The organism is Micromonospora sp. NPDC004551 (genome assembly GCF_040609975.1).
Classification (GTDB): Bacteria; Actinomycetota; Actinomycetes; order Mycobacteriales; family Micromonosporaceae; genus Micromonospora.
Window position 1 is genome coordinate 57,672 of record NZ_JBEXLM010000016.1, and the last position, 56,130, is coordinate 113,801.

The following is a 56,130-nucleotide window of genomic DNA, read 5'->3' on the forward strand; positions in this document are numbered from 1 at the left end:
CGGCAACCACGTGGTGCTCGGCGCCGGGCCCGGGCCGGACCGGGACCTGGTGCTCGCCCACGAACTGGCCCACGTCCGCCAGCAGGCCCGCCCGGCGCCCGCCCCGGCCACCGAGCACTCCGGTCGCGGCCCACCGGCCGCCCCGGTCCGGTCCGCGCCGCTCGGCGTGCAGTGCTTCGCGCTCGCCGACACCGCCGTGGGCCGGTTCGTCTCCGACACCGCGACCGACGCCGCCGCCCTGGGCCGTGGCGCGCTCGACACCGCCCTCGACGTGGGCGGACAGATCGCCGGGACCGCCCTGGAGGCGGCCTCCGCGGTCGTTGACCGGCTCGCGCCCGGCCTGCTGGAGTTCCTCCGCGGCGGCGCGCTGGTCCGGCTGCGCGAGCTGCTCTGCACCGGCGTCAACACACTGCTCGGCCGGCTGCTGGCCGGCCTCGCCGACGTCGACCCGATGTCCGCGATCGAGTCCACCTTCGCCGGGCTCGCCCAGGGCGTCCGGGACGTCCAGGCCCGCCTCGGCGGCGCCGCCCGGTCGACCGTCGGCGCACTACTGCGCCCGGTCGTGGCCGCCCTCCAGGAATGGGACGGCCCGATCATCCGGAACCTGCGGACCGCCGCGGACACCGTCAACGCACTCTTCACCGGACTCTGGGACCACCTCGCGGTCCCCGCGCTGGACCTGCTCGGCGCGGCGGGCGGCGCGGTCTGGGAGTCGTTCACCCGGCTGGGCGGCTGGCTCTGGGACCTCACCGCGCCCATCCGCGCCGGCGCGTCGTACGCCTGGGACTGGCTCAGCACCCAGTTCGGTCTGGCCTGGGACAGCACCGAGGGCGCCCGCAGCTGGCTCGGCAACCTCGCGAACTCGGCCTGGGAGACCCTGCGGGCCACCATCGAACCGATCCGTACCCCGCTCATGGTGGTCGGCGGCATCCTGGTCATGCTCTCCCCGCTCGGCCCCGTGGTGGTGCTGACGCAGGTGCTCCCGCCGCTATGGGACGGCCTGACCTGGCTCTGGGAGAACTGGAACACCCAGGAGATCCTGGTCGCCGCCCGGCAGGTGCTTCAGCACCGCATCCTGCCCACCGTCATCGACGCGGTCGCCGGCGCAGCGGACTCGCTGGCCGCCGCGGCGACCTGGCTCGCCGACGTGGCCGGCCAGGTCGGCACCGCGATGGGCGGCGTGCTCGGGGCATTCGGCGCCAGCACCTGCCTCACGGCGGTGTCCGCCCTGCTCACCGGGGTCGCCAACCAGTTCACCCGGATGGCGGCCTGGGCGCGCGACGGGTTCGGCCGGCTCACCGAAGCCCTGCACGGAGTCTTCGACGCGCTGATCGCCATCTTCCAGCCCATCCTGGACTTCCTGGTCCGGCTGGCCGTGGTGGTGGCCAACCCGCTCATGCTGCCGGTCGTCATCGGCGCGGTGATCTGGCTGCTCTGCCCGGACGACCTCAAGCCGCCGGTCATCAACTTCGTGCTCGACCTGCTCATCGTGACGATCGGCGCACTGCCCACCCTGCTCACCGGCCTCGGCCCGCTCGGTGCGCTGCTACGCGAGGGCGTGGTCGGCTTCCTCACCCAGCTCCGCTACGGCGAGCGGATCGGCGACCAGCAGCGCATCGACGCCAGCAACAAGATCGCCAACCTGGCCGCAGGCGGGGGCGTGTCCTTCGTGGCCGGCATGGCGTGGGGCATCGTGCAGGGCGTCGTCGACGGCATCATCGACCCGTTCCGGCTGCTGTTCATGCTGGCCCAGCTCCTGGTGGCCGCCGCACGCGCGGTGGCCCGGGTCGTCCAGGCGTACGCCCCCGGCATGGCCCTGGTCCGGGGCCCGCCGGCGGTGAGCCCGGCCGGCGGTGCCGCGCCGACGATCACCGCGGCCCCGCCGACCCCGACCACCGCTCCCGGCGCCGGCTCCGGACCGTTGGCGTCCAGTGTGGCCGTCGCGGCGCCCGCCGGGGGATCGGTGCCGGCCTCGGGGGTCACCGCGCCGACCGGTACCGGCCCCACCGCAACGGCCACCGCCGCCGGCTCGGCCGTGATCGCCGGTCCGACGGCAACCGTCGCTCCGACCGCCGTGGCCGCCGCTCCGACGGCCGACGGCGGCGGGGCGGGCGGCGGCGCCGTCGAGCTCGCGACAGTGCCCGGCGAACCGACCGACGCGCAGATCGTCGCGGCGCTGCCGGCCGGCGCCCTCGCGCAGGCGACGGCCGGTGGGGCGGAGGCCGACCTCGACCCCGCCACCCTCGAAACCGGCATGCGCGCCGAGGTGCAGAGCGAGGGCGCCACCGTGGGCGGGCTCGCGCAGCTCCTCGGCGACGCCTGGGCGGCCATGGTGGCCGGCGCCCAGTCGCTCGGCGCGCGCGCCGCCGACGCGCTGCTCGAATTCATCATGCTGCCCGACTTCGAGCTGGGCCGGAAGATCGGCTTCGTGGCCGGGTTCCTGCTGCTCCAGGCCGCCATCATCTATTTCAGTGCCGGCGGCTACGCCGCCCTCGAGGCAGCCGGGCCGATAATGCGCCCCCTGCTGATCTACCTGCTGCGCTTCCTCGACCTCGGCGGCGAGCTGCTGGGCGTCCTCGGCCGGGCGCTGCGCCCGCTGCGCGGACCGCTCCTGCGCGGCATCGGCGCGGCGCGCGGCTTCCTCAGCCGGTTCCGCTTCGCCGCCGGCCTCCTCGAACGGGTCGAGGGGCTGGCCGGGCGGATGCTCGGCCTGGGCGACGAGGCGGCCCTCGCCGCGAGCCGGGCCGCCCAGGGCGCCGAGGCCGGCGCGTCCCGCACCGCCCGGGAGGCGGTCGAGGCCGGCGTGGCCCGGGAGGGCGCGACGACCGGCGCGTCCCGCACCGGCCGGGAGGCGGTCGAGGCCGGGGCCGCCCGCGAGGCCACCGAGGCCGGCACGGCCCGGGCCGGCCGGGAAGGCGCCGAGGGCGCGGCCACCCGGGAGGCCGACGAGCTGGGCGAGGGAGCGGTCCGCGCCACCGACGAACCGGGCACCCCGACACTGGCCGACGACGCCGCCAAGGCGGCCCAGTACCCGGAGGCGGTGGCCGAGGCCCGGGCCATCGAGGCCACCAACGACGCGCTCGACAGCCCCGTTCCGGTGCTGCTCGCGTCGTTGATGGTGCTCAAGCGCCGGTACCGCTGGATCGAGACGTTCAGCGCCACCCCGGTCGGTCCCGGGGTGTACGAGGTCGAGATGATCGCCAGCCGTACCTCATTGGGCCGCTACACCACCGGCGGCCCGTCGCTGCCCGGGCCGCGCAGCCCGCACGCGGCGGAGATCGACCGGCTGATGGCCGAGGCCGAGGGGCTCGGGCAGCGGCTCAGCCGGGAGGAACTGGAACGCGCGGCGGCGGCCGACCCGGAGGGCTTCGCGCAACTGGCGGATCGGGTGCGGCAGGAGATGGCTGAGCGGGCCGGCGGGCGCACCGGCCTGGCCGCCCAGGCCGAGGCCGACCTCGCCGGGGCGGGCGAGCACTTCGGCCCCGGCCACCAGGGTCCCGGCCGGCCGCGCGCGGACGTCGCCATGGCGGAGAGCCACGCCGTCGCCCGGGAGGCGGGGGTGCCGGAGACGATCCTCGGCGACGCCACCCCGATGACCCGGGCCGACTTCGAGGCCGCGCTGCCCACCAGCGGTCCGGGCCTGACCCGGCCCGCACCCCCGGCGATCCCGATCCGCAACGCGTCCGGGCAGTTCACCAATCGCGGGGTCGGGCGCAGCAGCGTGCAGAACATCGACGTACGGCACGACATCGAGCTGCTGGAGGCGGCCGGCGCCAACAACTTCCGGATCAACCAGACCCAGGTCGACGTCACCGACACCCTCCGCCTCGGCACCAACCGCCCCGACGTGCAGGCGACGCTGAACGGCCGGCGGATCCACATCGAGTACGACCGGGCGCCCGGCGACCGGGCCCTGGAGCACGCACGGCGGATCCTCAGCAACGACCCGAACGCGATCGTCCTGCTGAAGATCGTCGACTTCTGACCCCGGGTAGCCTCCTGTCATGATCGAAAGTGCGAAGGTCGCGGTCGTCGGCGTGGGCAACAACACCTCGGCGCTGGTGCAGGGGCTGAACTTCTACCGCCGTACCGGCAGCCTGGTGGGCATCCACCGCCCGGAGGTGGCAGGGCTGGGCGTCGGGGACGTCGATGTGGTCGCGGCATTCGCCATCTCCGACGCCAAGGTGGGCCGGGACCTGCACGAGGCGATCTTCCTGCCGCCCAACAACTTCCCGCGCCTGGACGCGGAACTGCCACCGTCCGGTGTGACGGTGCAGCGGGGTCTGGTGGACGCGACGGAGATCGAGCGTTTGGCGCAGTCGCTGGAGGGCGCCGAGGTGCTGCTCTACTCCGCGCCGAGCGGCCGGCCGGAGACTGCTCGCGCCTACGCCGAGGCGGCGCTGGCGGCGGGGGTGGCGTTCGTGAACACCACGTCGGACGCGGTGGCCCGGGAGGCGTCCCGGCTTGAGCGGTTCACCACCGCCGGCGTGCCACTGATCGGCGACGACCTGGCCAGCCAGTTCGGCTCCTCGGTGGTGCACCGGGCGCTGCTGCGGCTGCTGGAGGAGCGCGGCCTCACCCTCGTCAGCTCCTACCAGGTCAATCTCGGCGGTACCGAAGATTTCCGTAACCTGGTCGAGAACCCCAACACCAAGCAGCAGTCCAAGGCCAACGCGGTGGGATCGGACAAGGTCCAGATGGCGCCGCTCGGATACCTCTCGCACCTGGGGTCCCAGAAGATCGCCCACCTCAACGTCGAGGCGCAGGGCTGGGGTGGCACCGAGGTGAGCCTCGACGTGCGGCTGAAGGTGCACGACCCGAGCGGCGCGGCGGGCGTCAACATCGACCTGGTCCGCATGGCCGCGGGCGCTCTGCGCGCGGGGCGCGGCGGATACCTGCCCGAGGCGGCGGCGCTCCTGAAGTCCCCGCCGGGAACGGCGATCTGAACCCGGAGGAGAGATGGAGGGCGAGGCGAGCGCCGAGGTACGGGAGCGCATCACGGCGAGCTTCGAACGTCAGGGGCTCATGCGTCACCTCGGCGCCCGCCTGGCGCACATCGCGCCGGGGCGGGTGCACATCGTGCTCGCCAGCCGGCCGGAGGTGACCCAGCAGCACGGTTACGTCCATGCGGGCGCCACGAGCGCCATCGCGGACAGCGCGGGCGGCTACGCGGCCCTCACGCTGTTCCCCGCGGACGCCGACGTCCCCATGGTCGAATACAAGATCAATCTCCTGGCGCCCGCCGTCGGCGACCACATCGAGGCGATCGGCACCGTCCTGCGATCCGGCCGGACGCTGACCGTGTGCCGGCTGGAGGTGTTCGGCGTCCACGACGGACAGCGGTCGCTGGTCGCGACCGGGCAGCAGACACTGTTCTGCCTGCGCTGACCTACGCCGGGCCGCGGGCGCCGACGGCCAGCGCCGGACCCGGGATCACGGGCTACGGACGAAGTCGATCCCGACCGACGCCATGAACGGCTCGACGCTGACACACTGCCAGCCGATCGGCTCCACGGCGTTGATGATCAAGTCGATCTCCTTGCGGATCTGCTTCATCGACACCCGCCGGCGGGTGTCGATGTCGAACCCGGCGCTGAACGTGATGTCGCCCTGGTGGTAGGCGGTTCTGGCGTCCGAGACGAGCTTCTGCATCCGCCATGCATGAATCAGCCCCATGCCGGCTCCTTCCCGAGCTGGATCGGTCCCGGAATCCTATGGCCGCCCCTCGATGCCTGTGAAGCCCAAAATAGAAACCTGTTCTAGAAACTCCCTCCAGTCCTCGTCTAGGCTGGCGGCCATGGCGGAGACGGTGACGGCGGTGGTGACCGGAGCCAATCGCGGCATCGGGTTCGCGGTGGCCACCGAACTGGTGCGGCGGGGCTGCCGGACGGTGCTGGTCGCCCGGGACCGGGCGCGGGGCGAGCAGGCGGTGGCGGCGCTGCGGGCGAACCCGGGCGGCGCGGCCGGCTCGGCGGAGCTGGTGGTGGGCGATCTGTCGGTGCTGTCGTCCGTGCGGGCGGTCGCGGCTGAGCTCGGCGGCCGCTGCGGGCGGTTGGACCTGCTGGTGCACAACGCAGGTGTCTGGCCGACCCGGCTGGTGCGCACCGATGACGGCTACGAGCAGTCGTTCGCGGTGAACCACCTGGCGCCGTTCCTGCTCAACCACCTGTTGGAGCAGCGGCTGGGGAGGGTGGTCCAGGTCAGCGCCGGCCTCTACGTCAAGGGCAGGGTGGATCCGGACCGGACGCCCTGGGGTGAGGACTTCCACCGGATGCGTACCTACTGCGACACCAAGCTCGCGAACCTGCTCACCGTGCCGCTGTTCGCCGCGCACTGGGCGACCCGCGGGGTGGCCATCGACGCGGTGCATCCCGGCGTCATCAGGACGGGGCTGGGGGATCCCGGTGGCGTGCTGGGCCTCCTGCTCAAGGTGGTCAAGCGCCGGTGGGATACTCCGGAGGCCGGCGCGGCGCCGGTGGTGCGGCTGGCGTTCGCGCCCGGTGAGGAATCCGGGCGCTACTTCGACGGCGACCGTCCGGTACCGCTCGCGCCCGTGGCGGAAGATCCCGCCCTGGCCCGACGGCTGTGGGAGCAGGGGATGGCTCATGTCGCCTAAGCAACAGCGGGGCGAGGCGACCGCCGAGCGGCTGCTGGCCGCCGCGCTGGACGTGTTCGCCACGGCCGGCCAGTCCGGCTTCACGGTCAACGCGGTGACGTCCGCCAGCGGGGTCAGCCTCGGCAGTCTCTACCACCACTTCGGCAGCTTCGACGGGCTGGCCGCGGCGCTGTACAGCAGGTGCATGGCGGCGCTGTTCGATGAGCTGATCGCGGCGCTGGGCCGGGCCCGGACCGCCCGCACCGGCGTCCGCGCCATCGTGGTGGCCTACCTGCGCTTCACCGAGAACAACCCGGCCGCCGCGCGCTTCATCCACGACTCGGCCTACACCGGCTACCTGGCCGCGCACGCCGAACAGGTCGCGGCGGCCAAGGCGCCGCGCATGGCGGCCGTCGCCGGCTGGTTGCGGCCGCGGATGGCGGCCGGCGAGCTGGCCACCCTGCCGGAGCCGCTGGTCGAGATGCTGCTGATCGGGCCGGTGGCGGAGACCGCGCGCCGGTGGCTCGCCGGCGTGCCGGGCATCGATCTCGGGCAGGCCACGCGCGTCCTGCCCGAGCGGATCTGGCGCTCCCTCGCCCCGGACTGAGCCCGGGGCGAGGGCGGGGACGGCGTGCCGGTCAAGCGCCGCCCGGCACGCCGCACATGATCATCCGGCCGAATGTTGCCGCGCCCGCTCTCGCAACGGGGCCAGGGCCGCGGTCCAGTGCACCAGTTCCTCGAGCATCGCCTCGGCGCTGGCGTCCATGGTCTCGTTGGGTCGCAGCGCGCCGTCGTCGCCGATGAACTGGGCGACGAACGGGATGTGGACGGCCTCGGGGATCGGCGTCATCTTCAGTGTGGTCAGCACCTGCTTGATCATCTGCGCGGCGCGGGTGCCGGCGCTGACCCCGCCGTAGCTGACCAGGCCGACCGGCTTGTAGGCCCACTCGTGCGCGAGGTAGTCGATGGCGTTCTTGAGCGGGGCGGTGTAGCCGAAGTTGTACTCGGGCATCACGATCAGGAACGCGTCGGCCCGGTCGATCGTGGCGCTCCAGTCGCGGGTGTGCTGGTGCTCGTAGCGGCGCAGGCGCGGGTGGTTCGGCTCGTCCATGAACGGCAGGTTCCACTCGGCGAGGTCGACAAGCTCGACCTGATCGAAGCCGCCGTGCTTGACCGCCGCGGTGTGGATCCACTCGGCGACCGGCAGGCCGAGCCGGCCCGGCCGGGTGCTGGCAATGATGATCTGCAAGGTAGGCATGCGTCGTTTCCTCGGGGAAGTAGCTGACGTATCAGCAAACCTAGCGACACGATGCTGACGTGTCATCAATTCGCCGTAGACTGTGACGCGTGACCCAACCGCGGTGGCTGAACCCCGAGGAAGAGCGCCTGTGGCTCGCGTTCCTGCGCATGCGGCGCGCGCTCGACGTGGCGATCGACGGTCAGCTCGCCGAGGCCGGCCTGTCGCCCGCCGACTACGACGTCCTGGTCCCGCTCTCCCAGAGCGCCGAAGCACTGCGCGTGCGGGATCTGGCCGCGCTCATCGGCTGGGATCGCAGCCGCATCGCCCACCAGCTCCGGCGCATGGAACAGCGCGGGCTCGTCGTGCGGTCCGAAAGCTCGACCGACCGGCGCGGGACCCTGGTCCAGCTCACCGACCTCGGCCGCACGGCCATCACCGCCGCCGCGCCAGGGCACGTCGAGACGGTCCGCCGGGTGCTGTTCGATCAGCTCGAACATGACGACCTGACCCGTCTCACGGCCATCGCCGAGCGGGTGGCCGACGCCGCCGGACTCACCGGCATCTCCCGCACCGGCGGCCCGGCTCCGCGCGGCACGGCGCAGGTGGGCCGGCCGGGACGAGAACCCTGAACCTATGAGTGCCGGCATGCCGGCTCCAGGTTCGGTGCTGTCAGCGTTGCTGTCGGCCGCCACGGCGGCGACTGGCTCCCGACAGCTCACTGTCCTGCCCGCTCGCAGTGTCCTCGAAGTCCAACGCCTCGGCTGCCGCTGTTTGAAATGCTTCACGTTCATCGCGCTCGTCCGCGAATGGCAGGCTGAAGCCGGACACTTGGCGTCGATGTTCTCCGTTGGTCGCCGCGGGTCTGCCTTTGACGGTTTGGTGACGGTTTAGATCTGGCCGTCGTCGACTGGCATGTCGGGCTCTACGCCCGCCCCGCCCCGACCCCTCGCTTGTAAGGCGCTTCCGGCAAGAGTCGCCTCCGCTCGACTCCACGGGGTTCGGGCCGAAGGCGACACCCGTCCGGGCTCGTCGGGCTTCGGCCGCCACCGTTGATGTCAATGACTGACGTTAGGTCTAAGTCTCCTTCCCGATGGAAGGGTTGCCACGGGCCGTGGTCCTCGGCTAGCTAATTAGCATGGATCAGCCGACCGCTACATTCATTGCAGGGATTGTTTCTGCGGTTGGGTCGACAACGGTCGGCCTTGGTGGCCTCGTCTTTGCTATCCGCAACACGAGCAAGACGTTGGCATATCAGCGGAAAGAGGCTACAGCGAATCGCGAACACGAAGCTCGCCTCCGCAGGGATGCGGAGCGTCGCGAGGATCGCCTTCGCTGGCACCGTGAGCGACGGGAATCGTATGGGGACTTCGCTGTCGCCGCAGGCAACGCTAGGAGAGGAATGCAAGTAAAGGCGCGGGACGCGGACGCTGCTGGTATCGATTTGCTGCGCCTAAGATCCGAAGCATTCAATGCATTCTCAATGATTCAGCTAATCGGGGCCAGAGTGGTTCAAGGAGAAGCCGCAACGGTCTTGGACTTTATCGATAGCGTGATAGACGGCAAGCCTTATGACGACAAACAGTGGAGAAAGGTAGTCTGGGGCTTCAGGGCCGCAGCAAGGGAAGACCTGCTATCGAACCTCGTGGAAGATCCATCAGGCGGAGATGAGCGTCCGTGATGGATGGAGCAATCAGCTTGGGCGGTGTACATTCACCCTCCGTGCGGCGCTGCTACCTAATGTGACGGGCGCCTGGGGAGAGGACTCGTGGAGGACGGACACAGCGAGCGGGCTGAGGCAACAGGTGATCCGGCACCTGAACCTGTGCTGCGCTCGCCCGGCGGCTCATGGCCAACGCCAGTCGGGCTTGCTCCTACCAGCATCAGCCCCGCCCCGGGTTGAACCGGCGGCAAGCAAGGTGGGATCGGATGATGCCCATATGCCTGCGTCGGAGTCGTGGTTTCTAGGCGGACCGCTCGACGGGAGACTGATGCCGGTCGAGGTCACGGCCGATGGCAAGCCGCCCAGCAGTGGTCACGCTCGCTGTCGTTTGGTCCTACCACTCCTTGCTGCCTCAGTCCGCGATCGTCCGCGGCTGCTCGGCGAGACCCGGGGCCGCGGCATGCCCTAGATCAGACGATATCCGGCTGTCGTAGTAGATCACCTGCTCGTCTCAGCTTGCAGCTTTCTGTTGGTTGGGAAACGGGAAGACTCTCCGGCTTTTAGGGATCACGCTCACAGCAGAGCCGCGATAGGGTCGCCTATGGCTTCGGGTTTTCCCCCCATCCGAATCTGCTGGTGTGGTCTGATCTCAGTCATCGTGATGGCTGGATGCGACTCCACACCCGAAACCCCATCCGAGCCCTCACCCGGGGCATCCGTTTCTGGACAACGGCAGGTAGCTGAGCCTGCGCCGCCTACATCCTCGGGTTGTCCGCCGACCGCCCAGTTGGCCGGGCCCGGTGTGCCGCAGGATCGGCAGGGCACTGGTGAGGGCGCAACGCTGTGGGCGTTGCCGTTTCCAACGGAGCCTGTGCTGGCGGTTGGCAAGGAGCTCAAGGTGGTCTGGCGCATGACCGGCAGTGGTGACTTCGCGATCAGCGCCACAGGTCCCGACGGGAAAGTGGTCAAGCCGGTCTGGGGTCCCGAGCCGCATGGCGGCAGCAACTGGGAACGGCCGGGCGACGAGTGGGGCACCGGCTGGGTCTTCCCCACTGCCGGTTGCTGGACGATCAATGCGACGCGAACCAGCGGGAGGGGATCCCTGATACTGCGCGTCGCCGAATAGCTGCGATGGTTCTCGGACATCCCCACCGGGCACCCGTCTCCTGCACAGCCCGCGGGCGCTGATGCTGTACTTCGCTGCTGTGCCCGCAACGGCGGCAACAGCGCCCCGGACGGGTCGCTGACCTACGGAGGAGTGAGCGGACTCGAACCCTGAATCTGCGGACCGACGGTCAGCGGCCGCCCAGGGAACGCCCGTTCTTGGCCAGCTCCCACCGGGTGGCCGTAGCCACCTGCTCCCCGGTGATCCGTTCCCCGTCCGCACCCAGGTACGCGGCCGTCAGCGCCGCCGCGGCGATCCCGCCCCCGGGCAGGTCCACGGCGGCCAGCCGCTCCGGGTCGACGTCGGCCGGCACACCGGCCGGGAACGCCCGCCGCCACATGGTCTCCCGAGCGGCCCGGTCCGGGTACGGGAAGGTCACCACGATCCGCAGCCGGCGCAGGAACGCCTGGTCCAGCACGGACCGGGCGTTGGTGGTGAGGATCGCCAGCCCGGTGAACGACTCCATCCGCTGGAGCATGTAGCCGACCTCGAGGTTGGCGTACCGGTCGTGGCTGTCGCGCACCTCGGTGCGCTTGCCGAACAGGGTGTCCGCCTCGTCGAAGAGCAGCACGGCGGCGCCGTCCTCGGCGGCGTCGAAGACCCGGCTGAGGTTTTTCTCGGTCTCGCCGATGAACTTGCTGACCACCTGGCTGAGGTCGACCACCACGAGGTCCAGGCCCAGCTCGTGGGCGATCACCTCGGCGGCCAGGGTCTTGCCGGTGCCGCTGGGCCCGGCGAAGAGGGCGGCCGTGCCCAGGCCGCGGCTGCTGCGGTCGGCGAACCCCCAGTCGTGCAGCACCCGGGTGCGGTGGTGCACGGCGGCGACCAGCGACCGCAGTTGCGCCACGTGGGTGTCCGGCAGCACCAGGTCGGCCCACCCGGCGCGCGGCCGGACCACTCGGGCCTGCCCGCCGTAGCGGCTGCGGGAGCGGGCCCGGCACGCCTGCCACAGCGGCGTGCCGGCGGCGGCGTCGCCGGCGGCCAGGTCCAGGTCGGGCAGGGCCAGGTCGAACACCCCGGCCACCGCGGCCGCGTCGGCCGGCGCCCGCTCGGCCAGGTGCCGGTCGAGGGCGGCGTCCAGGGCCGCCGCGCGTTCCGCGATGGGCAACCGGGGTACGCCGACCAGCACGCCGTCGGCCAGCACGGTGTCCACGGCGCCGAGCACGGCGACCGGGGCGGGCAGCGTGCCGAGGGCGCGGATCAGCGCGCGGGTGTCCTCGGGGCGGGCCCCGTCGGCGTCGAACGCCCACGCGGCCGGGGCGAGCAGGCTCTCCCGCCCGATCAGGCGCAGCAGCCGGTCCCGGTCGCGTACCGCGGAGGGGAGGTCGGCCACGGCGACCTGCCGCAGCTCGCGGCCGGCGGCGTCGGCCGCGGCGGCGGCGACCACCGGCAGGTTGGCCGGCTGCGGTCCCTGGAGCACGGCGGGTCGGCCGTGTTCCCAGACGCCGCGGATGGTCGCGGCGACGGCGGCGAACGCGGGCGGCAGCGGGGCGGGCGGCGGGACGGGCCGGGCCACGGCGGCGAGGTCGGGTTCGAGGTAGCGGACGCCCATGAGGTGGTGCAGCACCCGTTCCGCGGCGACCAGCGGGCTGCCGGTGGGGGTGTCCGGGTCGAGAAGGCGCACCAGGTCCCAGCGGCGCAGCGGCCCGTCCGGGGTGAGCGCGCTCCAGTGCGGGCCGGGCAGCACGGCCAGGGCGAGGCCGAAGGTGGGCCGGGGCTGCCCGTGCGCGGCGGTCAGTTCGTCGGCCACCTCGCCGGCCAGCTCCGGACCGGTGGCCAGCAGCAGCACCGCCCGCTCGAAGCCGGTGAGCCGCAGCGCGGCGGCGAGCGCGTCGAGCGCCGTGGGCCGGTCGAGCAGCGCGCGGGCCGCCGCCAGCCGCCCCTCGGCCGCGGCGAGTTCCGCCCGGTCGGCCTCGCCGGGGTACGCGACGAGCCGCACCCGCAGCACGTCCAGTTCGGCCACCAGCGCCAGCCGGTTTGCCTCGTCCCAGGACGGGACGGCCGGGCGGGCCCGCCGGTCGGCGGTGGTCACGGCACGGTCAGGGCGGGCGCGCCGTAAACCTCTCCGACCAGGTCGGGCAGGCTCTCCACGCCGTCCACCTGCACCCGGACCAGCCAGTCGCCGGTGGGCACGTCGGCGGCGGCGAGGGCGATCCGGTCCTGCGGGGCGGCGTCCGGGGCGAGCGGGGCGAGCCGGACGGCCAGCGCGTCCGGTTCCCCGGCCGGGCCGGGGGTGAGCCGGGTGAGCAGGACGGTGGCGCGCTGCCGGGCCACCAGCGGCGGGTCGACGCCGAGGACGATGTCGGGCGGGCCGTCCACCACCGACGCGGTGGGGCGCACCAGCAGCGGCAGCGTGTTGGAGCCGGCGGTGACCCGGGCGGGCGCGCCGCCGGCGGCGGGCGTGACGTGCGCGACCCGTACGCCGTGCAGCCCGGCCGGGACGGTGCCGTCGAGGGTGACGGCCAGGGTGGTGTCGGTGCCGCCCGGCTCGGGGGTGAGGGTGGCGGGTCCGACGTGGATCCGGGTGGCCTGCCCGGGCCGGCCGCGCAGCCCGGCGCCGCGCAGCTCGACGCGGTCGCCGGTGGCGGCGGTCTCGCCGGGCGGGTCGGTGATGAGGGCGGTCAGGACGGCGGGGCCGCCGGCCAGCACCGTGACGGTGCGCTGCCGCACCGGCAGGGCCCGGCGCGGGGTGACGTCGGCCTCGACCAGCGCGGCGGTCGCCACGTACGTCTGGGAGAGCTGGTGCGGGGTGGCGAAGGTGGCCCACAGCTTGGACATCTCCTCCACCGACAGCGTGTACGGGGCGACTTTGACCCGCTCCACCTGGTCGGCCAGGTCGGACTCGGCGAGGAATGCCGTGGGCACGTCGTCGGAGTACAGGTCGATGGCGGCGGTGACCAGGTCCCGGGTCAGCGTCGGGGTGACCGCGAGGGCGAGCACGGCCCGGCCGAGCAGCCGCTGCGCGTCGAGGGATTCGGCCTCGCCGTAGCAGGTGAGCAGGTAGTACAGGTCGAGCGCGGCGACCGGCCGGCGGGTGAAGCCGCCGTCGCGGCTGCGGGTGGGCAGGTCGGTGAGGTTCCAGGCGTGGTTGGGGCGCACGTCGTACAGGTAGATGTTGATGCCGGGCGCGGAGACCAGCGTGGTGTCGGAGAGCTGGTTGGGGCGCAGGGTGGTGACGGTGGCGCCGCCGACCGGCCCGGGGTGGGTGGCGTCGAGGGCCCGTTCGAGCACGTACCGCAGGGTCGAGGTGACCGCGGCGATGGCCAGGCCGTTGCTCATCGGCCCTCCCGGCGACGGGCGAGGTACGCGGTGTGGTCCACGGTGGATGGCGCCGGGGGTGGCGGCGCGGGCGGCGGCGGTGCGGGCGCGCGGGTGACCACGACCCGGTCGATGTGCAGGTGCACGTCGCCGGACGGCGGGGCGTCCGCGGCCGTCCCGGGCGGCGGGGTGTGCGCGGGACGGATCGGGCCGGTGCGCACCTCGGCGGTGCCGGGCCGGGGCGGCGGGCTGGCCGGAGCCGGCCGGTCGACGAAGACGAGGCGTTCCCCGGGTGCCACGGCGCGGCGGGCGATCAGCGCCGGGCCGAGGCGTTCCCGCAGCAGCCGGGCCAGGTCGGGTGCGGCGGCGCGTACCGGGGCGGGGGCGGGCCGCCGGGCGGCGGGCGCCGGGGCCGGCGGCGCGGGCGGCACCGTGGCGGCCGGCCGGGTGGGGTCAGGGGACGGGCCGGCGTCAGGTGGCGGGGCGGGTGGCGGGGGAGCGGCGGTGCGCGGGACGGCCGTGTCCGGCTCGTGACCCGCCGGGCCGACCGGCTCCGCCCGCGCGGCGGCCCGGTCCTCAACGGCTGGGGCGGCCTCGGGGAGCGTGGCCGGCGGCGTCCGGTCCGCCCCCGGCTGGTCCGCGACCCGTGGCGCCGCCCGCACCGGTGCCCGGTGGCTGGTAGCCGCGAGGGGCAACGCGGCCGGCCGGTCGGGGATGCCCCGGGACGGCGTCGGCGTCGGCGCGGGCGACCGCGGCCACGACGGAGCCTCGTGGGCCGGCACGTCGGCGGGCGGATCCGGGAAGGTGGCCTCGAACGGCTGCGGGGTGCGGAGCCGGATGAGGGGTTCCCGGCCGGTGGCCCGCTGCGCCATCCGGGCGAAGAAGCCCTCGCCGCCGCTCACGCCGCCCGCCCCGAGGCCAGGGCCAGGTACGCGCGCCGCCGCCCGGCCGGCAGGGCGAGGATGTCGGCCTCGGCCCACCCGTACGCCGCGGCGAGGGTGGCCACCTCGGCCAGCACCGCCGGGGCGCGGCCGGCGATCCGCTCCCAGAGCAGCTCGGCCACGTCGAGCGCGGCGACCACGGTCTCCCCGCAGCCGGGGCAGCGGGTCCGGAGCACCACGGCCGCCGCGCCGGCCAGTTCCTCGGCGGCGGCGTCGACGGCCCGCCGCTGGTCGGCGGTCAGCTCGCCCGCGGCGACGGGCCGCCCGTCGGCGTCGCGGACGCACCGGGCGAGCAGCGTGCCGAGCGGGTCGTCGGACCGCCCGGCGGCCAGCAGGTCCCGGGTCGTGGGGGCGCGGACCCGCAGCGTGCCGCCGGCGACCGCGCCCTCGTCCCCGGCCGGCAGCCCGGCCACCCGGTCCAGGGGCAGCGCCACGTCGAGGACCTCGCCGCAGCCGCAGGTGAGCACGGCGTCCACCGGGTCGCCGAAGCTGTCGACGCTCAGGCGGGCGGCGAGCGCGGCCACCGTCCCGACCGGCAGGTCCAGGGCGGCGTCGAGGTCGGGCAGGAGCCCGGCGGTGTGCAGCAGCACCGGGCCGCGGGCGGCCGGCGGGGCGGTCGCGGCGGCCTCCCAGACCGCGAGGAGCCGGCCGGGGTCGTCCAGCGTGGTCATGACGGTCAGGGTTCGACGAAGGACGGCTCGGCGGGCTCGGCCACCGTGTAGTCGCGTTCCCAGCCCTCGTTCTCCAGCTTGATGCTCTGGATGGCCACCGCGTTGGCGTTGGCGTCCAGTTCGGGCAGCGCCACCCACTCGGACACCCAGCACCGGTAGACCTTGTACGCGATGACCAGTTGCCCGGCCTCGTTGTACATCTCGATGATGATGTCCTTGCGGAAGTCCGCCAGGGACGTCTCGGCGCCCAGCCCGGAGCCGTAGTTCCACACCTTGTTGGCCCACTGCTCGAAGTCCGGGTCGTGGGTGACGCCGCGCTCCAGCACGATGGCGTCGTACTCGGTGCGCCCCGGCGACTTTCGGCTGCTGCTCGGGTCGCCGCCGTGGCGGTGGGTGACCACCTCGGTGCTCCGCTTCAACGTGCCGATCTTGCTGATCCCGGCGACGTATCGCCCGTCCCACTTCGCCCGGAACTTGAAGTTCTTGTACGGGTCGAAGCGCTGCGCGTTGACCGTGAACTCGGCCATGCCCGCCCCTCCTAGGTCGCCGCGGCCGCGGTCCGCTGCTGGATGCCGATCACCACGAACTCGGCCGGCTTCACGGCCGCGAAGCCGACCAGGATGTTCAGCACCCCCCGGTCGATGTCGTACTGCGTCGTGGTCTCGCTGTCGCACTTGACGAAGTACGCCTCCCGCGGGGTGCGGCCCTGGAAGGCGCCCTGCCGGAACAGGTCCTGGAGGAATCCGCCGATCGACGCGCGGACCTGCGCCCACAGCGGCTCGTCGTTGGGCTCGAACACCACCCACTGGGTGGCCCGGACCAGCGTCTCCTCCAGGAAGAGCGCCAGCCGCCGCACCGGCACGTACCGGTACTCGTCGGCGAGCACGTCCGCGCCGCGCAGCGTCCGCGCGCCCCACACCAGGGTCCCGGTGGCCCGGAAGGTGCGCAGGCAGTTCACCGCGTACGGGTTGAGGTTGCCGTTCTCGCCGTCGGTCAGCGCCAGCGCCGGCCCGGTCACCCCGGCCAGGGCCGCCTCCACCCCGGCGGGCGCCTTCCACACCCCGCGCGCCGCGTCCGTGCGGGCCATCACCCCGGCGACCGCGCCGCAGGGCGCGAACTCGCGGACCGCGCCGTCGCGCAGCGGGTCGGGCCGGCGCACCCGGGGGAAGTAGAGGGCGCCGTTGCGGCCGTTGGCGGTCAGCCCGCGCGCCCCGAGCCAGGTCCGCACCGTGTCGGCGGTCTCGGTGGGCGGCGGGTCGACCAGCAGGAAGGCCCGCTGGCGTACGCAGAAGTCCAGCGCGTCGGCCCACACGGTGTCGTCGAGCGCCTGATCGGGCACCGAGGGCGGCAGGCAGAGCAGGGTGAACAGGTCGGCGTCGCGCAGCGCGTAGATGCCCTGCTTGGTGGCCTCCAGCGCGCCGCCGTCGGTGTACTCGGCGGCGGTCAGGTGGGCGCCGTCGGTGCCGGTGACCGCCGCGTCGGCAGTGTCCACGTCGTAGGTACCCGCGTCGGGACGGCCGGTGCCGGGCAGCGCCGGCGACGTGCCGACCCGCACCAGCCGGGAGGCGGCCAGGACGGTGTCCACCCGCCGCGGCCCGTCCACCAGGGTCACATTCGGGTACGTCTCGACCAGCACCGGGTTCTCCGCCGGGCCCTCCCGCACGGTCAGGTGGAACAGCTCGTCGGCGTCCACCCCCTGCTGGTCGGCGACCGTGGCGGCCTCCTCGCCGGCCGCGTGCGCCACCTCGGCGTGCAGCCCGTTGCCCCAGCCGCCCGGCCCCACCGCGTCGAGGGTCAGCGCACCGTTCAGGTCGAGCTGCGCGGTGATGGCGTCGCGGGCCAGCCGGACGATCACCGCCTGGTTGCCGCCGTTGAGGTAGAAGTCGCGCACCGCGTAGCCGAGGCCGCTGTCCCGCCACAGGCCGCCGAAGGTGCGCTCGAACTCCGCGTACGAGGAGATGGCCACCGGCACGTCGACCGGCCCGCGCAGCGCCCGCCCGACGAACGCGGCCACGGCCGTGGCGACGCCGGTGATGGTGCGACTGCCGCCGGGTATCTCCTGGATGTAGACCCCGGGATGGCTGAGCGTTGCCGCCATGACGACTCCTCGACTCTCCACGGGCGCGCCGTACGCCGCTGGCGCGACTGTGCCGCCCGCCCGTCACCGCGCCGTCACCCGGCCGTGTCGGTCCGACAGGATGCGCGAGATGGTCACCGACGGCATGTCCTTCCTGGTGGACTCGGTGACTGCACGCAGCGGTCACGGACGGGTACGGGTCTGCCCGACGCCATCCTCCGTGCCGGCATGGCCTTCGCCGGCGCGCTCGGGCTCAGCCTCGTGGTCTGGACGGCGTACCGGCAGAAGTGACGCTCGCAGGCCCGCGTCTCTGCCTCGGGGCCTTGCGGCCGCTGTCCCCGGTGACGCATCGGGCGACGCGCCGGTGACGAACGGGCGGCACGCTGGGCCGGCCCGCGCACCTGACTCCCGTTCCGGAGGCGCTCCCGTGACAGTCCCTGACCCCGACCGCGGTGGGGTGCTGGTCGTCCGGGTGTGGTTCGAGGACCGGCCGGACGAACTGGGTTTCCGTGCTCTGGTGACGAGCTGCGTCGACCTGGCCGGCGGCCGGCCGGAGAGCCGCGCGGTGACCTCGCCGGACGCGGTCGTCGAGGTGGTGCGTAGCCGACTGGTGGAGATCCTCGCCGGTCACCGAAAGCGGTGACGCCACCGCCGAACCGAGGGAAGGACCATGACCGAGAAGATCAACTGGAGCCTCCAGGTGCGCGTGGCGCACGGGCCGCAGATCGCGGCCACCGGCGTCGTCGACGTCGAGGCGTACGACAAGGTCTCGGTCGAGATCGCGGCCGGGGAGAGCCAGCAGGTGGACCTGGTGCCCGCCGGCACGGAGCGGGTGGGAATGGTGCTGATCGTGCCGGCCACGCCCAGCGCGGACCTGTCGTACGAGATCGACGGCACGGCGATCGCCCTCGACGGCGCGCACGCCTTCCTCGGTGCCGGGGCGGCACGGTTGCTCGGCGCGGACCCCGCGAGCCTGACCTTCACCAACGACACCGCCGAACCGGCCCGGCTGGACATCCTGGTCGGCCGGGACGTCACCCCGTGAGGACCGCCGCGGTGTGACGCCGGGGTGACGCAGCGCGTTCTACCCTGCCGGGGCCAGGCCCGCGCCGCAGGGGAGGTCCCGGATGACCGCCGACTTCGTCGACGCCCTCGTGGCCGACCAGCCGGCCGCGTCCGGTCCGGTGCTGCGGCTGCTCGGTGACGTCCGGGTCAGCCACGGCTCCCGCTGGTACGACGTGCCGGAGGGCAGCAAGCGCCTGCTCGTCTACGTCGCCCTGCACCGCCGCCGCCTCGACCGGGGCCACGCCGCCGCCACCCTGTGGCCGGACGCCCCGGACTCCCGGGCGGCCGGCAACCTGCGCTCGGCGCTGTGGCGGCTCAACCAGGCGCACGTCGAGCTGATCGGGGTGGATCGGCACCACCTGGCGTTCCGCCCCGGCGTGCTGGTCGACATCGACCTCGTCACCGCCTGGGCCGGTCGCCTGATCGCCGGCCGCCCGGCGGGGGCCGACCTGTCCGCCCTGCCCACCGGCGGGGTCCTGTTCGACCTGCTCCCCGGCTGGTACGACGACTGGGTGCTCACCGAACGGGAGCGGGTCCGCCAGCGGGTGCTGCACGGCATGGAGGCGATGAGCCGGCACCTGCTCACCACCGGCCGCTGCGCCGAGGCCGTCGAGGTGGCGCTCACCGCCGCCGGGGCCGAGCCGCTGCGGGAAAGCGCCCAGCGGGTGCTGCTGGAGGCGCACCTGGCCGAGGGCAACTGGGTGGAGGGCCGCCGCGGCCTGGACACCTACCGCCGGCTGCTGGCCCGGGAACTGGACATGGAACCCGACCCGCGGCTGGCCGCGCTGCTCGACGCCTACCCCCGCGCCCGCCCGGTGGCGACCGCCGACCGGGAGCGCGCCTCCTCGATCAACGCCATGAGCTGAGGCGACGGCCGCACGCCCAGCTGCTCGGCGAGCAGCCGGACCACCAGGTCGGCGTGGCGCAGCGCGTCGCTGACGTTCCCGTCGGCCAGCATCGCGGTGAGCACGAGCCGGTGGCCGCTCTCCCGCAACGCGTCCGCGGCGACCGCCTCCAGCGCCCAGCCCAGCCCGGCGGCGGGCTCACCGGCCCGGATCGCCGCCCCGGCGGCGTCCTCCAGGGCCCGCAGGGCCCGGTGCCGCAGCAGCTCCCGGTGCATGAGCACCCAGTCGTCGTACCAGCCGGGGAGCAGGTCGGGGCAGCCCTCGGCGGCGTGCCGGCGCAGGAACGCCGGGTCGACCGAGCCGGTGAGGGAGCGGGTGTCCACCGTCACCCCGGCGGCCAGCGCGAGCGCGCCGGTGGAGTCGGCGAGCAAACCCGGCGCGGCCTTGCGCAGCCGCCACAGCGCCGTCCGCAGGTCCGCCGAGGCCCTTTCCTCGGGCTTGCTCGCCCACATCGACCACGCGGTGCGGGCCCGGTCCGACGCGCCGCGCACGGCCAGGAAGGCGACCAGCCGCTGCGCGGTGGCCGGCAGGGCGACCGGCTCGCCGTCGCGGTCGAGCGCGAAGCCGCCGAGCAGCCGCAGCCGCCAGCCGGCCCGGTGCGGGGGTACGGTCTCCGGCGCTGTTCCCGTGGTGATCCACACGTCGGCGCTCCGCTTCGTCCGGGGTGTGGTGCGGAGGGTCACCTCTCGAATACCGCAGCTCACGGGGCCGGGGGAACGGGCCTGTCGGTGGCCGGACATCCGGTTCGTCCGGGTGGCCCGGCGACCGGCCCGATCGGCGGCGGTGGACCGGCCGAACGGCCGCCTCCGGGGGTCGCGCGGGACCGGACGGAAACGGGCCAAAGTCGTTGGCGAACCGCGAGGCCTGGCCTATGGTGGGCGGATGTATCCGGCCGGGCTGCTGTCCGCGACCGCCGTCACCACGGCGGCGCCCGCTGCTGCCCACCGCCGGCGTCCCGAGACGGTGCCCGCCCGACCGGCGGGCGTGCGCTCCGTCGCGCCCATCCACGGCCTGCCGAGCCCGATCCCCACCGACCGTGGCCCACCCGGATCCCCGTTCATCCGCGTACGGCCACCCAGGGCGAAGCCATTACGGCTTCGGCCTTTTTCTTTTCCTGGAAGGGGATCCAGATGGGCACCGACCTGCACGACGACCGCCTCACCCGGTTGCGGGCCACGCTGACCGACGACTTCGCGGCGCAGACGGCCCGGTTGACCGAACTCACCGCGGACACCGGCGACCCCGGCGAGGCGCACACCCGGGCCGCGCTGATCGCGGCCACCCGGCAGAGCCTGGGGCAGATCGGCGACGCGCTGCGCCGTATGGCCGACGGCGGCTACGGCCGCTGCGACCGGTGCGCCGCGCCGATTCCGGTGGAGCGGCTGGAGGCGGTGCCGCACGCCCGCTTCTGCGTGCCCTGCCAGCAGAAGAGCCGCTGACCCGGCGGGCGCCGGGCCGTCACCGCACGGCCCGGCGCCCGAGCCAGTCCAGCAGGATCCGTTCGTAGTCCGGGCTGACGCCGGTCAGGTCGTCGCGTCCGCCGAGGGTGGGCGCGTGGTCGCAGCCGGCCAGCCGGGCCACGGTCAGCTCCGCGTCGTGTGCGGCGCGCCGCCACACGACCAGGCTCTGCTCGATCGGCGTCCAACCGTCGGTCTCGCCGTAGCAAAGGAGCACCGGGCAGGACACCTTCGCGATGACCGGTTCCGGGTCGAAGTCCATGTCGACCCAGCCGCCTGGGGCGTCGGGCAGTTCGCGGGGCAGGTGCACCAGAGGGAACCAGGGCTGCCGCACGGCGACGTCCAGCTCCGCCTGGGCGGCGGCCCGGGGCACCTCGCCACGCAGGAACCCCTCCGCGACACCCCGCAGCCGGTCCAACTCGGCGAGGTCGGCCTCGCCGTACCCGTGCCGGCGCAACTGCTCGGCGGTGCCGTACCGCATCTGGGCCGCAGGGCTGACCCCGCTGCACCCGACCAGCACGAGGAAGTCGACCGGGTGCCTGGTGGCGGTCAGCGTCGCCGCCCAGGCGCCCTGGCTGAACCCCCACAACCCGACCGGAACGTCGATGACGTGCGCGCGCAGCACGTCCAGGGCTGCCGCCGCGTCGTCGGCCTGCGCGGTCAGCGGCACGTCGTTCCCGTTCAGCCGGGGGCGTCGGTCGTAGCGCAGCACCGCGATCCCGGCCGGCGGCAGGAGCCTGGCCAGGTGCTCGTACAGGAAGTACGACCGTCGGTCGGCGTGCGAGCCGTGCAGCACCACCAGGCCGCCGCGGGGCGGCCCGGCCGGCAGGTCCAGGGTGGCGGGCAGGTCGAGCTCACCGAGGCGCAACTCCATGCCGCAGTCAAGCACGTCGGGGCCGTCCCGGATGCCCCGCCGATCGTCCCTCGTCAGGCGGGCTGCGTAGGCTGGCCCGGTGAGCCGCCGTGACCATGGAGACCGCCGATGACCAGCCCGCGCACCGTCCGCACCGCCCGCCCCGCCGACGTGGCGGCCCTCGTCGACCTGGTCGAGTCGGCATACCGCGGGGAGCGCAGCCGGGCCGGCTGGACCACCGAGGCCGACCTGCTCGCCGGGCAGCGCACCGACGCGGACATGGTGGCCGAGGCGGTGTCGGGCCCGGATGGCACGGTCCTGGTGGTCGAGGAGGGCCCGGAGATCGTCGCCTGCTGCCACCTGGAGCGCCGCGACGACCACGTCTACTTCGGGATGTTCGCGGTCGCGCCGGGATCGCAGGGCGGCGGTCTGGGCCGGGATCTGCTGGCCGAGGCCGAGCGGTACGCGCGGGAGCAGTGGCACGGCGGCGAGATGCGGATGACCGTGATCACGCAGCGGGCCGACCTGATCGCCTGGTACGAGCGACGCGGCTACGTCCGCACCGGCGAGCTGAGCCCGTTCCCGTACGGCGACGAGCGGTTCGGCGTGCCGCTGCGGCCGGACCTGGCGTTCGAGACCCTGCGCAAGAAGCTCGGCTGACCGACCGGCACTCGTTCACCGCCGCGCCCGTTCACCGCCGGCGGCCGTTCACCGGCCGCGGGCAGAGCGGTCGATCGGCGGGCGTAGTCGCCGGAGGGACCGGAGAATGCCCTGGTGGACCGCGACACCGACGCTGGCGTTCACCACCGCCAGCCCGGCCGCGGCGACCAGGTCCGGTGTGATGTCCATCGTCCCGATGGCGACCAGCAGGACGGGCCAACCGACGGCGGCGAGCGGCAGCGGCAACCACCACCAGCGGCCGAGCAGGAGGCCGAGGAGGATCAGGCTCGGGATCATGTCCCGGCCTTCGACTCCGGCGGCGCGTCGGCGAGTTCGGCGATCACCTCGGCGTGGCAGCGCTCGGGCACGCACCAGCAGCCCAGCCGGCGCCCGCGCAGATCGGGCAGCAGCGCGAGCAGGTCCGGCCGGCCGAGCATGTACGCGCGGTACTTCTCGATCACCTCGTCGCGGGTGCCGTCCGGGCCCGGGCGGTACGGGCTGGACAGCGGGGACCGCGGCAGCCGCCAGCCGCCGCGGGACATGGCCCGTTCCACGTAGACCACGTCGGCGTACGTCGGGTCGTCGCGGTGGCTCTTGAGGGTCAGCTTCTCGGCCCTATAGGACCGAGCTTGCGGATCGTGATGGCTCGTGGTGATGAGCACGAGATCACGCCGCGTTCGGCAGGCTGACTGCTGCCCAGCTGGCAACGCCGCGCTTGGCGATGTTGCGGGCTGCGTTCACGTCGGCGTGCTCAGCGAAGCCGCACGACGTGCACCGAAACGTGGATTGGTTGGGCCGGTTGGCTTTGGCGATGTAGTCGCAGTGCGAGCAGCCCTGCGAGGTGTATGCCGGGTCGACGTAGACGGTGGCCACGCCGGCGCGGTCCGCCTTGTAGGCGACGAACGTGCCGAGCTGGTGGAACGTCCACGAGTGCAGCGCGACCCGCTGGGGCCGTCGTAGCCGTACCCGGTCGCGGATGCCGCCCAGGTCTTCCAGGGCGATGCCGCGGCCGGTGCGTTCGGCGTCGGTCACGATGCGTTTCGCGATGATGTGGTTGGTGTTGGCGGCGAACCGGGCTTCCTTGCGGGACCGCTTCTTCAGCAGCCGTTTGGCGGACTTGGTGCCGATCTTCTGGAGCTTGGCGCGCAGGCGCTGGTTGCGGTGCCGGACCCGGTTCAGCCCTTTGCCGCAGAACCGGGTGCCGTCGTCGGTGGTGGCAATGTTGGCGATGCCCAGGTCGACGCCGAGAAACCCGTCCGGTTCCTTGGTCTCAACCTCGGGGATGTCGCAGGTGGCGTACAGGTACCACTTGCCGTCCCGGTACACCAGGTCGGACTCGCCCTTGCGGTGCACAGTCAGGTTGGCGAGCTGGGCGTCGGAGCACGCGAACGGGACCGTTTTCAGCCGGCCGCCGACGGCCCAGATCGACACGGTGTGGTCGGTGAGCTGCCAGGACAGGCAGCGGTCGTCGAACGGCTGCGCCGCGTCCCGGCGGAATGTGATCGGTTTGCTCTCGGCCTTCACTCGCCGTTTCGAGCCGGGCCTGCCGAGGTTCCCGGCCCGGATGTTCGCCTTCAGGGTGGCGTACGCCCCGGCGACCTTGCGGGCCACGTGGATCGCCGGCTGCGCCGACAACCCCATGTCCTTCAACCGGCCGTAGGTCAGCCGCTGCAACGAATGCTTGGCGAACACCCGCCGTTGGAACGCCTCGGCCGAGGCCAGGTCGGCGGCGGCGTTGCACAGGTTCAACGTGGCCCGCAACGCCGCCTGTTGGGCGGCGTCGGGGAACAACCTGACCTGCACGACGATCTTCACCCGGCGTGGCCGTCCTTGTATGCCCACAGCATCCGCTGGGCGCGGTCCGACTCCTGGTGGTGGTGGCTCTCGCGCAGGGCGGCGGCGTTACGCTGCTGCTGCTTCCTGGCGGCGGTTGCTGCTTGCCCGTCGATCAGCCACTGCGGCTTCTCGCTGAGTAGATCGGCGATCTGCTCGACGGTCCGACTGAAGTCCTGTCCGCATCGTCGCAGCATTCCCCGGCTTACTCCCAGCCGTTTCGCCACCTCGCGGGGGTGGACATCGGCGGGCTTGGTCGCCTTGGTGGTCATGTGGTCCACAGTACACGATGCTACCGTCTTGTCTGTGTCACCTAGATGGGTCCCTGATCCGGACGTTCGTAGAGGTCGCAGCGTTGTATACAACCTGCACGTACATCTTGTCTTTGTCACCAGATATCGACAGAACGTGCTCAACGACGCCATGCTCACCTACTGTGAGCAGGTTATGCGGGACGTGTGCGAAGGGCTTGGCGCCGAGCTACGCGAGTTCAACGGGGAAGAGGACTATGTCCACCTGCTCGTACACTATCCGCCCAAACTGCCCATCTCCACCCTGGTCAACCGACTGAAGGGCGTCTCGACGCACTACCTGCGCAAGGAGTTCACCGGCCCTGTCAACCAGGCCATCATGCACGGGCACCTGTGGTCCCCGTCGTACTTCGCCGGCTCGTGCGGCGGAGCACCCCTCGCGGTGATCTCGCAATACATCGCCGACCAGAAACGTCTTGGTTCGTGACGGCCAGAGGTGACCATGGGAATGCCCCGGGAGTGTTCCGGGCCTTCCCGGTCAGCGGCCGGGCGCGGGCGCCGGGCCGGTGGAGTCGCGGACGATCAGCGTGTGACCGGTGGAGCGCCGTCGCGGCCGGGTCGCCTTTGGCTTCAGCGCGAGGGTCAGCGCCATGCGCCCCATCTCGGTCATCGGCAGCCGGACGGTGGTGAGGCTGGGCGCCAGGTCGGCGGCGACCGACACGTCGTCGAAGCCGACCACCGACACGCGCTCGGGCACCGGGATGCGGCGGGACCGCAGCACGGAGAGCACGCCGATCGCCATGGCGTCGTTGAGCGCGATGATCGCCGTGCGGTCGGGGTGGTAGTGCAGGATCCGCTCGGTGGCCACCCGGCCGCCGTCGCGGGTGAAGTCGGAGTGGACGACGGCGAGGTCGTCGGGGGAGTGCCCGTGCGCGGCGAGCGCGGCGGTCACCCCGGCGAGCCGGTCGGCCACGGTGGTCAGGCCCGGGGTGCCGGCGGCGACGGCGATCCGCCGGTGGCCGAGGGACAGCAGGTGGGCGCCGATGTCGCGGCCACCGGCCTCGTTGTCCGGCACCACGGCGTCGACGCCCAGGGCGTGCCGTCCGATGACGGCGACCCGTCCACCGGCACGCTGGAAGCCGGCGAGTTCGGCGCGCGCCTCGGCCTCCACGCGCGGGTCGTCGTAGCCCGAGCCGGCGATGAGGATGATCCCGACCTGCTGGGCGATGAGGTGCCGTAGCTGGCGCAGCTCGTTCTCCGGGTCGCGTCCGGAGTGGGCGATCTGGACGAGCAGCCCCTCTTCGGCGGCGACCTGGAGGACGCCGCTCGCGATCTCGGAGAAGTACGGGTCGTCGATCTGGTGGACGATCAGGCCGACGGTGGTGCTGGCCCCGCCGGCGAGGGTGCGGGCGTACGGGTTGGCGACGTAGCCGAGTTCCCGGGAGACCTGCCGGACGTGCCGGGCCACCTCCTCGCTGACGCCCTCGCGGCCCGCGAGGGCGCGGGAGGCGGTCGCCAGCGAGACGCCGGCGCGTTCCGCGACGTCGACGAGACGCAACCGTGGTCCGGGTCGGGGCATGCGTAACTCCTGGCAGGCATTGATCCGCGCCGCGCTCTTGCGTGTGGCGTAGGGCACAGCTTAGGGTACGAAAGCGCTTACGTAAGCGCTTTCGTAAGCGTGACACCGCCTCGGTGGTCCGGCCGGCCCCACGGCGGACCGTCCTGTCCCGACCCACCCCGACTCCAATCCGGGCACCCGATCCCCGCCCGGTACGTAAGCGCTTTCGTCACCGCCATCACCGCACCGACGAAGGGAGCACCTCCCCATGAGAAAGTCCCGACGCGCCGCCCTCGCCGCCACCGCCGCCCTGGCGCTGGCGCTGACCGCGGCCGCGAGCCCCGCCCGCGCCGACCGGCCCGGACCGCACGACGTCCACCCCGCCCTCTGGCCGCACCTGGTGGCCTTCTACGACTTCGACCACCCGGTCGACGGCGACCCCGCGCTCGAGCGGGACCTGGGCCGGTCCGGCACCGAGATCGAGCTGGTCAACGGCGGCACCGCCATGCGGGTGCCCGACACGGCGTACAAGGGCAGCGGTGACGCGCTGCAGACCCGCCAGGTCAACCCGGAGGTCGCCGGCAACGACGACTGGAAGGCCGGCATCTGGTCCTCCAGCGGCGTCCGGACGCTGCGCGCGTTCAGCGGCGCCGAGGGCACCACGGTGATGGGCTGGTTCAAGCGGGACATGGACGGCCCCGCGTTGAACTCCGTCACCGCCAACCCGACCGACCGGTACAACGCCATCGGCCTGGCCGGCGTGCTGACCGGCGACTCCGACGGGCACGGCGTGCGGGCCCTGCTGGAGCTCATCGACGTCAGCGGCCAGCTGCGCCTGGTCGCCCTCGGCCGCCGCGTCGACGGCGGCGCCTCGCAGACCTTCGCGGCCAACGAGGACTGGCGGACCCTGCTGCCCAAGGGGGAGTGGGTGCACCTGGCCGCCACCTACGACTTCACCAGCGGCACCATGGCGCTCTACCGCAACGGCGAGCCGGTCGACGGCTTCTACACCACCGCCGGCGACCCGTGGCAGCTCAACGGGCCCGGCCCGCACGTCACCAGCAACACCGACTCCCGCGGCATCAAGATCGGCGGGAGCTTCCCGCAGAACAACCTGGAACGCAACCCGTGCGACTGCCGCATGGACGGCCTCATGTTCCTCGACAGCGTGATCCCGGCGGGCGACATCGCCAAGCAGTACCGCTACATGGCCCGCTGACCGTTCCTCGGACCGTCCCACCGAGAAGGAGAACCCGCGTGTTCATTCGCGCTGGCAGCACCGGCAGGCTCCGCAGAGCCGCAGTCACCGCCGGGGTCACTGCCGCCACCCTCGTCCTGTCCACCCTGGTCGCCGCGCCCGCCCGGGCCGACGGCGCGGTCTACGACCCGATCCCCGAGTCGCAGATCCAGTCGCAGCTGGGGCTGGTGCTCCAGGAGTACGCCAGCTTCCCGCAGTCCACGCCGAACCCCACGCCGGTCGACGCGCGGCTCGTGCGCAAGGCCCGGATCAACACGATCAGCGAGCTGCCCGACGGCTCCGGCCGCCGGGCCGTGCCGGACCTGAACGGCAACCTCTACCTCGTGGAGAACGGCACCCCGCACGTCTACCTCGACGTGGCGGCCACCTTCGCGCCGCAGTTCTTCTCCGGCCGCGGCCTCGGCCAGGGCTTCGGGTACGTCGCCTTCCACCCGGAGTTCGGGAGCAACGGCCGCTTCTACACCATCCACACCGAGCAGGCCTCGCTGGCGACCCGGACGCCGGACTACGCCCAGCCGAACACGATCTACCAGGCCGTGATCACCGAGTGGACGGCCACCGACCCGGCCGCGGACACCTTCTCCGGCACCCACCGCGAGGTGCTGCGGATCGGCTTCGGCGGCCAGATCCACGGCGTCCAGGAGATCAACTTCAACCCGACGGCGAAGCCGGGCGACCCCGACTACGGCATGCTCTACCTCGCCGTCGGCGACGGCGGGCAGGGCTACCGCAACGGCGACCCGCAGAACATGGGCATGCCGCACGGCAAGCTGCTGCGCATCGACCCGCGCGGCACCAACGCCCCCAACGGCCGGTACGGGATCCCGGCCGACAACCCGTTCGTCGGGCGGGACGGCGCGCTCGGTGAGATCTACGCGGTCGGCTTCCGCGACCCGCACCGGTTCAGCTGGGACCGCGCCACCGGCCGGATGTACCTGGGCCACATCGGCGAGCACGCTGTCGAGTCCATCTACGAGGTCCAGGCCGGGGACAACTTCGGCTGGAGCGAGCGCGAGGGCAACTGGGTCTTCGACAAGACCGCGACCAAGCCGTGCGACAAGCTCTACCCGCTGCCGGCCGACGACGCGAAGTACGGCTACACCTACCCGGTCGCCGCGTACGACCACGACCCGGCCCCGGGCTGGAACTGCACCTCGGATGTCGGCGTCGCGGTGGCCGGCGGGTTCGTCTACCGCGGACACACGGTGCCGGCCCTGATCGGCAAGTACGTCTTCGGTGACCTGGTCGACGGCCGGGTGCTCTACACCGAGGCGAACGAGATGCGCCGCGGCACGGGGCTCGCCCCGATCCACCGGTTCGCCCTGTACACCACCGCCGGCGACCTGGTACGCATGCAGGACCTGTCCAGCCCGGGCGCGCCCGGTGACCCGAACCGGGTCGACCTGCGCTTCGGCACCGACGCCGAGGGTGAGCTCTACATCCTGGCCAAGGCCAACGGGAAGATCTGGAAGGTGGTCGGCACGAAGAAGGTGGCGGAGGGCGACGTGGGCCACACCAAGGTCGTCCACACCGGCGGCGCGCAGAACTGGACGCCGGTGACCCCGTCGAAGTGGCAGTTCGACGGCGACGAGGTCATCCTCGCCGAGGCGGGCGTGAGCCGCCCCGGCCCGCGCCGGCCGTTCGAGTACGCCATCCTCAACAAGGGTCCGGCCTTCTCGTCGGTCCAGATCGACGCCCGGGTGCGCCTCGACACTCCGGTGGAGGTCACCAACCGGGACGTGATCATCGTCTTCGGCTGGCAGTCGGACACGCAGTACTACTACGCGCACCTGTCCACCGACAACACGATCTACCCGCACAACGGCATCTTCAAGGTCAACAACGCCGACCGGGAACGGATCGACCACCAGTGGAACGGGCGGTCCCGCGGCGCCAACCCGGCGATCACCGACGCCGACTGGCACAAGGTGCGCGTCGTGCACCTGCCCGCCACCGGTGAGATCGCCGTCTACGTCGACGGGCACAAGGATCCGCTGCTGACCGCGAAGGACACCACCTTCGGCTCCGGCCGGGTCGGCTTCGGCTCGTTCGACAACATCGGCCGTACCCGTCTCTTCACCGTGACGGGCTCCCCGGCCTGACGGACGGAGGGACAGGGCGGGGCGGCGGCGACATGCCGCCGCCCCGCCTCGTTGCATGCGAAGGCGCGACGTCGGCTTCGTGCGGGCCATCCACGCTGGCCGTACGTCCCGAGGCTGCGACACCTGAAGCAGCCGTCGAATCCAGGTCAGCCGCCCGCCGGAGGCAGGCGAGGATGTGAGCATGGAGTTCTTCTGTTACCACCGCGACCGGCCCGGCTCCTCGCCGCTGCGCAAGGAGTTGCTGGAAGCACACTGGTCCTACATGGACCGGTACGCGGCGGAGATGATCGCTCGCGGCCCGACCCTCACCGCCGACGGCGCCAGCCCCACGGGCAGCGTGCACATCCTCGACCTGCCCGATCCCGCCGCCGCCCGGGCATTCGCGTTCGACGAGCCCAACTACCAGGCCGGCGCCTACCGGGACGTGCTCCTGCGTCGGTGGCGCAACACGCTGGGCCGCACCATGTGGGACTTCCCCGGGGGCCGGACCGGTGGCAGCCGCTACCTGGTGCTCGGCCTCGGCGCGGGGCAGGCCGCCGACCTCGACGCGCCGCACGACCGGACCGACCTGATCGCGTACGGGCCGCTGCTCTCCGACGACGGCGTCACGTGGCTGGGTACGGCGGCGCTGGTCCGGGCTTCGGACCCGGACGAGGCGCGCGCCGTCCTGACCCCGGACCGGTACGCCGAGATCGAGGTGCACGACTGGGCGTTCGGCGGCCGGCCGTCCTGAGCCGAGGACGTGGGGCGGCGGCACGCGTGCCGCCGCCCCTTTCCGCGCCGGCTACCGGCCGAGCTGCTGGTAGCGCTCCTCGGTGCGCTCCTTGTCCGGCTTCCACCACCACTCGTTGTCCCGGTACCACTCGATCGTGTCGGTCAGCCCGCTGCGCAGGTCGGGGTAGCGGGGCTGCCAGCCCAGCTCGCGGCGCAGCTTCCCGCTGTCGATGGAGTAGCGCAGGTCGTGGCCCGGGCGGTCCGGCACGTGGTCGTACCCGCCGGCGGCCTCGCCCATCAGGTCGAGGATGAGTTCCAGCACGGCCTTGTTGCTGTGCACGTCCCCGGAGCCGATCAGGTACGTCTCACCGAGCCGGCCCCGGTCCAGGATCAGGTGCACCGCCGCGTTGTGGTCGTCCACGTGGGTCCACTCCCGCACGTGCGCGCCCGTGCCGAACAGCTTGGGCCGGTGGCCGCTGAGCAGGTTCGTCACCTGCCGGGGGATGAACTTCTCCACGTGCTGGTACGCGCCGTAGTTGTTGGCGCAGTTCGACAGCGTGGCCCGGACCCCGTAGGACCGCACCCACGCCCGGACCAGCATGTCCGACCCGGCCTTGGTGGCCGAGTACGGGCTGGACGGGTCGTAGGGGCTCTCCTCGGTGAACTTCCCGTCGCCGTCCAGGCCGAGATCGCCGAAGACCTCGTCGGTGGAGATGTGGTGCAGCCGCCGGTCGTGGCGCCGGACCGCCTCCAGCACGGTGTAGGTGCCCAGCACGTTGGTGCGGACGAACGGCGACGGGTCGTGCAGGGAGTTGTCGACGTGCGACTCCGCGGCGAAGTGCACCACGAGATCACTGTCGGCCACGAGCCCGTCGACCAGGGCGGCGTCGCAGACGTCACCGTGCACGAACTCGATCCGGTCGTCGACGGCCGCCAGGGTCCGCCGGCCACCGGCGTAGGTGAGGGCGTCGAGGACCCGGACGGTGTACTCGGGCCGGCGGGACAGGGTCCAGTGCACGAAGTTCGCGCCGATGAAGCCGGCTCCGCCGGTGACCAGCATCCGTGTCACGACGCACATCCCGGTTCGGTCGGGCGGCGGCCGGGTCGTTCCAGGGGACCCGTGAGTCGTCCGGTACGGCGCGTACGGTCGTCAGGCATGGGTGGGACACCTCCTGTCGGCGTGCCCGGGCGGCGGCCGGGCGGTCAGTTGTAGGGCATGCTGGGGAACCAGCCGACGCCGAAGTGCGCGGGAACCCGCAGGTCCCAGTACACGACGGTGAAGACGCCCAGGGCGACGAGCAGCGACCCGGTCACGACGACGCTGCGGCGCGGGTCGGCCATCCAGTGCAGGAAGCGGCCCCGGCTGAGCAGGACGACGCCCGCGAACAGCACCGTCACCACGAGGATGTTGCCCATGGACTGCAGGGCGAACGCCAGGGCGCCGTAGAGCGGGTTGCCGGTGTCCACCGCCCAGTGGAACAGCTTGTTGAACAGCGGGTAGGGGCGGCCGATGAGGAATCCGCCGATGAGCGCCCCGAGCACCACGACGCGCCCCGCCGGCCGGCCCGCGAACAGGTCCGGCACGACACCGAGCGCGGCGAGGCCGAGGTAGAGCAGCGCCAGGCCGATCAGGCCGAACACCACCGAGGACTGGATGAGCCGCACCGGCATGTCCCCGACGGACGCGGTGGACAGCTGGGGCAGCCGGTCGCCGAGCAGCACACCGGCGGCGCCGTAGACCGCCGCCACGGGCAGCATGCCGGCCGCGAGCAGGCCGATGGTCCGCAGCAGCGGGCGCAGGGTCCCGGCGGTCGTACGGGGCGTCCGGCCGGCCTGGCTCATCGGCCCGATCGAGGCGACCATGGCGATGTTGCAGGCGGTGAAGGTGCCGGCGAAGCCGGAGACGAGGGCGAAGAGCAGGCCGGCGCCGGTGCCGGTGAGGGCGGTGGCCTTGGCGTCGTGACCGAGCACCCCGTTCGCGACGGAGTCGCCGATCACCGAGTCGACCAGTTCGAACGACCAGACGACCGCGAGCAGCAGGCCGGCGGCGATGCTGACCAGCACGGCCCGCCGGTGGGTGGCGGGCGCGGCGGGGACGGCCGCCGGCACGGTCCCGCGGCGATCCTCGTGGTGCCTCTGCAACGTCATCGTCGCCTCACCTCCGGGGTGGGAGTCGGGGGCGGTCGCGTGCGGCGCTGCGTCGCGGCCGATGATCCGAGCATGCCGAGCCGGCGGCGGCGGCACGTCTTCGCGAGTGCCGAACTTCGTGGTGGAGGTCAGTACACGGCCGCGGCGACCGACCGGGCCGACGCGGGCAGCCGGTGCGGCAGGGGGATCCGTTCCGTCTCCCCGGTGAGCAGGTGCCGGGCGACGTCGGACCCCATCTTCATGGCGTGGTCCATGTTCCCGTACTCGTAGAGCCAGACGCCGAAACGGCCGCGGGAGTAGATGCCCCGCGTCTCCAGGTGGTCGAGGATCAGCGCCACGGCGTCCGTGCGGTCCAGCGTCGGGATCGGGTACGCCATCGGGATCCGCCGCACGTAGCGGGAGACGACCGCGCCGGGGTCGGGCAGCAGCCCGGCCCGCTCCAGGCCGGCCACGGTCCGGCGCACCGCCGCGTCGTCGTCGGGCCAACCGCCGTCGGCAGGCAGGGCGATCTCCGCCAGGTACGACACGTGGCTCTCGCGCGGCTCCGGCATGTTCGCGCCGGCGAACAGGCCCATGTTGGTGATCCGGTAGAACGGGTAGCCGGATTCGGGGAAGTACAGCCAGTGCCACGCCGGGTCCACCTGGCCCCGGGCGCCCACGCCCACCACCAGCACCCGGTTGTGCCGCAGCGCCTCGGCGGCGGCGCGCACCTCCGCCGGGCACCGGGTGAGCGCCGACACCAGCGCGGTCAGCGGCATGGTGGAGACCAGCCGCTCGTACGACAGGTGCTCGCCGGAGCCGTACGTGACGGTGCGGGCGTCCGGGTCGATCCGCCGCACCGGCGCCTCGTACCGCACATCGGGCAGCCGGGCCGCCAGGCGCCGGAACGGCTCGCCGATACCGCCGCTGCCCGGATAGCTGAAGGTGCTGTTGGGTCCCCAGCCCGGCGCGGTCCGCCGCTCGACCAGGTTGCGCAGCGCGCCCCGCCAGTCGACCGTGGCCACCCGATGGGTCACCCAGTCGGTCGACATCTCGTCGGTGGGCACCGTCCACAACTTCTCGTGGTACGGGCGCATGAACCGCTCGACGATGCCGGTGCCGAAGTTCGCCAGCAGCCAGTCCTCGTAGTTGCGTACCGTGCCGTCCGGCCGGTCGATCATCTTGACCAGGCAGTCGACGGCGTCGTCGGTGGGCAGGGCGCTGAGGTTGTGCTGGAACGGGTACGGCACCCAGCTGTCGCCGTAGCGGATGTAGGAGGAGCGCTGGTGGCGCAGCACGTCCCCGGCCATGACGTCGTCGAGCAGGGTGTCGAAGTCGCCGAAGTAGCTGAAGGCGACGTGCGCGCCCTGGTCCCACACGAAGCCGGCCCGGTCCGTGAACGACGAGGCGAGCCCGCCGGCGACCGCGCCGCGTTCCAGGACCACCGGCCGCGCGCCGGCGCGGTGCAGTTCGTGGGCGGCGGCGAGCCCGCACGGGCCGGCGCCGATGATGAGATGGTCGTGTCGCATCCGTGCGTTACCTCCGCGAGCGGGACGGGACGGTCCGGCGGTCCGGGCGGTGGCCCGGCCGGACCGGGGGGCTCAGTCGGCGGGCATCGGCCGGATGACGAGGCTCGCGAGGTCGACCCCTTCGGGCTGGCCCAGCACCCAGAGGATGCTGTCGGCGATCTGGCCAGCGGTGAGGCTTCCGCCGGAGGGGGTGCCGCCCGCGGGCGCCCAGAAGGTGGTGTCGACCCGGCCGGGGGCGATCAACGTGACCCGGATCCCGTCGCCGGCGACCATCAGCCGGACGTTCTCCGCGAGCCCGGTGACCGCCCACTTCGTGGCCCCGTACAGGTTGCCGCGGGTGGCGACGAGGCCGGCCAGGCTGCCGACCAGGATGATCCGGCCGCGGGTGCGGCGCAGGCTCGGCAGCGCCGCGCGGACCAGCAGCGCCGGTCCCAGCACGTTGAGGAGGACCATCTCCCGCCAGCCCTGCGGGTCCCCGTCGTCCACGGCGTCGAAGGTTGCCGTCCCGGCGTTCGCGACGACCGTGTCCAGCCGCCCGAAACGCTCGACCGTGGTGCGCACGGCCCGTTCCACCGCGGCGGGTTCGGCCGCGTCGCCGGGGATCACCGCCAACCGCTGCCCGGCGTCGGCCGCGGCGGCGAAGCGGGCGAGCCGCTCCGGATCCCGGCCGGTCACCGCGACCCGGTCGCCGCGGCGCAGCAGACGCTCGGCGGTTGCCGCACCGATGCCGGCCGCGCCACCGGTGATCAGGGTGACCGGGGCGTCCGCCATGGCAGTCTCCTCCTCCGCGCCGGTGAGCCTCGGGCCGGCGGCCGGGTTCGGCCGTGCGCGGCCGGCGACATCCGGGCCCCGCCGCAACCATTCTCGGCCGCCGCCACCGGGCGGGGCTTCTCCGAGATTGCCGGGTCCGGACACGCGTGCGGGGCAGGGCCCGGGCCGGCCCTGCCCCGCACGCGGGTTCACTCAACCGGCCTGCGCGGGCGCCTCCGCGGCTGTGCCGGCGGCCGGCTTCGTCGGCTTCGCCGGCTTGGGGGGCGGGGGAACCGGGTCGACCTTGCGCAGCGCGACGACGGACAGGACGGCCAGGCCGAGCACGACGATCGCCCCGACGAGGGCGACGGTGTTCAGACCGGCGGTGAAGGCGTCGTGCGCGGCGTCGACCAGGCCGGTGCCCAGCGAGCCGGGCAGCGCGCGGGCGGTGGCCTCCGCGGCTTCGACGCTGCCCCGGGCGGCCTGCGCCGCCTCGGCGGTGACGCCCGAGGGCAGCGCGTCGGTCAGCTCGGTGCGGTAGACGGCGGTGGCGACGCTGCCCAGGGCCGCGATGCCGAAGGCCACCCCGAACTCGCTGCCGGTCTGCATCACGGCCGAGGCGGAACCGGTCTTCTCCGTGGAGACCGCGCCGATGGCCAGGCCGGTCACCAGGCCGAGCGGGATGCCCACGCCGAACAGCACGATGCCGAAGCCGATCAGGACGGGTGCCAGGCCGCCGCTGCGGGTGACCTGGGTGAGCACCACGTACCCGGCAGCCGCGATCACCATCCCGGCAGCGAGCACGTAGGCCGGGCGGATCCGTTGCGCCAGGCCCGGGCCGAGCATGAGCCCGACGATGAGTCCCAGGGTCGGCGGCAGCATCCACAGGCCGGTGCCCAGGGTGGACAGGCCCTCCACGGTCTGCAGGTGCAGGGTGACCAGCAACGAGCTACCACCCTGCACCGCGCCGCCGAGCAGGCCGAAGATCACCGCGGCGGCGAAGATCTGGTTGGCGAACAGTCCGGTGTCGAGCATCGGGTCGCGGAGCGTCCGCTGGCGCAGGACGAAGACCGCGGCCGCCACCAGGCCGAGGACCACGGCGGCGATGGGCACGGCGGCCCAACCACTCCTGGCCAGCTCCTTCAGGCCGAAGATGACGAGCAGCACGCCGGCCAGGGAGAGCACGACGCTGACCACATCCAGCGGCCCCCGATGCGGGTTGCGGTATTCCGGCAGCAGCCGGGGACCGGTCAGCAGCAGCAGGAGCATCACCGGTACGGCGATCAGGAACACCGAGCCCCACCAGAAGAAGCGCAGCAGGACGCCACCGACGACCGGGCCGATCAGCAGGCCGCCCATGAAGCAGCTCATCCAGGAGGCGATGGCCATGCCGCGCTGGGCGGGATGGGCGAACATGTGGCTGATCAGGCCCAGCCCGCAGGGCATGACGGTGGCTGCCGCCACGCCCATGAGCGCCCGGGCGCCGAACAGCATCCAGAACGAGGTGGAGAAGGCGGCGACCACCGAGGTGAGCCCGAACAGCGCCGCACCGAGGAGCAGCAGTCTCCGCCGGCCGATCCGGTCACCGAGGCTTCCCATGGTGATGAGGAAGCCGGCGGTCATGAAGCCGTAGATGTCGACGACCCAGAGCTGTTCGGTGCTGTTGGCGGAGAGCGCCGTGCTCAGGTGCGGCAGGGCGAGGTAGAGCACGCTGAGGTCGAGCGACATCAGCAGCGCGGCGAGGGCCAGCACGGCCAGCCCGGCGAACTCGCGGCGGCCCGCCAGCGCGCCCGGGGCGGCGGAGGTGTCCGACGGCATGTCGGCGTGGGACGACATGGTGATCCTTCCTTCACTCGTGTCGGCCGTCCGGGGACGGCGGGACGGGGTCAGCGGACGTACGGACGGATCTGCCGGTGGTTGCGCAGCGCCTCGGCCCACCAGACCAGCTCGTCGAACATGCGCCGGGTGTCCAGCGACACGGACTCGGCGTCGACCGGCTGGCCGTGGGCGTCGAAGAGCGCCCGGTGGTGCGACAGGCTGACGGTCTCCCGGATGGTCGCCGAACCGAGCGCGGCGAACACCTGCCGCAGCTGCTCGGCGGCGCGGAGGCCGCCCGCCGGGCCGCCGTAGCAGAGGAAGCCGACCGGCTTCGCCTGCCACTCCTCCCGGTACCAGTCGACGGCGTTCTTCAGCGACGCCGGGAAGCTGCGGTTGTGCTCGGGCACCACCACCACGAAGGCGTCCGCGCCGGCCAGCCAGGGGCTCAGGTCGCGGACGGCCTGCGGTATCACGTCACCGTCGGCGAGGCGCACCTCCGGCAGGCGCGCCTCGGCCAGCTCGATCAGATCCACCTGGAGGTCGTCGCGCAGCTCGGCCTGGCCGGCGAGCCAGCGGGCCGCGACCGAGCCGAAACGACCGGCCCGGATGCTGCCGACGACAATTGCCAATCGTAATCGCGATGACGACATTCCACGAACTCCTCGTATTTCCGTTGACCGGCGTCCGTCGAAGTGGCAATAGCTCGTCGCCATTGTCGTCGCGCCGGGTTCCGGATTCGTTCCGGCGCTGTTCCGGCACGTCGGAGCAGGGTCGGAACGCCTCGTCACGCCCTTCTGTACGGGTCTCGGTTAGAGTGCCAACATGCGCTTTGGTGTGCTCGGCCCACTGGAGGTGTGGACCACCAATGGGCGGCACGTCAAGATTCCCGAGTGGAAAGTGCGGGCGCTGTTGGCGGACCTGCTCGCGCAGTCCGGCCGGGTCGTCACGGCCGACCGGCTGATCGACGACCTGTGGGGCGACCGGCCGCCGGCCAACCCGCACGCGGTGCTCCGCAGCAAGATCTCGCAGCTTCGCCGCGTGCTGCGCGACGCCGAGCCGGGCCTGCCCGACCCGGTGGTCCGCAGCGGCGCCGGCTACGTGCTGGACGTCCCGGCCGACGCGGTCGACGCGCACCGCTTCGAGGCGCTGCTGGCCCGGGCCGAGCACACCGATGATCGGCGACAGCGGGTCTCGGTCCTGGCCGAGGCGCTGGCGCTGTGGCGCGGGCCGTCCTTCGTGGGCTTCGCCGACGCCCCGTTCGCCGCCGGGGCGGTGGCCCGGCTCGAGGAGCGGCGGCTGACCGCGTTGGAGGACCAGGTCGAGCTGCGTGCCGAACTCGGCGAGGACGTGACGCTCGTCGGCGAGCTGGCGGACCTGGTGGCCGACCATCCGTTGCGGGAGCGGTTCCGGGCCACGCAGATGCGGGTGCTCTACCGCCTCGGCCGGCAGGGCGACGCGCTGGCCGCGTACCGGGAGCTGCACGAGCGGCTGAACGAGGAACTGGGGCTCGCACCGGGCCCGGCCGTGGTCGCCCTGCACCAGGCGATCCTGCGGCAGGAGGAGAGCCTGACGGCGCCGCCCGCCGGGCCGCCGGTCCGGCGTCGGCTGACCAACCTGCCGACGCCGCTGACCGGCCTGGTCGGCCGCGACGGCGCCGTCGACGAGGTGCGGGCGCTGCTGGGTGGCGGCCGGCTGGTCACCCTCGTCGGTCCGGGCGGCGTGGGCAAGACCCGGCTGGCGGTGGAGGCCGCCGGCGGGCTGACCGCGGACTTCCCCGACGGCGTCTGGCTGGTCGAGCTGGCCGCCCTGGACCGCACGGCGGGGGCGGCCGACCCGGCCGGGGCCGACCGTCCCACGTTGCCGGGTCTGGTCGACCGGATCGCCGCCGAGCTGGACGTGCGGGCCCCGACCGACTCCGGGTCCTGTGTGGAGGCACTGGCGGAGGCGCTGCACGACCGGCGCCTCCTGCTGGTGCTGGACAACTGCGAACACGTGGTCGACGACGTGGCCGAGCTGGTCCGCCGGCTGCTCGGTGGGCTGCCCGGCCTGCGCGTGCTCACCACCAGCCAGGAGCCGCTGGGCGTGGCCGGTGAGCAGGTGTGGGTGGTGCCGCCGCTGGCGCTGCCCGAACCGGGAGCCGACGACGACCCGGCCCGGCTGCTCCGCTACGGCGCCGTCGAGCTGTTCACCGTCCGCGCGCGGGCCGGCGCGGCGGGCTTCACGCTCGGGCCGGACAACGCGGCCGACGTCGCGGCGGTCTGCCGCCGGCTGGACGGCATCCCGCTGGCCCTCGAACTCGCGGCCACCCGGGTCCGGGCGATGGGCGTGCGCCAGCTCGCCGCCGGCCTGGACGACCGGTTCGGCTTGCTGGCCTCCGGGCGGCGCTCGGAACCGGCGCGGCAGCAGACGTTGCGGGCGATGATCGACTGGAGCTGGGAGCTGCTCAGCGGCCCGGAGCGGGCCCTGCTGCGGCGGCTCGCGGTGCACGCCGACGGCTGCACGCTCGCCGCCGCCCGCGAGGTGTGCGCCGGCGGCGAGGTGGACCCGGGCCAGGTGCCGGACCTGTTGGCCCGCCTGATCGACCGCTCCCTGCTGGTGCCGGCGGAGCAGCCGGACGGGCCCCGGTACCGCCTGCTGGAGTCGGTCGCCGCGTATTGCCTGGAGCAGCTCGCCGAGGCCGGCGAGCTGGCCGACCTGCGCGCCCGCCACGCCGAGTGGTACACGGCCCTGGCCGAGCAGGCCGACGAGCGGCTGCGCGGCGTGCACCAGCGCACCGCGCTGCGTCAGCTCGACGCCGAGGCGGCCAACCTCCGTGCCGCGCTGGGCGGCTGCGCGCAGCGCCGCGACGCGCACCTCGCGCTGCGCCTGACCTGCGCGCTGGCCTGGTACTGGGTGCTGCGCAGCCGGGTCGGGGAGGGCCGCCGCGCGCTGGCCGCCGCCCTGGCCGTGCCGGGCGCCGCGCCAGAGGGCCTGCGCGGCACGGCGATGACCTGGCAGGCCGGCATCGCGGCGCTGGCCGGCGAGCCGCCGGACGCGCTGGTGGAGCAGCGGTACGCCACGGCGAAGAGCTATGTGGACGATCCGGACGACCCGGCGGGCCGGGCGCGGGCGGCCCTGCTGCTCGCGGTGGTCACCCCGATCGACGTCACCCGGCCGGCCGAGGACCCGGTCAACCGGCTGCTGGCGACCTTCCGCGCCCTCGGCGACCGGTGGGGGGAGGCGGCGGCGCTGGCCGTGCTGGCGTACCACGCCCAGTTGTGCGGGGACTTCTCCGCGCTGCGCCGCGACGCCGAGCGGAGTCTGGTGCTCTTCCGTGAGCTGGGCGACCACTGGGGCATCCTCCAGGCGACCACCCCGCTGGCCGAGCTGGCCCTGTTCACCGGGGAGTACGACCGTGCCGGCCGGTGGTTCGCCGACGGGCTGCACATCGCGCAGGAGTTGGGGCTGCGCGCCGAGGTGGCGCGGCAGCTGAACGGCGCGGGCCGGATCGCCCAGCTCCAGGGCGACCACATGCGCGCCCGGGAGCTGTTCCGCCGGGCCCGCACCCTCGCCGCCGAGGAGTCGGTGAAGGCCATGGAACAGGTCGCCGACCTGGGGTCGGCCGTCTCCGACCGGTGGGAGGGGGATCTCGACGCGGCGGAACGGCGGCTGCTGCCGTGGCTGAGCTGGAACCGGCGGGCCGCCTGGCCGGCGGGCATCGCGGCGGTCCAGGCCGAGCTGGGCTTCGTCGCCGAGCAGCGCGGTGACGCCGACACCGCGTCGGCGCGGCACCGGGAGGGTTGGGAGGCCGCCCGGCAGACCCGGGAGCGCCGGACGATCGCGCTGGCGCTGGAGGGCCTGGCCGGTGCGCGGGCGGTGGCCGGCGACGGGGTGGGGGCCGCCCGGCTGCTCGGCGCCGCGGCGGCGGCCCGCGAGTCGGTGGGGATGCCGTTGCCGCCGGCCGAGCGCCGGGACGTGGAGCGGATCGCGGCGCGGGCCCGGGCCGTGCTCGGCGAGGACGGCTTCAAGGGCGAGTTCGAGTACGGGGCCGGCCTTCGGCCGGAGGAGTGTGTGGCGCGGACCCTCGCGGAGGAGTCCGGCGCCGGCGCCCCGGGCGGGCGGTAGCGGCGCGGCCCGCGGCGCAGGTCAGTCGAACAGATGAGTGCCCGGAGGGCACGGAGAGAGGTGGATCATGACCGAGAGCATCTCCGCGGCCGGCGGTACGACGGTGCGGACGAACGGGGTCGACCTGTGCGTCGAGACCTTCGGCCGGCCCGCCGACCCGGCCGTGCTGCTGCTGGCCGGGTCGACGTCGTCGATGCTGATGTGGGACGAGGAGATCTGTCAGCGGCTGGCCGACCATTCCCGTTTCGTGGTGCGCTACGACTACCGCGACACCGGCCAGTCGGTGAGCTACCCGCCCGGGAAGCCGCCGTACACCCTGCGCGATCTCGCCGCCGACGCGGTCGGTGTGCTGGACGCGCTCGACCTGCCGGCCGCCCACCTGGTCGGCCAGTCGATGGGCGGGATGGTGGCCCAGCTGGTGGCGCTCGACCACCCCGACCGGGTCGCCTCCCTCGTCCTGGTCTCGTCCAGCCCCGGCGTGCCGGGTCCGGACAACCCCGACCTGTCCGCCATGCCCGAGGATTTCCAGAAGGCGTACGCGGACGTCCGGATGCCGGACTGGTCCGACCGGGAGCAGGTCATCGAGTACCGGTTGTCCCTGCAGCGGCCCTGCACCGGCTCCGGCCGCACGTTCGAGGAGGCGCGCTACCGCCGGCTGATCGGGCGCGAGTTCGATCGTGCGGTGGACATCGAGGCGAGCATGAAGAACCACTTCGCCATGGGCGATGTGCCGCCGTGGCGCGGGCGGCTCGGGGAGCTGGCCGTGCCCACCCTGGTGATCCACGGCAGCGACGACCCGGTGCACCCCTTCGACCACGCCACCGCCCTGGTCCGGGAGATCCCGGAGGCGTCGCTGCTGCGTCTCGACGGGGTCGGCCACGAACTGCCCAGCCAGGACTGGGACACGATCGTGGCCGCCGTGGTGACGCACACGGCCTGACCGCCGCGCGCCCGATCGAGGTGAGCAGCCTGCGAGATGCCCCGGCCGGCCGGCCCCCGCCATGCTGGGACGGAAGGGGCCGCCGGCCGGGCCGTGGCAGGGTCCGGCGACCGACCCGGCGCCCCGATCCACGTCGTGGTCCGCCCTCCCCGTCCTGACGGGTCCGGCGCGGCGGGCCGACCCAGGAGGAGCGCTCATGCGGATGCGGGTGTTGGCAGGGATCGTGAGCCTGGGGGTGGTCGCCGGTTTCGCCGGCGCGGCCCCGGCGGGGGCCGGTGACCGGCCCCGCGTGCCGTCGGTACGCGACTGGTCCGTCGCCGGGCAGAACACGCACAACACGCGGCACGCCGCGACCGAGCGGACCATCGACGCCCGCAACGTGGGCCGGCTGAATCCCCGCTGGGTGTTCACCGCGAACGGCGACATCAACGCCACGCCGGCGGTGGCGGACGGCATCCTCTACGTGCCGGACGCCGGCGGCACGTTGTGGGCCATCCGGGCCTCCGACGGCACGCCCGTGTGGTCGCACCCGATCAGCGACTACACGGGCCCGCCGGTCGACGGCTCCCGCACCACCCCGGCGGTCTCGGGTGACCTGGTCGTGATCGGCAAGGGCTTCACCATCGAGTCGCCCAGCGGCGCCGGCGTGATCGCGGTGGACCGGGGGACCGGCGCGCTGCGCTGGCGTACCCAGGTCGACCCCAACCCCCGTGCGAAGGTGACCGGCGCCCCGGTGATCGACCGGGGCGTGGTCTACGTCGGAATCTCCTCCTCGGAGGAGATCCTGCCGCCGCCGCACACCTTCCGGGGCAGCGTCGTCGCGCTCGACCTGCGGACCGGCCGGATCCTGTGGCGGACCTACATGGCCCCGCCGGGCTACACCGGCAGCGCCGTCTGGGGGAGCAACCCCGTCGTGGATCGTCGCCGGGGCCTGGTGTACGTCGGCACCGGCAACAACTACACGGTGCCGGAGGGCGTGTGCACCCGCCCCGACCAGACCGGCTGCGAGTTGCCGGCGGCCGACGACTACTTCGACTCGGTGGTGGCGCTGGACCTGCGGACCGGCCGGGTCCGCTGGGTGCACAAGACGCTGAGCGCCGACGCGGTGTCCGAGCTGGACCCGCCGCCGGGCACCGACATGAACTTCGGCTCGTCGCCGAACCTGTTCACCACCACGATCGGCGGGCGCCAGCGCGAGCTGCTCGGCATCGGCCAGAAGAGCGGCGACTACTGGGCGCTGGACCCGGACGACGGCCGGGTGGTGTGGAAGACCCAGGTGGGCCCGGGCGGTGGCATGGGCGGGATCCAGTGGGGCTCGGCCACCGACGGCCGGCGGATCTACGTGGCGCTGGCCAACTCCGACCGCGTGCCCTTCACGATCCCGTCCGGCGACGGCGGTGAGATCACCCTGACCGGCGGGATGTGGGCGGCGCTGGACGCCGCGACCGGCCGGATCCTGTGGCGGACCCCCGATCCGCAGGGCGCCATCGACATGGGCTACGTCACCTCCGCCAACGGCGTGGTGTACGTCGGCTCCGGCGCCGGCACCGGCGACAACATGTACGCCCTCGACGCGAGCACCGGCGCCATCCGGTGGCGGTTCGCCAGTGGCGGCTCGGTGATCGCGGGTGCGGCCGTCGTCGACGGCTCCGTCTACTGGGGATCCGGCTATCACATCGGCACGGGCAACAACAAGCTGTACGCCTTCGACCTGCGCTGACCGGTAGGCCGGGCGGGGCGTCCGCCCCGCCCGGCGTCCTCCACCAACGTCAGGGTGGCTGAGCGATCATGATCGAATCTGGTTCGCGGACCGACCGCCGGGAGCGCCAGGGCGCCGCGCCCGTCCCGGGCGCCGGCACGGCGCTCCGGCCCGACCCGCCGATGCGCGGGATCCTGCTCGCCGGGGGCACCGGCTCACGGCTCTGGCCGGTGACCAAGGCGATCTCGAAGCAGCTGGTCCCGGTCTTCGACAAGCCGATGATCTTCTACCCGCTGTCCACACTCATCTCGATCGGCATCCGCGAGATCCTGATCATCACCACGCCCGACGACCGGGACGCCTTCGTCCGGCTGCTCGGTGACGGCTCCCAGTGGGGGCTGCGCCTGGAGTACGCCGTCCAGCCCCGGCCGGAGGGGATCGCCCAGGCGTTCCTCATCGGCGAGGAGTTCCTCGACGGACGCGGCTCGGCGCTGATCCTCGGGGACAACCTGTTCCACGGCACCGACCTCGGGCGCTGGTCCCGGCCCGGCGCCGAGGTGGTGGGCGGGCACATCTTCGCCTGGCCGGTGCCGAACCCGTCGGCGTACGGCGTGGTGGAGTTCGACGCCGCCGGCCGGGTGCTGTCCATCGAGGAGAAGCCGTCGCGCCCGCGCTCCCGGTACGCCGTGCCCGGCCTCTACTTCTACGACAACACGGTGGTGGAGGTCGCCCGTGGCCTGCGGCCCAGCGCGCGCGGCGAGCTGGAGATCACCGCGGTCAACGACCACTACCTGCGGGAGCGCCGGCTGGGCGTGACCGTCCTGGACCGGGGCTCGGTCTGGCTGGACACCGGCACGGTCGCCGACATGGCCCGGGCCGGGGAGTACGTCCGGGTGGTCGAGGAGCGGCAGGGCTGCAAGATCGGCTGTGTCGAGGAGGCCGCCTGGCGGGCCGGGCTGATCAGCGACGCGGAACTGCGCGAGCTGGCCCGGCCGCTGCTGAGCAGCGGATACGGCGAGTACCTGCTGGGGCTGCTGGGCTGACCATGCCGTCACGACAACCGGCCGGCTCCCGCTCCCGCCGTCCTCGACCGCCCCGGGCCCCACCGTGACCGGCACCCACCCGGGCGGGCCGGAACCCGCCGCGTCACCGTCGAGCATCCCGGGGGCCGCCAGATGGAAGGGTCGATCGTCCGCCGTCTCACCCACGACCACACCCGGGTGCTGGTGTCCGTGTCCGGCCTGCCGGGGACCGCGGACGTCGCCACCGTCCTCGCCGCCGTCGGCCGGGCCGGCGCGGTGGCGGAGATGCTGGCCCTGCTACCGGCCACCGACGGCACCGAGCTGACCTTCGTCACGGCGCGTTCCGACGGCCCGGCGGTCCTGGCCGCCCTGGCCGAGACCTGCCCGGCGGGCGGCGCCGCCACCGTGCGCTGCCGCGAGGACGTGGCCCGCCTGGCCCTGCACGGCGAGGGCATCCGCGCCGACCCGCGCGTGCTGCCCACGTTCCAGCAGGCGTTGCACCGGGCGGGCGTGACGACGCTCGCGCTGTCCGTCTCGAACACCCTCGTCGAGGCCGTGTGCGCCGCCGCCGCGCTGCACCGGGCGCTGCGCAGCCTCGCCACCGCCTTCGACTGCGAGGCGGCGTTCGTGCCCGTCGCGGTGCCCCGACCGCGGTCCGTGCCCCTCCCGGCCGACCGGCCGCCCGTGCCCGCCCGTCCCGCGCCGCCACTGACCATCGCCCGACGTTAGGAGAGATCCGTGCGCGTTCTGTTCGTCACCCCACCCGCCCTCGCCTCCCACCTGTTCGTGCTGACCCCGCTGGCCTGGGCCCTGCGCACCGCCGGACACGACGTCCGCGTCGCCACCCAGCCGGACCTCGCCGAGAGCATCACGCATGCGGGCCTGACCGGGGTGCTGGTCGGCTCGGACATGGGGGAGACCCTCATGCGGGTCGCCGCGGCCGAGCCGGCGGAGAAGCCGGCCGCCCCGGACCACCCCCGGCAGGAGGACTACGCCCGCGAGGACCCGTACGGCGAACTGGACTACCTCACCCGCCACCTGCTGCGGCACCTCTGCCCCGACGACATGCTCGACGACCTCGTCGGCTTCGCCCGCGCCTGGCGGCCCGACCTGGTGGTATGGGACGGGCTCAGCTACGCCGGCGCGGTGGTGGCCCGCGCCTGCGGCGCCGCGCACGCCCGCCTGCTGTTCGGCGCCGACGGCTACGTCCAGCTCCGCACCGCGGCGCTGCGCCGCCGCCCGGACCGGGACCCGCTGCGCGAATGGCTGGAGCCGCTGCTGGAGCGCTACGGCAGCGGGTTCGACGAGGACGTGCTGACCGGTGACTGGACCATCGACACCCAGCCGCCGTGGATGTGGCGCCCGGAGGGCGCCCGCTACCTGCACGTGCGGCCGACCGCGTTCAACGGCCCGTCGATCGTGCCCGAGTGGCTGCACCGGCCGGACGGCCGGCCGCGCGTCTGCCTCACGCTCGGTGTCTCGCACCGGGCCGCCGACGTCGCCGAGGCGACCGCGGCGGACCTGTTCGAGGCGGTGGAGGGGCTGGACGTGGAGGTGGTGGCCACGCTGAACGCCGAGCAGGTCGGCGACACGCCCGTGCCGGCGAACGTGCGGCTGGCCGACTTCGTGCCGCTCAACGTGCTGCTGCCCACCTGCCGGGCGGTGGTCCACCACGGCGGCAACGGCGCGTCGGCCTCGGCGTACGAGCACGCGGTTCCGCAGCTCGTGGTGCCCGGCACGTACTGGAGCGAGAAGTGGTTCGGCCCGCTGGCCGTGGCGAACGGGGTCGAGGACCAGGGCGCGGGCGTCTACGTGGCCGACTCCGACAAGCTCACCGGGGAGCTGCTGCGCAAGGCGCTGGACCGGGTGCTCTCCGACCCGTCGTACGCCTACCACGCCAAGCGGCTGCGCCGGGAACTGCTCGCGGTGCCGACGCCCCGTGACGTGGTGCCGCTGCTGGAGGGTCTGACCGCGGAGCACCGCCGCGACCCGGCCTGACCAGGGCTCGACGGGGACGGGCCCGGCCGGACGACGTCCGGCCGGGCCCGTGGGCGTCGCGGCTCAGCCGCGGGACCGCTCGGCCACGAACTCCCGGATCGTGCGCCCCACGTACGCGGTCATCTCGTCGGTGATGCCGGGGTAGACGCCGATCCAGAAGGTGTTGTCGACGATGACGTCGCTGTTCTCCAGGCTGCCCACCACCCGGTAGTCGACCTGCCGGTACGCCGGGTGGCGGGTGAGGTTCCCGCTGAACAGCAGCCGGGTCCGGATCTGCCGGGACTCCAGGTGCAGCACCAGGTCGTTGCGGGTGAACGGCGCCCCCGGCCGCACCGTGATGACGAAGCCGAACCAGCTGGGGTCGCTGTCCGGGGTCGCCTCGGGCAGCAGCAGGCCCGGCACGCCGTCGAGGTCGGCGCGCAGCAGCTGCCAGTTCTTGCGCCGGGCCTCGCCGAACGCGGCCACCCGGTCGAGCTGGCGCAGCCCGAGCGCGGCCTGCAGGTCGGTCGTCTTCAGGTTGTAGCCGATGTGGGAGAACGTGTACTTGTGGTCGTACCCGAAGGGCAGCGTGCCGAGCTGGCAGCCGAACCGCTTGTGGCAGCGGTCGTCCTCACCGGGCCGGCACCAGCAGTCGCGCCCCCAGTCCCGGAAGGACTGCACCAGGTGGGACAGCTCCAGGCTGTTGGTCAGCACGCAGCCGCCCTCACCCATGGTGATGTGGTGCGCGGGATAGAAGCTGACCGTGCTGAGGTGCCCGAACGTCCCGGTGGGGCGGCCCTGGTAGAGCGACCCCACCGCGTCGCAGTTGTCCTCGATCAGCCACAGCCCGTGCTCCTCGGCCAGGGCCATCATTCCGGCGGCGTCGAAGGGGTTGCCGAGCGTGTGCGCCACGATGATCGCCTTGGTCCGCGGCCCGATCGCGGCCCGGACGCGCTCCACCGTGGTGTTGTAGGTGCCCAGGTCCACGTCGACGAACACGGGCACCAGGCCGTTCTGCACGATCGGGTTGACGGTGGTGGGGAAGCCGGCGGCCACCGTGATCACCTCGTCGCCCGGGCGCAGCCGCCGGTCACCCAGCTCCTGCGCGGTCAGCGCCGACAGGGCGAGCAGGTTGGCCGACGAGCCGGAGTTGGTCAGTTGCGCCTTGCGCATCCCGAAGTGGCGCGCGAAGCGCCGCTCGAACTGCACGGCGTACGTGCTCGCCGCGATCCGCATGTCCAGCGCGGCCTCGACCAGCGCCTCGCGCTCCGTCTCGTCGAAGACCGGGCCGGACGAGAGCACCGGCGTCTCACCCGCCACGAACTCCTCGGCGCCGCTCTGCTCCCGGTGGTACTCGCGCACCAGTTCGAGGATCCTCGCCTTGAGGTCAGTCATGCCTGCTCGCCTTCTCTCTCCATGAGTCGCGTGGGGCTGGGTCGTCGGCGTCCGCGGACGCCCACACGTCGCGGACGGTCCTGCTCAGCGAGCGGCGCGGCGACCAGCCGAGCACCGCGCGGGCCCGCCGGATGTCCGCCAGCTGCCAGCTCGCGCCGGCCGTCCGGGCCGCGCCGGCCGGTGCGGGCACGAGCCTGAGGTCGTGGCCGACACCGCTTGCCACGGCGAGGGCGCGGACGACCTCCTCGGCCGAGCGGGCCACCCCCGAGCCGACGTTCAGCGCCCGGTCGTCGCCCACCGCCGCGGTGGCCGCCGCGACCACCGCGTCCGCGACGTCCCGGGCGTCGACGTAGTCGCGGTGCTGGCGCAGGTTCAGCAGGCGCAGCTCGGCCCGCCCGCCGCGCCCGCGGGCCTCCCGCAGCGTGTCCAGCGCGGCGCCCAGCACGCTGACCGGTGACATGCCGGGCCCGATCGCGTTGAACACGCGCAGCTCCACGACGTCGAGGCCGTGTGCCGCGGCGACCGCGCCGAGCCGGCGGCTGCCCTCCCGCTTGGACCGGCCGTAGGGGCTCGCGGGCCGGGTCGGGGTGCGCTCGTCGATCGCGGCCGGCGGTGGCACCGGGGCGTACTCCAGGCAGGAGCCGAGATGCACGAGGCGGGCCGGTGCGGCGCTGTCCGCCAGAGCCAGGGCGATCTGCTCCGGCACCTCGGCGTTGGCCACCGCCATCGCCGCCGGCTCGGGACGCCAGATCAGCCCGGCCGCGTTGACCACCAGGGCCGGCGCCAGGTCGCGCAGGGCAGGTGCCAGGACGGGGCGCAGCGGCCCGGCGGGCGGCAGGGGGATCCGGCGCGGCCCGTCCGGGCGGCGGGCGGCCGCCACGACCTCCCAGCCGGCCGCCGTGAGCGCGGACCGCACGTGCCGGCCGAGGAAGCCGGTGGCGCCGACCACCACGGCGCGCGGGCGGGTCACCGGACCTCCACCCCGGCGTGCCGGCGGACCGCCTCGGCCAGGGCCGCCCGCCCGATCACCTCCTCGTGGTGCTGCCGCAGGCTCCGGCGTGTCGTCACCGCGTCCGCGAAGTCCGCCACCAGTGCGGCGAACTGGTGGTGGCTGCGCAGCGTGCGTTGCCGGGCGCCGTTGGCGTCGTGCAGGCTCAGCACTGGCCGGTGCTCCGGCGGCGGGGTGAACGCCCGCTCCAGCACCAGCCGTCCCTCGCCGCCCCACAGTTCGTACGCGTTGCGGTAGGCGTGACCGAAGCCGAAGGACACCGCCGCCTCGGCGCCGTCGGGTGCGGCGAGCAGGGCGGAGCCGGCGACGTCCACGCCCGACGGGCCGGGGTGCAGGTGGGCGCCGACGACCCGCAGGTCCGGCCCGAGGAACATCTGCGCGGCCCGCAGCGGATAGAAGCCGAGGTCGAGCAGCGCGCCGCCGCCGAGCTCCGGCCGGTACCGGACGTCCTCGGGCGGCAGCGGCGGGATGCCGAACACGCTGGTGACGGTGCGCAACGGGCCGATCTCCCCGGCCGCGACCAGCCGCCGGACGGCGTCGTGCTGCGGGTGCAGCTGGAACGCGTTGTTCTCCATGAGGACCAGGTCGCGGGCGGCGGCCCGGGCGACCAGGTCGTGTGCCTCCGCGCCGGTGCGGCCCAGCGGCTTCTCGGCCAGCACGTGCCGGCCGGCGGCGAGGGCGGCGTCGACCCAGCGGGGCAGCAGCCCGGCCGGCAGCGGCACGTACACGGCGTCGATGTCGTCGCGGTCGAGCAGCCGGTCGTACCCGGTGACCGGGGCGGCGCCGAACCGGTCGGCGAACCGCTGCGCGCGCCGGCCGTCGCGGCTCGCCACGGCGACCAGCCGCAGCCGGGGCTCGGCGAGCACCGCCGGCAGGGTGCGGCGCCAGGCGATGTCCGCGCAGCCCAGGACGCCCAGCCGGACCGGCCCGGCGCGGTTCACGGGCACGCCCCGGCGAGGCTGTAGAGCACGGCCAGCAGCGACCGCCCCTCGACCGTCACGTAGTGGCTGTGCGCCAGCAGCATGGCCAGTTGGCGCGGGGTGACCCAGCGGAAGTCCTCCGGCGGGCGCACCGGCACGCGCTCGTCGGCCTCCACCACCATGTACCGGTTCTCCGCGTGGTGGAATCGGCCGCCCTCCTCGGAGAGCACGCAGTCGTAGCGGATCCGTTCCGGCGGCGCGGTCAGCACCGCGTCCAGGAACGGCGGCCGGTCCGCGACCGGCAGGTGGGCGTAGTTCTCCGGCCGGCACAGCACGGTGGGGCCGAGCTCCGGGACGTCCCGCAGGCCCGGCTGGACGGCAGCGCGGGCGAGCAGGTGCAGCACGCCGCCGATCGGCCGGGCGAGGAACGCGACGACGCCCCGGCCGCGGGGCCGCAGCAACGGCTGGCTCCAGCCGGACACCTCCCGGACGGCGGTCCGCACGTCGACGCCGATGATGCTGAAGTGCCGCCCGGCGTCGTGGTCGATCGCGAACCGGTCGCGGTGCCAGCCGCGCACCGCCGCCAGGCCGATCCGCCGGGCGACCAGGGGACGGCGGCTGCGCAGCGCGGTGAGCCAGCTCAACACGTCGACGTCGCGCTCCACCGCGCCGCCGGTGGGGGAGAAGCCCCGGGCCACCAGGTCGGCGAACGCGTCGCCGGTCGGCCGGGTCGACGGGCGCAGCACCGCCGCGAGGCAGGCCAGCACCGTACGGGTGTCCATGTTGACGACGTTGTCGAGCCCCATCAGCAGCTGCAGGTCCCGCAGCGGGATCCAGCGGAAGTTCTCCTGCTCGGGGACCGGCCCGACCGCCTCGACCACCATGTTCCGGTTGCGCTTGCCCAGGAACCAGGAGCCCTGCTCCGACTGGAGGACGTCGGCGACCACGGATCCCCGCACCGGCCGGACGAAGTGCTCCAGGTACGGGGTCCCGGTGCCGCCGTGGACCCGGGTGTAGTTGCTGCGGGTGGCCTGCACGGTCGGGGAGATCTGCACCCCGTTGACGTTGCCGGGCTCCATCTTGGCCTGCACCAGGCACTCCAGCCCGGCCCGCCGGCGGACCAGCAGGCCGAGCAGCCCGATCTCCGGCTGGGAGATGATGGGCTGCTGCCAGCCCGGCACCGGCCCGCCGTCGCCGCGCACGTCCAGCCCGGTCACCGTGAAGAACTGCCCGCTGCGGTGCCCCAGGTCGCCGGTGGCGGGATCGGTCCGCCAGCCCCGCAGCGCGTCCAGCGGCACCTGCGTCACCGTGCTGGTGCTGGCGGTGCGCCGCTCCTCGTACCACTGACGCAGGCCGTCGTCGGGCCAGCCGGTCGCGGTGGCCGACGCCGTCCCGCTGGTCGCCGCGCCGGTCACCGGCCGGCCTCCCACCCGGAGGCGGGCCGGGCGACCGGGGCCCGGCGTCGGTGCGGCGGTGCGGTCAGCGGGGGTCGCATGCCGTGGCCAGCCGTTCGAGGACGCCGACCACCTCGTTCGGGGTCGGCTCCGCCAGCACCTCGGCCCGCAGCCGGCCGGCGGCCGCCCGGAACGACGGCTCGGTGACCAGCCGCAGCACGGCCTCGCGGATCACCTCGGGGGTGACCTCCTCCTGCGGGATGCTCAGCCCGGCCCCGAGTTCCTGGATCCGGGCGGCGCGGACCGGGGCGTCCCACTGGGCCGGCACGAGCGTGAGCTGGGGCACCCCGCACCGGGTGGCCGTCGCCCCGATGCCGGCCGCGCCGACGTGCACCACGGCCGCGCAGGTGGGTAGCAGCGCGTGCATGGGCACGAAGTCGACCAGCCGCACGTTGTCCGGCAGGTCGATCGTCTCGCCCTCGGGCGGCACCAGCGTGGCGACGACCTCCAGGTCGAGGTCGCCGAACGCCTGGAGGGTCTTGACCGGGACCGGGTCGTGGCCGTGGAAGCCGCGCATCGAGATGCCCGCCGTGATGCAGACGCGGGGGCGCGTGGGCGGCTCGCGCAGCCAGTCGGGCAGCCGCGACGGCCCGTTGTACGGCACGTACTGCGCGGTGACGGTGGGCAGGCCGAGCGGCAGCCGCATGCTGGCCGGGGACTGGTCGAGGGTGTGCTGGCCGGTGATCAGCTCCTCGTCGTAGGAGGAGCCGAACCGTTCCGCGGTCCGTGCCAGCCACTCGCCGAGCGGGTCCTGCCGCCGCTCCGGGGGCTGCTGGGCGAGCAGCGACAGGAAGTGCTGCCGCATCCGGACCATGACGTCGGCGCCCCAGAGCAGGCGCACGTGGGGCGTGCCGGTGGCCCGGGCGGCCACCGCCCCGGCGAAGGTGAACATCTCCCAGACGATCAGGTCCGGTTCCCACTGCCGGGTGTAGGCCACCAGGTCGTCGACCATCGGGTCGTTGAAGACCTGTCCCGAGTAGATGGTGGCCTCCCGCAGGAAGCGCACGAAGTCGTCGTACGCCACGCCGGCGGGGTCGATGAGCACGTTCGCCACCCGCTCCGACCAGCCCTCGTCGTCGGACTTCTCCACCAGCACCTGGTCGAAGCTGTGGTCCCGGCCGACCGACACGGCGGGCAGCCCCGACGCGACGATGGTGTCCTGCAGCGCGGGCTGGCTGGCGATCCGGACCTCGTGCCCGGCGGTACGCAGCGCCCACGCCGTCGGCACCATCTGGAAATAGTGGGTCCGTTCGGCGTAGGTGACGAAGAGAACCCGCATCTGACACCCTTCCTGAAAGGAACGAGGGGAATTCGCGCCGACCGCTGGAAATGGTCCGGCCGGCGCTTTCGGTCGGTCTGGACAACGCACTCGGGGTCGCTTTTCGTAGGCGGCTCACCCACCGCCCGCAGGGCGCCCGCTGACCATTCTGCGCTCCTCGCCCACACGGGTCTTCTCGCAGATTGCGCGGTCGATGGTCATCGCGAGCAGTCCACCGGCGGCCTGTGGCGTCACCCTCGGTGGCGCGGCGGCCAGCACGGTGAGCGCGGCGGCGTAGCCCGGTGGCGCCGGCAGGTCGGTGAGGTGGGCCGGCGGGCACACGCGCGACCGGTAGCGCAGCAGGGTGGGCCCCGGTCCGAGCGCGACCTCGGACATCGGCACCCGCAGCCCGTCGCCGGTGGCCTTGAGCACCGATTCCTTCCGCGTCCAGCACCGCAGGAAGCCGGCCGGCGAGCGGATCGGGTCGGCCTCGCCGGGCGCCTGGATCCGCCGGGCCAGCCGCCGCCAGTCCAGCTCCACCTCGTGCTCCACGTCGAGGCCGACCGGCCCGGCGGCGGTCACCGCCACCCCGACCAGTTCGGCGGCGTGCGTCACGGACAGGTGCAGCGGATGCCCGGGCAGGGTGGGCCGGCCGTGCGGACGGCGGCAGTCCGGGCAGCGGCGGCGCACGGGCACCCGGCGCGCGGGGAGGCCGAGGCGGGCCCCGGCGGCCAGCCGCAGCAGCGCCGCGCCGAGGGTGAACCGGTCCCGGTCGGCGTCGCGGGCGAAGCCGGCCCGGCGCCGCAGCTCGTCGGCGTCCAGCAGCTCCAGATGCTCGGAACGCAATTCCGTCAGCCGCGCCCACCAGACTCCGCACAATTGTTCCGGCCGCATTCGCGAATGATGGCACGAGGGGCCGCCGATTGCGTGGTCGGCGCCGGTTCGGAGGGCTCCGCAATTTCGGAGATGCGCGCCGCGAGGGGCGGGCCGACGATGGTGGCGGAATGACCGCCGAATAGGGGTCACGACATCCTGCGGCCCGAATTCCGGACGTGCCCGCTCCACCGGTCGCGACCCGGCGGACCGGTCCGGTCATCGCGTGCCCGCGAACGGAGGAAGCCATGCGCACCCAGCTCCGGTCCGACACCCCGCTGCTGGAGTTCTGGGAGGCGACCCGGCTCAGCGCCGACGACGCCCGCTACCCGGACCAGGCCGAGCCGACGGCGGGCACGGACGAGGCGATCCGGGCCGCCCTGGCCGGCGTGCTCGGTCGCGGGTGCGGCCAGCGGGACGGCACCGTCCTGGCCAAGGGCGGCACCTTCGTCCAGGCCCGCACCACGCCGTCGGCCGGCGCGCTGTACCCCTTCGAGGTGCTGGTCGGCCTGAGCGACGGCGAGCGGTGCGTCACCTACCTGTACGAGGTGGACTCCGGGCAGCTCAACCCGCTCGCCTCGGCCCCACCGGTGCCGCTGGCCGAGCTGGTCGCGCAGGCGGGGCTGGCCGACGCCGGGCCCGCGCCGGTGCGTGCCGTCGTCACCCTGGTCGCCCGGCCGTGGACGTCGATGGCCAAGTACGGGCGGCGCGGCTACCTGTACACCTACCTGGACATCGGCCACGCCGCCACGAACCTGGCGCTCGCGGCCCGGGCGGCCGGCCTGGAGGCCGCCGTACACCTGCGGTTCCGCCGCCAGTGGCTCACCCACGCCCTGGGCCTGGCCGGCACCTGCCGGGAACCCCAGGCCGTCGTGACGATCACCGCCCCCGGGCGGACCTCGACCGACCGGCCGGCCGCCGGACCCCCGGCCGGCGGGGACGGCGTGGTGACCCCGGTGTGGCGGGACCACCGGCAGGCCCGGCTGGAGCCGCCGGGCGACCCGGAGCGCCGCAACTTCGAGGCGCTGCGCGACATCAGCCTCTCCTACGCCCCGGCGGCGGTCGCCCGCCCCGGCCGGATCGCCTCGGTGACCGAGCCGCCGTCCCCGGCCGATCCGTCGGCGGACGTCACGCTGCGCCGGCCCGGGGGCGGAACGGGCGACCACACCGCGCTGGCCGCGCGCCGGCAGTCGGCCAAGGGCTTCCTCCCGGCGGCGGTGTCCCTGGACCAGTTGGCCGGCCTCCTCGACGGCCTGGACGGGCGGCTCGCCGCCGACTTCGCCGAGGCCGGCCCGGCCGGCGTCGGCGTCCGCCTGGTGGCCCGCGCGGTCACCGGGCTCGCTCCCGGCGCGTACGCCTGGTCGGCGCGCCGGCACGCCCTGCACCCGGCCGGTGGCGGGCCCGTGGGGGAGGAGGACGTGCTGGTCACCTGCCAGCGGCAGGACGGGCTGCGGCACGCCGGCGCGCTCGTGCTGCTGCACACGCCGCTGCGCGCGCTGCTGCGCGAGCAGGGCCGGGCCGGCCTGGCGGAGGTGCACTTCCACGCCGCCCACGTGGCGCAGCGCATGTGTGTCAACGCGGCCCGGGAACGCGTCGGCATCACCTGCGTGGGCGGCTTCGACGAGGCGCACGCCGCCCGGCTGGGCCGGCTGCCGCGGGGCGAGGAAGTGATCTACCTGCTCGCGGTCGGGGTCGCCGACCCGGCGGCCCGCAAGGTCGACCGGGACCCGGTCGCGTACAGCCACGGCCGCACGGCCGCGGGCCTCATCTGAGCACCGGCGCAGATCGGAGTACGAAGTGAGCGACCCATGGTGACCGACACCGTCCTCGCGGCCCGGCTGACCCCGGCGCACCACGACCTGGCCCACGCCGCCGGTGAGCTGTTCACGCCCGAGCGGCTGGCCGGCTGGCGGGACGGCCCGGACGGACCACTGACCCCGCGCGCCTGGCGGGACATCGCCGCCGCCGGGCTGCTCGGCGTGGCCCTGCCGACCGCGCTCGGCGGCCGGGGGCTGGGCCTGCTGGGCAGCCTCGTGCTCGGCGAGGCCATGGCGCCGCTGGCCGACGCCGGTGTCCTGCTCGGCATGCACGTGCACAACGACGTGGCGGCGTACTGGCTGGCCGACGCCGCGCCCGAGCTGCGGGACCGGTACCTGCCGCGGCTGCTCGACGGCACGCTGGTGGCCTGCCAGTGCGACACCGACCCCTCCGCCGACGAACCGACCACGGCCCGCCGCGAGGGCGACGAGGTGGTCGTGCGTGGTGCCAAACGCTACGTGATCAACGGCGCGGTCGCCGGGCTCTGCTTCGTCACCGTCCGGCTGGACGGCACGCCGGCCCTGGTGCTGGTGGAGAAGGACCGGCCGGGTGTGCGGGTCGGCACGGTGTACGACAAGCTCGGCACCCGGTCGGTGGACTCGGCCCGCCTCGACTTCGCCGACGTCCGGGTCCCGGCGGCGCACGTGCTCTCCCGGGGCGGCGTCGCCCAGCTGCTGCGCTGGAACCGGGTGATGACCCGGATGCGCTACCTGATCGCGGCCGACGCGTACCTGATCCACCGGCGGCTGCTCGAGCACATCGGCCGGCACACCACACGGCGGCGGCTCGGCGGCCGGGCGCTGTCGGCCTGGCCGGTCAACGCGCACGCCCTGGCCTCCGCGCGGGCCGACCTGGAACTCATGGCGGCCGGGCTGGCCGACCTGCTGGACCGGGTGGACGGGGCGGCCCCGGCGGTGCCGGAGGTGGCCGAGCTGAAGTGGTTCTGCGTCGAGCGGGCCGGCGCGCTGGCCGCACTCTGCTGCGACCTGGAGGGCGGCGCCGGCTACATGTGGGGCAGCCCGTCCCTGCGTGACCTGGCCCAGCTGCGCGGGCTGCGGATGGCCGGCGGCAGCCAGACCACCATGCTCACCCTCGCCAACCACAGCTTCGCGTGCCGGGCCGAACTGGCCGGCGACCCGCACCCCACGCCTGCGCCGGTCGGCGCCGGGACGGC

The 56,130-nt window shown here is 73.8% G+C and carries 52 protein-coding genes (2 of these 52 running past the window's edge); 25 read left to right on the forward strand and 27 right to left on the reverse strand.

Features of this window, described 5'->3' with window-relative positions:
* The 3 genes in view from ABZW14_RS19795 to ABZW14_RS19805 are tightly spaced (at most 19 nt apart) and all read left to right on the forward strand, a layout consistent with a single transcriptional unit that may run on beyond the window.
* Nucleotides 1-3,985, forward strand: partial view of a DUF4157 domain-containing protein gene (locus tag ABZW14_RS19795; RefSeq protein ID WP_355348231.1) — the 3' portion only. The gene continues 491 nt to the left of window position 1, outside the view; 3,985 of the gene's 4,476 nt are visible here — the last part of the coding sequence; its start codon lies off the left edge, out of view; its stop codon occupies nt 3,983-3,985.
* 19 nt (nt 3,986-4,004) lie between these two features.
* Nucleotides 4,005-4,946, forward strand: a complete 942-nt coding sequence (locus ABZW14_RS19800) for an inositol-3-phosphate synthase (protein WP_355348234.1) — start codon at nt 4,005-4,007, stop codon at nt 4,944-4,946.
* A gap of 13 nt (nt 4,947-4,959) precedes the next feature.
* Nucleotides 4,960-5,388 carry a PaaI family thioesterase gene (locus ABZW14_RS19805; protein ID WP_355348237.1) on the forward strand — a complete coding sequence of 143 codons (429 nt, stop codon included), beginning with the start codon at nt 4,960-4,962 and terminating at the stop codon, nt 5,386-5,388.
* A 45-nt stretch (nt 5,389-5,433) separates the two neighbouring features.
* On the opposite strand, the gene ABZW14_RS19810 is transcribed toward ABZW14_RS19805, so the two are convergent.
* Nucleotides 5,434-5,676: a hypothetical protein gene (locus ABZW14_RS19810; protein WP_355348240.1), complete on the reverse strand. Its 243-nt coding sequence runs from the start codon at nt 5,674-5,676 to the stop codon at nt 5,434-5,436.
* A 121-nt stretch (nt 5,677-5,797) separates the two neighbouring features.
* Here ABZW14_RS19810 and ABZW14_RS19815 point away from each other — a divergent pair, with 121 nt between their 5' ends.
* Entirely contained in the window at nt 5,798-6,616 is an 819-nt protein-coding gene (locus tag ABZW14_RS19815; protein WP_355348243.1) for an SDR family NAD(P)-dependent oxidoreductase, read from the forward strand.
* Nucleotides 6,606-7,202: a TetR/AcrR family transcriptional regulator gene (locus tag ABZW14_RS19820; RefSeq protein WP_355348246.1), complete on the forward strand. Its 597-nt coding sequence runs from the start codon at nt 6,606-6,608 to the stop codon at nt 7,200-7,202. Before ABZW14_RS19815 ends, ABZW14_RS19820 begins: the two co-directional genes overlap by 11 nt.
* Before the next feature lie 60 nt (nt 7,203-7,262).
* On the opposite strand, the gene ABZW14_RS19825 is transcribed toward ABZW14_RS19820, so the two are convergent.
* A complete protein-coding gene (locus tag ABZW14_RS19825) occupies nt 7,263-7,853 on the reverse strand; it encodes an NADPH-dependent FMN reductase (protein WP_355348249.1) in 591 nt (196 codons plus the stop codon).
* 89 nt (nt 7,854-7,942) lie between these two features.
* Here ABZW14_RS19825 and ABZW14_RS19830 point away from each other — a divergent pair, with 89 nt between their 5' ends.
* The 3 genes from ABZW14_RS19830 (at nt 7,943) to ABZW14_RS19840 (ending at nt 10,621) form a co-directional block, all read left to right on the forward strand.
* On the forward strand, nt 7,943-8,464 hold the full coding sequence (locus tag ABZW14_RS19830) for a MarR family winged helix-turn-helix transcriptional regulator (protein WP_355348252.1): 522 nt from the start codon (nt 7,943-7,945) through the stop codon (nt 8,462-8,464).
* Between the two features lie 506 nt (nt 8,465-8,970).
* Entirely contained in the window at nt 8,971-9,513 is a 543-nt protein-coding gene (locus ABZW14_RS19835) for a hypothetical protein (RefSeq protein ID WP_355348255.1), read from the forward strand.
* Nucleotides 9,514-10,393: 880 nt separating this feature from the next.
* A complete protein-coding gene (locus ABZW14_RS19840) occupies nt 10,394-10,621 on the forward strand; it encodes a hypothetical protein (protein ID WP_355348257.1) in 228 nt (75 codons plus the stop codon).
* Nucleotides 10,622-10,790: 169 nt separating this feature from the next.
* Here ABZW14_RS19840 and ABZW14_RS19845 read toward each other — a convergent pair whose 3' ends face one another.
* From ABZW14_RS19845 to ABZW14_RS19870, 6 genes are read right to left on the reverse strand one after another with little or no spacing between them, the layout of a single operon-like run.
* A complete protein-coding gene (locus tag ABZW14_RS19845; protein ID WP_355348259.1) occupies nt 10,791-12,692 on the reverse strand; it encodes an ATP-binding protein in 1,902 nt (633 codons plus the stop codon).
* The gene (locus ABZW14_RS19850) at nt 12,689-13,939 is read right to left on the reverse strand and encodes a DUF4255 domain-containing protein (protein ID WP_355348261.1); all 1,251 of its coding nucleotides are present in this window, start codon (nt 13,937-13,939) and stop codon (nt 12,689-12,691) included. Before ABZW14_RS19850 ends, ABZW14_RS19845 begins: the two co-directional genes overlap by 4 nt.
* Nucleotides 13,936-14,820: a hypothetical protein gene (locus ABZW14_RS19855; RefSeq protein WP_355348264.1), complete on the reverse strand. Its 885-nt coding sequence runs from the start codon at nt 14,818-14,820 to the stop codon at nt 13,936-13,938. Before ABZW14_RS19855 ends, ABZW14_RS19850 begins: the two co-directional genes overlap by 4 nt.
* Entirely contained in the window at nt 14,817-15,530 is a 714-nt protein-coding gene (locus ABZW14_RS19860) for a hypothetical protein (protein ID WP_355348267.1), read from the reverse strand. The genes ABZW14_RS19855 and ABZW14_RS19860 overlap by 4 nt, the downstream gene beginning before the upstream one ends.
* Before the next feature lie 5 nt (nt 15,531-15,535).
* Nucleotides 15,536-16,057: a phage tail protein gene (locus ABZW14_RS19865; RefSeq protein ID WP_091261579.1), complete on the reverse strand. Its 522-nt coding sequence runs from the start codon at nt 16,055-16,057 to the stop codon at nt 15,536-15,538.
* Between the two features lie 11 nt (nt 16,058-16,068).
* A complete protein-coding gene (locus ABZW14_RS19870) occupies nt 16,069-17,628 on the reverse strand; it encodes a phage tail sheath subtilisin-like domain-containing protein (RefSeq protein WP_355348270.1) in 1,560 nt (519 codons plus the stop codon).
* Nucleotides 17,629-18,034: 406 nt separating this feature from the next.
* Here ABZW14_RS19870 and ABZW14_RS19875 point away from each other — a divergent pair, with 406 nt between their 5' ends.
* The 3 genes from ABZW14_RS19875 (at nt 18,035) to ABZW14_RS19885 (ending at nt 19,538) form a co-directional block, all read left to right on the forward strand.
* Nucleotides 18,035-18,250, forward strand: coding sequence for a hypothetical protein (locus ABZW14_RS19875; protein ID WP_355348273.1), 216 nt, complete (start codon nt 18,035-18,037; stop codon nt 18,248-18,250).
* A gap of 27 nt (nt 18,251-18,277) precedes the next feature.
* Nucleotides 18,278-18,652, forward strand: coding sequence for a hypothetical protein (locus tag ABZW14_RS19880; protein ID WP_091308430.1), 375 nt, complete (start codon nt 18,278-18,280; stop codon nt 18,650-18,652).
* Between the two features lie 82 nt (nt 18,653-18,734).
* Complete coding sequence (locus ABZW14_RS19885) at nt 18,735-19,538, forward strand: BTAD domain-containing putative transcriptional regulator (RefSeq protein WP_355348276.1); 804 nt, start codon at nt 18,735-18,737, stop codon at nt 19,536-19,538.
* Here the strand turns inward: ABZW14_RS19885 and ABZW14_RS19890 are convergent.
* Nucleotides 19,469-20,218, reverse strand: coding sequence for a BTAD domain-containing putative transcriptional regulator (locus tag ABZW14_RS19890; protein ID WP_355348279.1), 750 nt, complete (start codon nt 20,216-20,218; stop codon nt 19,469-19,471). The genes ABZW14_RS19885 and ABZW14_RS19890 overlap by 70 nt on opposite strands.
* A gap of 489 nt (nt 20,219-20,707) precedes the next feature.
* Between ABZW14_RS19890 and ABZW14_RS19895 the strand changes: the two genes are divergently transcribed.
* Nucleotides 20,708-21,016, forward strand: coding sequence for a TraR/DksA C4-type zinc finger protein (locus ABZW14_RS19895; protein ID WP_355348281.1), 309 nt, complete (start codon nt 20,708-20,710; stop codon nt 21,014-21,016).
* A gap of 19 nt (nt 21,017-21,035) precedes the next feature.
* Here the strand turns inward: ABZW14_RS19895 and ABZW14_RS19900 are convergent, their stop codons facing one another.
* Nucleotides 21,036-21,908, reverse strand: a complete 873-nt coding sequence (locus ABZW14_RS19900) for an alpha/beta hydrolase (RefSeq protein ID WP_355348284.1) — start codon at nt 21,906-21,908, stop codon at nt 21,036-21,038.
* Nucleotides 21,909-22,016: 108 nt separating this feature from the next.
* Between ABZW14_RS19900 and ABZW14_RS19905 the strand changes: the two genes are divergently transcribed.
* Entirely contained in the window at nt 22,017-22,547 is a 531-nt protein-coding gene (locus ABZW14_RS19905) for a GNAT family N-acetyltransferase (protein WP_355348287.1), read from the forward strand.
* Nucleotides 22,548-22,595: 48 nt separating this feature from the next.
* On the opposite strand, the gene ABZW14_RS19910 is transcribed toward ABZW14_RS19905, so the two are convergent.
* The 4 genes from ABZW14_RS19910 to ABZW14_RS19925 are packed head-to-tail and all read right to left on the reverse strand — an operon-like array spanning nt 22,596 to nt 24,652.
* Nucleotides 22,596-22,844, reverse strand: a complete 249-nt coding sequence (locus ABZW14_RS19910; RefSeq protein ID WP_355348289.1) for a hypothetical protein — start codon at nt 22,842-22,844, stop codon at nt 22,596-22,598.
* The gene (locus ABZW14_RS19915) at nt 22,841-23,209 is read right to left on the reverse strand and encodes a DUF4326 domain-containing protein (protein WP_355348292.1); all 369 of its coding nucleotides are present in this window, start codon (nt 23,207-23,209) and stop codon (nt 22,841-22,843) included. Before ABZW14_RS19915 ends, ABZW14_RS19910 begins: the two co-directional genes overlap by 4 nt.
* A 4-nt stretch (nt 23,210-23,213) precedes the next feature.
* Nucleotides 23,214-24,362 carry a transposase gene (locus ABZW14_RS19920; RefSeq protein ID WP_355348295.1) on the reverse strand — a complete coding sequence of 383 codons (1,149 nt, stop codon included), beginning with the start codon at nt 24,360-24,362 and terminating at the stop codon, nt 23,214-23,216.
* A complete protein-coding gene (locus ABZW14_RS19925; protein ID WP_355348298.1) occupies nt 24,359-24,652 on the reverse strand; it encodes a DUF5997 family protein in 294 nt (97 codons plus the stop codon). Before ABZW14_RS19925 ends, ABZW14_RS19920 begins: the two co-directional genes overlap by 4 nt.
* Before the next feature lie 34 nt (nt 24,653-24,686).
* On the opposite strand from ABZW14_RS19925, the gene tnpA reads away from it, so the two are divergent.
* A complete protein-coding gene (tnpA, locus tag ABZW14_RS19930) occupies nt 24,687-25,118 on the forward strand; it encodes an IS200/IS605 family transposase (RefSeq protein WP_355348301.1) in 432 nt (143 codons plus the stop codon).
* Nucleotides 25,119-25,169: 51 nt separating this feature from the next.
* Here tnpA and ABZW14_RS19935 read toward each other — a convergent pair whose 3' ends face one another.
* Entirely contained in the window at nt 25,170-26,210 is a 1,041-nt protein-coding gene (locus ABZW14_RS19935; RefSeq protein ID WP_355348303.1) for a LacI family DNA-binding transcriptional regulator, read from the reverse strand.
* 247 nt (nt 26,211-26,457) lie between these two features.
* Here ABZW14_RS19935 and ABZW14_RS19940 point away from each other — a divergent pair, with 247 nt between their 5' ends.
* The 3 genes from ABZW14_RS19940 to ABZW14_RS19950 all read left to right on the forward strand — a co-directional run bounded on the left by ABZW14_RS19940 (nt 26,458) and on the right by ABZW14_RS19950 (nt 30,282).
* Entirely contained in the window at nt 26,458-27,408 is a 951-nt protein-coding gene (locus tag ABZW14_RS19940) for a LamG-like jellyroll fold domain-containing protein (RefSeq protein WP_355348305.1), read from the forward strand.
* A gap of 38 nt (nt 27,409-27,446) precedes the next feature.
* The gene (locus ABZW14_RS19945) at nt 27,447-29,549 is read left to right on the forward strand and encodes a PQQ-dependent sugar dehydrogenase (RefSeq protein WP_355348308.1); all 2,103 of its coding nucleotides are present in this window, start codon (nt 27,447-27,449) and stop codon (nt 29,547-29,549) included.
* A 181-nt stretch (nt 29,550-29,730) separates the two neighbouring features.
* Nucleotides 29,731-30,282, forward strand: a complete 552-nt coding sequence (locus ABZW14_RS19950) for a YciI family protein (protein WP_355348311.1) — start codon at nt 29,731-29,733, stop codon at nt 30,280-30,282.
* A 51-nt stretch (nt 30,283-30,333) separates the two neighbouring features.
* On the opposite strand, the gene rfbB is transcribed toward ABZW14_RS19950, so the two are convergent.
* The 6 genes from rfbB to ABZW14_RS19980 all read right to left on the reverse strand — a co-directional run bounded on the left by rfbB (nt 30,334) and on the right by ABZW14_RS19980 (nt 37,116).
* Nucleotides 30,334-31,323, reverse strand: a complete 990-nt coding sequence (gene rfbB / locus ABZW14_RS19955) for a dTDP-glucose 4,6-dehydratase (RefSeq protein ID WP_355348474.1) — start codon at nt 31,321-31,323, stop codon at nt 30,334-30,336.
* A gap of 143 nt (nt 31,324-31,466) precedes the next feature.
* Entirely contained in the window at nt 31,467-32,411 is a 945-nt protein-coding gene (locus tag ABZW14_RS19960; protein WP_355348314.1) for a hypothetical protein, read from the reverse strand.
* Between the two features lie 128 nt (nt 32,412-32,539).
* The gene (locus ABZW14_RS19965) at nt 32,540-33,919 is read right to left on the reverse strand and encodes an FAD-dependent oxidoreductase (protein ID WP_355348317.1); all 1,380 of its coding nucleotides are present in this window, start codon (nt 33,917-33,919) and stop codon (nt 32,540-32,542) included.
* A 72-nt stretch (nt 33,920-33,991) separates the two neighbouring features.
* Nucleotides 33,992-34,690 carry an SDR family oxidoreductase gene (locus ABZW14_RS19970; RefSeq protein WP_355348320.1) on the reverse strand — a complete coding sequence of 233 codons (699 nt, stop codon included), beginning with the start codon at nt 34,688-34,690 and terminating at the stop codon, nt 33,992-33,994.
* A 192-nt stretch (nt 34,691-34,882) separates the two neighbouring features.
* Nucleotides 34,883-36,505 carry an MFS transporter gene (locus ABZW14_RS19975; RefSeq protein ID WP_355348323.1) on the reverse strand — a complete coding sequence of 541 codons (1,623 nt, stop codon included), beginning with the start codon at nt 36,503-36,505 and terminating at the stop codon, nt 34,883-34,885.
* Nucleotides 36,506-36,555: 50 nt separating this feature from the next.
* Nucleotides 36,556-37,116: an NAD(P)H-dependent oxidoreductase gene (locus ABZW14_RS19980; RefSeq protein ID WP_355348325.1), complete on the reverse strand. Its 561-nt coding sequence runs from the start codon at nt 37,114-37,116 to the stop codon at nt 36,556-36,558.
* A 193-nt stretch (nt 37,117-37,309) separates the two neighbouring features.
* Here ABZW14_RS19980 and ABZW14_RS19985 point away from each other — a divergent pair, with 193 nt between their 5' ends.
* The 6 genes from ABZW14_RS19985 to ABZW14_RS20010 all read left to right on the forward strand — a co-directional run bounded on the left by ABZW14_RS19985 (nt 37,310) and on the right by ABZW14_RS20010 (nt 46,250).
* A complete protein-coding gene (locus ABZW14_RS19985; RefSeq protein WP_355348328.1) occupies nt 37,310-40,591 on the forward strand; it encodes a BTAD domain-containing putative transcriptional regulator in 3,282 nt (1,093 codons plus the stop codon).
* 67 nt (nt 40,592-40,658) lie between these two features.
* Nucleotides 40,659-41,531, forward strand: coding sequence for an alpha/beta hydrolase (locus ABZW14_RS19990; protein ID WP_355348331.1), 873 nt, complete (start codon nt 40,659-40,661; stop codon nt 41,529-41,531).
* Between the two features lie 202 nt (nt 41,532-41,733).
* On the forward strand, nt 41,734-43,251 hold the full coding sequence (locus ABZW14_RS19995; protein WP_355348334.1) for a PQQ-binding-like beta-propeller repeat protein: 1,518 nt from the start codon (nt 41,734-41,736) through the stop codon (nt 43,249-43,251).
* Between the two features lie 161 nt (nt 43,252-43,412).
* Nucleotides 43,413-44,273 carry a glucose-1-phosphate thymidylyltransferase RfbA gene (rfbA, locus tag ABZW14_RS20000; RefSeq protein ID WP_355348477.1) on the forward strand — a complete coding sequence of 287 codons (861 nt, stop codon included), beginning with the start codon at nt 43,413-43,415 and terminating at the stop codon, nt 44,271-44,273.
* Between the two features lie 132 nt (nt 44,274-44,405).
* Nucleotides 44,406-44,981 (forward strand): hypothetical protein, encoded by a 576-nt coding sequence (locus ABZW14_RS20005; RefSeq protein WP_355348337.1) that lies wholly within the window; start codon nt 44,406-44,408, stop codon nt 44,979-44,981.
* 9 nt (nt 44,982-44,990) lie between these two features.
* Nucleotides 44,991-46,250, forward strand: coding sequence for an activator-dependent family glycosyltransferase (locus tag ABZW14_RS20010; protein WP_355348340.1), 1,260 nt, complete (start codon nt 44,991-44,993; stop codon nt 46,248-46,250).
* A gap of 63 nt (nt 46,251-46,313) precedes the next feature.
* Here the strand turns inward: ABZW14_RS20010 and rfbH are convergent, their stop codons facing one another.
* From rfbH to ABZW14_RS20040, 6 genes are all read right to left on the reverse strand, one after another.
* Nucleotides 46,314-47,624: a lipopolysaccharide biosynthesis protein RfbH gene (rfbH, locus tag ABZW14_RS20015; protein ID WP_355348343.1), complete on the reverse strand. Its 1,311-nt coding sequence runs from the start codon at nt 47,622-47,624 to the stop codon at nt 46,314-46,316.
* Nucleotides 47,617-48,594 carry an NAD(P)-dependent oxidoreductase gene (locus tag ABZW14_RS20020; RefSeq protein WP_355348346.1) on the reverse strand — a complete coding sequence of 326 codons (978 nt, stop codon included), beginning with the start codon at nt 48,592-48,594 and terminating at the stop codon, nt 47,617-47,619. Before ABZW14_RS20020 ends, rfbH begins: the two co-directional genes overlap by 8 nt.
* A complete protein-coding gene (locus ABZW14_RS20025; protein ID WP_355348349.1) occupies nt 48,591-49,580 on the reverse strand; it encodes a Gfo/Idh/MocA family oxidoreductase in 990 nt (329 codons plus the stop codon). The genes ABZW14_RS20020 and ABZW14_RS20025 overlap by 4 nt, the downstream gene beginning before the upstream one ends.
* Nucleotides 49,571-50,968 (reverse strand): NDP-hexose 2,3-dehydratase family protein, encoded by a 1,398-nt coding sequence (locus ABZW14_RS20030; protein WP_355348352.1) that lies wholly within the window; start codon nt 50,966-50,968, stop codon nt 49,571-49,573. The genes ABZW14_RS20025 and ABZW14_RS20030 overlap by 10 nt, the downstream gene beginning before the upstream one ends.
* A gap of 64 nt (nt 50,969-51,032) precedes the next feature.
* Nucleotides 51,033-52,286 carry an activator-dependent family glycosyltransferase gene (locus ABZW14_RS20035; protein ID WP_355348355.1) on the reverse strand — a complete coding sequence of 418 codons (1,254 nt, stop codon included), beginning with the start codon at nt 52,284-52,286 and terminating at the stop codon, nt 51,033-51,035.
* A 114-nt stretch (nt 52,287-52,400) separates the two neighbouring features.
* Nucleotides 52,401-53,111, reverse strand: a complete 711-nt coding sequence (locus ABZW14_RS20040; protein ID WP_355348358.1) for a 4'-phosphopantetheinyl transferase superfamily protein — start codon at nt 53,109-53,111, stop codon at nt 52,401-52,403.
* Between the two features lie 275 nt (nt 53,112-53,386).
* On the opposite strand from ABZW14_RS20040, the gene ABZW14_RS20045 reads away from it, so the two are divergent.
* Nucleotides 53,387-54,910, forward strand: a complete 1,524-nt coding sequence (locus tag ABZW14_RS20045; protein ID WP_355348361.1) for a nitroreductase family protein — start codon at nt 53,387-53,389, stop codon at nt 54,908-54,910.
* Nucleotides 54,911-54,946: 36 nt separating this feature from the next.
* A protein-coding gene (locus ABZW14_RS20050; protein ID WP_355348364.1) for an acyl-CoA dehydrogenase crosses the window boundary here: on the forward strand, nt 54,947-56,130 show its 5' portion. 16 nt of this gene lie beyond the right edge of the window; only the first 1,184 of its 1,200 coding nucleotides appear in the window; its start codon is at nt 54,947-54,949; its stop codon lies beyond the right edge, outside the window.

Coding starts and splice junctions, on each gene's coding strand:
- ABZW14_RS19800 (WP_355348234.1), top strand. CDS start 4,005: ATGATCGAAAGTGCGAAGGTCGCGGTCGTCGGCGTGGGCAACAACACC.
- ABZW14_RS19805 (WP_355348237.1), top strand. CDS start 4,960: ATGGAGGGCGAGGCGAGCGCCGAGGTACGGGAGCGCATCACGGCGAGC.
- ABZW14_RS19810 (WP_355348240.1), bottom strand. CDS start 5,676: ATGGGGCTGATTCATGCATGGCGGATGCAGAAGCTCGTCTCGGACGCC.
- ABZW14_RS19815 (WP_355348243.1), top strand. CDS start 5,798: ATGGCGGAGACGGTGACGGCGGTGGTGACCGGAGCCAATCGCGGCATC.
- ABZW14_RS19820 (WP_355348246.1), top strand. CDS start 6,606: ATGTCGCCTAAGCAACAGCGGGGCGAGGCGACCGCCGAGCGGCTGCTG.
- ABZW14_RS19825 (WP_355348249.1), bottom strand. CDS start 7,853: ATGCCTACCTTGCAGATCATCATTGCCAGCACCCGGCCGGGCCGGCTC.
- ABZW14_RS19835 (WP_355348255.1), top strand. CDS start 8,971: ATGGATCAGCCGACCGCTACATTCATTGCAGGGATTGTTTCTGCGGTT.
- ABZW14_RS19850 (WP_355348261.1), bottom strand. CDS start 13,939: ATGAGCAACGGCCTGGCCATCGCCGCGGTCACCTCGACCCTGCGGTAC.
- ABZW14_RS19860 (WP_355348267.1), bottom strand. CDS start 15,530: ATGACCACGCTGGACGACCCCGGCCGGCTCCTCGCGGTCTGGGAGGCC.
- ABZW14_RS19865 (WP_091261579.1), bottom strand. CDS start 16,057: ATGGCCGAGTTCACGGTCAACGCGCAGCGCTTCGACCCGTACAAGAAC.
- ABZW14_RS19870 (WP_355348270.1), bottom strand. CDS start 17,628: ATGGCGGCAACGCTCAGCCATCCCGGGGTCTACATCCAGGAGATACCC.
- ABZW14_RS19880 (WP_091308430.1), top strand. CDS start 18,278: ATGACCGAGAAGATCAACTGGAGCCTCCAGGTGCGCGTGGCGCACGGG.
- ABZW14_RS19885 (WP_355348276.1), top strand. CDS start 18,735: ATGACCGCCGACTTCGTCGACGCCCTCGTGGCCGACCAGCCGGCCGCG.
- ABZW14_RS19895 (WP_355348281.1), top strand. CDS start 20,708: ATGGGCACCGACCTGCACGACGACCGCCTCACCCGGTTGCGGGCCACG.
- ABZW14_RS19900 (WP_355348284.1), bottom strand. CDS start 21,908: ATGGAGTTGCGCCTCGGTGAGCTCGACCTGCCCGCCACCCTGGACCTG.
- ABZW14_RS19905 (WP_355348287.1), top strand. CDS start 22,017: ATGACCAGCCCGCGCACCGTCCGCACCGCCCGCCCCGCCGACGTGGCG.
- ABZW14_RS19910 (WP_355348289.1), bottom strand. CDS start 22,844: ATGATCCCGAGCCTGATCCTCCTCGGCCTCCTGCTCGGCCGCTGGTGG.
- ABZW14_RS19925 (WP_355348298.1), bottom strand. CDS start 24,652: ATGACCACCAAGGCGACCAAGCCCGCCGATGTCCACCCCCGCGAGGTG.
- ABZW14_RS19935 (WP_355348303.1), bottom strand. CDS start 26,210: ATGCCCCGACCCGGACCACGGTTGCGTCTCGTCGACGTCGCGGAACGC.
- ABZW14_RS19940 (WP_355348305.1), top strand. CDS start 26,458: ATGAGAAAGTCCCGACGCGCCGCCCTCGCCGCCACCGCCGCCCTGGCG.
- ABZW14_RS19950 (WP_355348311.1), top strand. CDS start 29,731: ATGGAGTTCTTCTGTTACCACCGCGACCGGCCCGGCTCCTCGCCGCTG.
- rfbB (WP_355348474.1), bottom strand. CDS start 31,323: ATGCTGGTCACCGGCGGAGCCGGCTTCATCGGCGCGAACTTCGTGCAC.
- ABZW14_RS19960 (WP_355348314.1), bottom strand. CDS start 32,411: ATGACGTTGCAGAGGCACCACGAGGATCGCCGCGGGACCGTGCCGGCG.
- ABZW14_RS19965 (WP_355348317.1), bottom strand. CDS start 33,919: ATGCGACACGACCATCTCATCATCGGCGCCGGCCCGTGCGGGCTCGCC.
- ABZW14_RS19970 (WP_355348320.1), bottom strand. CDS start 34,690: ATGGCGGACGCCCCGGTCACCCTGATCACCGGTGGCGCGGCCGGCATC.
- ABZW14_RS19975 (WP_355348323.1), bottom strand. CDS start 36,505: ATGTCGTCCCACGCCGACATGCCGTCGGACACCTCCGCCGCCCCGGGC.
- ABZW14_RS19985 (WP_355348328.1), top strand. CDS start 37,310: ATGCGCTTTGGTGTGCTCGGCCCACTGGAGGTGTGGACCACCAATGGG.
- ABZW14_RS19990 (WP_355348331.1), top strand. CDS start 40,659: ATGACCGAGAGCATCTCCGCGGCCGGCGGTACGACGGTGCGGACGAAC.
- ABZW14_RS19995 (WP_355348334.1), top strand. CDS start 41,734: ATGCGGGTGTTGGCAGGGATCGTGAGCCTGGGGGTGGTCGCCGGTTTC.
- rfbA (WP_355348477.1), top strand. CDS start 43,413: ATGCGCGGGATCCTGCTCGCCGGGGGCACCGGCTCACGGCTCTGGCCG.
- ABZW14_RS20005 (WP_355348337.1), top strand. CDS start 44,406: ATGGAAGGGTCGATCGTCCGCCGTCTCACCCACGACCACACCCGGGTG.
- rfbH (WP_355348343.1), bottom strand. CDS start 47,624: ATGACTGACCTCAAGGCGAGGATCCTCGAACTGGTGCGCGAGTACCAC.
- ABZW14_RS20035 (WP_355348355.1), bottom strand. CDS start 52,286: ATGCGGGTTCTCTTCGTCACCTACGCCGAACGGACCCACTATTTCCAG.
- ABZW14_RS20045 (WP_355348361.1), top strand. CDS start 53,387: ATGCGCACCCAGCTCCGGTCCGACACCCCGCTGCTGGAGTTCTGGGAG.